General features: G+C 37.3%; 52 protein-coding genes, 1 pseudogene and 2 riboswitches (1 of these 55 running past the window's edge). Of the genes and pseudogenes, 16 read left to right on the top strand and 37 right to left on the bottom strand.

Features of this window, described 5'->3' with window-relative positions; genetic code table 11:
- The 9 genes from AC1Q6O_RS21750 to AC1Q6O_RS21710 all read right to left on the bottom strand — a co-directional run.
- Nucleotides 1-548 carry the 5' portion of an AAA family ATPase gene (locus AC1Q6O_RS21750; RefSeq protein ID WP_008173686.1) on the bottom strand. It extends 397 nt beyond the left edge of the window, so the window shows 548 of its 945 coding nt (coding positions 1-548); it begins with the start codon at nt 546-548; its stop codon lies beyond the left edge, outside the window.
- A 192-nt stretch (nt 549-740) separates the two neighbouring features.
- Nucleotides 741-1,421: an ABC transporter ATP-binding protein gene (locus AC1Q6O_RS21745; RefSeq protein WP_089987292.1), complete on the bottom strand. Its 681-nt coding sequence runs from the start codon at nt 1,419-1,421 to the stop codon at nt 741-743.
- Entirely contained in the window at nt 1,418-2,221 is an 804-nt protein-coding gene (locus AC1Q6O_RS21740; protein ID WP_237068910.1) for an ABC transporter permease, read from the bottom strand. Before AC1Q6O_RS21740 ends, AC1Q6O_RS21745 begins: the two co-directional genes overlap by 4 nt.
- Nucleotides 2,218-2,670 carry a nitrous oxide reductase accessory protein NosL gene (locus AC1Q6O_RS21735; RefSeq protein ID WP_043989619.1) on the bottom strand — a complete coding sequence of 151 codons (453 nt, stop codon included), beginning with the start codon at nt 2,668-2,670 and terminating at the stop codon, nt 2,218-2,220. Before AC1Q6O_RS21735 ends, AC1Q6O_RS21740 begins: the two co-directional genes overlap by 4 nt.
- Nucleotides 2,671-2,672: 2 nt before the next feature.
- Nucleotides 2,673-3,938 (bottom strand): NosD domain-containing protein, encoded by a 1,266-nt coding sequence (locus AC1Q6O_RS21730; RefSeq protein WP_492402200.1) that lies wholly within the window; start codon nt 3,936-3,938, stop codon nt 2,673-2,675.
- Between the two features lie 60 nt (nt 3,939-3,998).
- A complete protein-coding gene (locus AC1Q6O_RS21725) occupies nt 3,999-4,640 on the bottom strand; it encodes a putative periplasmic lipoprotein (protein WP_107922844.1) in 642 nt (213 codons plus the stop codon).
- 210 nt (nt 4,641-4,850) lie between these two features.
- Nucleotides 4,851-5,171 carry an NAD synthetase gene (locus AC1Q6O_RS21720; RefSeq protein ID WP_089987290.1) on the bottom strand — a complete coding sequence of 107 codons (321 nt, stop codon included), beginning with the start codon at nt 5,169-5,171 and terminating at the stop codon, nt 4,851-4,853.
- A gap of 157 nt (nt 5,172-5,328) precedes the next feature.
- Nucleotides 5,329-6,153: an NAD(+) synthase gene (nadE, locus tag AC1Q6O_RS21715; protein ID WP_107922845.1), complete on the bottom strand. Its 825-nt coding sequence runs from the start codon at nt 6,151-6,153 to the stop codon at nt 5,329-5,331.
- A 19-nt stretch (nt 6,154-6,172) separates the two neighbouring features.
- Entirely contained in the window at nt 6,173-7,633 is a 1,461-nt protein-coding gene (locus AC1Q6O_RS21710) for a nicotinate phosphoribosyltransferase (protein WP_008173699.1), read from the bottom strand.
- Nucleotides 7,634-7,945: 312 nt separating this feature from the next.
- On the opposite strand from AC1Q6O_RS21710, the gene AC1Q6O_RS21705 reads away from it, so the two are divergent.
- Entirely contained in the window at nt 7,946-8,287 is a 342-nt protein-coding gene (locus tag AC1Q6O_RS21705; protein WP_012291989.1) for a P-II family nitrogen regulator, read from the top strand.
- 14 nt (nt 8,288-8,301) lie between these two features.
- Nucleotides 8,302-9,603, top strand: coding sequence for an ammonium transporter (locus tag AC1Q6O_RS21700; RefSeq protein WP_089987288.1), 1,302 nt, complete (start codon nt 8,302-8,304; stop codon nt 9,601-9,603).
- Nucleotides 9,604-9,679: 76 nt separating this feature from the next.
- On the opposite strand, the gene AC1Q6O_RS21695 is transcribed toward AC1Q6O_RS21700, so the two are convergent.
- Nucleotides 9,680-10,180, bottom strand: coding sequence for a methylated-DNA--[protein]-cysteine S-methyltransferase (locus AC1Q6O_RS21695; RefSeq protein WP_090003211.1), 501 nt, complete (start codon nt 10,178-10,180; stop codon nt 9,680-9,682).
- A 103-nt stretch (nt 10,181-10,283) separates the two neighbouring features.
- On the opposite strand from AC1Q6O_RS21695, the gene AC1Q6O_RS21690 reads away from it, so the two are divergent.
- The 3 genes from AC1Q6O_RS21690 to AC1Q6O_RS21680 all read left to right on the top strand — a co-directional run bounded on the left by AC1Q6O_RS21690 (nt 10,284) and on the right by AC1Q6O_RS21680 (nt 12,812).
- Complete coding sequence (locus AC1Q6O_RS21690; RefSeq protein WP_008173703.1) at nt 10,284-11,015, top strand: ABC transporter ATP-binding protein; 732 nt, start codon at nt 10,284-10,286, stop codon at nt 11,013-11,015.
- Complete coding sequence (locus tag AC1Q6O_RS21685; protein ID WP_089987286.1) at nt 11,012-11,764, top strand: ABC transporter permease; 753 nt, start codon at nt 11,012-11,014, stop codon at nt 11,762-11,764. The genes AC1Q6O_RS21690 and AC1Q6O_RS21685 overlap by 4 nt, the downstream gene beginning before the upstream one ends.
- 73 nt (nt 11,765-11,837) lie before the next feature.
- On the top strand, nt 11,838-12,812 hold the full coding sequence (locus AC1Q6O_RS21680) for a proline dehydrogenase family protein (protein ID WP_008173705.1): 975 nt from the start codon (nt 11,838-11,840) through the stop codon (nt 12,810-12,812).
- Nucleotides 12,813-12,856: 44 nt separating this feature from the next.
- Here AC1Q6O_RS21680 and AC1Q6O_RS21675 read toward each other — a convergent pair whose 3' ends face one another.
- The 10 genes from AC1Q6O_RS21675 to AC1Q6O_RS21630 all read right to left on the bottom strand — a co-directional run bounded on the left by AC1Q6O_RS21675 (nt 12,857) and on the right by AC1Q6O_RS21630 (nt 27,940).
- Nucleotides 12,857-13,468, bottom strand: coding sequence for a response regulator transcription factor (locus tag AC1Q6O_RS21675; protein WP_008173706.1), 612 nt, complete (start codon nt 13,466-13,468; stop codon nt 12,857-12,859).
- A gap of 16 nt (nt 13,469-13,484) precedes the next feature.
- The gene (locus AC1Q6O_RS21670) at nt 13,485-14,633 is read right to left on the bottom strand and encodes a sensor histidine kinase (RefSeq protein WP_419690797.1); all 1,149 of its coding nucleotides are present in this window, start codon (nt 14,631-14,633) and stop codon (nt 13,485-13,487) included.
- A 123-nt stretch (nt 14,634-14,756) separates the two neighbouring features.
- On the bottom strand, nt 14,757-15,788 hold the full coding sequence (gene desA / locus AC1Q6O_RS21665) for a Delta(5) desaturase DesA (RefSeq protein ID WP_008173709.1): 1,032 nt from the start codon (nt 15,786-15,788) through the stop codon (nt 14,757-14,759).
- A gap of 108 nt (nt 15,789-15,896) precedes the next feature.
- Nucleotides 15,897-16,397: a GNAT family N-acetyltransferase gene (locus AC1Q6O_RS21660; RefSeq protein ID WP_090003210.1), complete on the bottom strand. Its 501-nt coding sequence runs from the start codon at nt 16,395-16,397 to the stop codon at nt 15,897-15,899.
- A 100-nt stretch (nt 16,398-16,497) separates the two neighbouring features.
- On the bottom strand, nt 16,498-19,929 hold the full coding sequence (metH, locus tag AC1Q6O_RS21655) for a methionine synthase (RefSeq protein ID WP_089987283.1): 3,432 nt from the start codon (nt 19,927-19,929) through the stop codon (nt 16,498-16,500).
- Nucleotides 19,922-21,769 carry a bifunctional homocysteine S-methyltransferase/methylenetetrahydrofolate reductase gene (locus AC1Q6O_RS21650; RefSeq protein WP_090003209.1) on the bottom strand — a complete coding sequence of 616 codons (1,848 nt, stop codon included), beginning with the start codon at nt 21,767-21,769 and terminating at the stop codon, nt 19,922-19,924. The genes metH and AC1Q6O_RS21650 overlap by 8 nt, the downstream gene beginning before the upstream one ends.
- Nucleotides 21,770-21,858: 89 nt before the next feature.
- Nucleotides 21,859-21,958: riboswitch (SAM riboswitch) on the bottom strand.
- A 102-nt stretch (nt 21,959-22,060) separates the two neighbouring features.
- Nucleotides 22,061-23,455 carry a protoporphyrinogen oxidase gene (locus AC1Q6O_RS21645; protein WP_090003208.1) on the bottom strand — a complete coding sequence of 465 codons (1,395 nt, stop codon included), beginning with the start codon at nt 23,453-23,455 and terminating at the stop codon, nt 22,061-22,063.
- A gap of 189 nt (nt 23,456-23,644) precedes the next feature.
- Complete coding sequence (locus tag AC1Q6O_RS21640) at nt 23,645-24,937, bottom strand: globin-coupled sensor protein (RefSeq protein WP_008176893.1); 1,293 nt, start codon at nt 24,935-24,937, stop codon at nt 23,645-23,647.
- A gap of 628 nt (nt 24,938-25,565) precedes the next feature.
- Entirely contained in the window at nt 25,566-26,852 is a 1,287-nt protein-coding gene (locus AC1Q6O_RS21635) for an SEL1-like repeat protein (RefSeq protein WP_008176896.1), read from the bottom strand.
- 71 nt (nt 26,853-26,923) lie between these two features.
- Nucleotides 26,924-27,940 carry a YdcF family protein gene (locus AC1Q6O_RS21630; protein WP_043990223.1) on the bottom strand — a complete coding sequence of 339 codons (1,017 nt, stop codon included), beginning with the start codon at nt 27,938-27,940 and terminating at the stop codon, nt 26,924-26,926.
- A 184-nt stretch (nt 27,941-28,124) separates the two neighbouring features.
- On the opposite strand from AC1Q6O_RS21630, the gene AC1Q6O_RS21625 reads away from it, so the two are divergent.
- Nucleotides 28,125-28,589 (top strand): hypothetical protein, encoded by a 465-nt coding sequence (locus AC1Q6O_RS21625; protein ID WP_008176901.1) that lies wholly within the window; start codon nt 28,125-28,127, stop codon nt 28,587-28,589.
- On the top strand, nt 28,577-28,864 hold the full coding sequence (locus AC1Q6O_RS21620; protein WP_008176904.1) for a DUF2653 family protein: 288 nt from the start codon (nt 28,577-28,579) through the stop codon (nt 28,862-28,864). Before AC1Q6O_RS21625 ends, AC1Q6O_RS21620 begins: the two co-directional genes overlap by 13 nt.
- Before the next feature lie 48 nt (nt 28,865-28,912).
- On the opposite strand, the gene AC1Q6O_RS21615 is transcribed toward AC1Q6O_RS21620, so the two are convergent.
- Both AC1Q6O_RS21615 and AC1Q6O_RS21610 read right to left on the bottom strand, forming a co-directional pair.
- Complete coding sequence (locus tag AC1Q6O_RS21615; protein WP_008176906.1) at nt 28,913-29,281, bottom strand: potassium channel family protein; 369 nt, start codon at nt 29,279-29,281, stop codon at nt 28,913-28,915.
- A gap of 182 nt (nt 29,282-29,463) precedes the next feature.
- On the bottom strand, nt 29,464-30,024 hold the full coding sequence (locus tag AC1Q6O_RS21610; RefSeq protein WP_090003206.1) for a TetR/AcrR family transcriptional regulator: 561 nt from the start codon (nt 30,022-30,024) through the stop codon (nt 29,464-29,466).
- 144 nt (nt 30,025-30,168) lie between these two features.
- Here AC1Q6O_RS21610 and AC1Q6O_RS21605 point away from each other — a divergent pair, with 144 nt between their 5' ends.
- Nucleotides 30,169-31,284, top strand: a complete 1,116-nt coding sequence (locus AC1Q6O_RS21605; RefSeq protein WP_089987278.1) for an alpha/beta fold hydrolase — start codon at nt 30,169-30,171, stop codon at nt 31,282-31,284.
- A 94-nt stretch (nt 31,285-31,378) separates the two neighbouring features.
- Here AC1Q6O_RS21605 and AC1Q6O_RS21600 read toward each other — a convergent pair whose 3' ends face one another.
- The 3 genes from AC1Q6O_RS21600 to AC1Q6O_RS21590 all read right to left on the bottom strand — a co-directional run bounded on the left by AC1Q6O_RS21600 (nt 31,379) and on the right by AC1Q6O_RS21590 (nt 34,510).
- Nucleotides 31,379-33,001 (bottom strand): S-layer homology domain-containing protein, encoded by a 1,623-nt coding sequence (locus AC1Q6O_RS21600; protein WP_090003205.1) that lies wholly within the window; start codon nt 32,999-33,001, stop codon nt 31,379-31,381.
- 102 nt (nt 33,002-33,103) lie between these two features.
- Nucleotides 33,104-34,270 (bottom strand): endonuclease Q family protein, encoded by a 1,167-nt coding sequence (locus AC1Q6O_RS21595; RefSeq protein WP_043990225.1) that lies wholly within the window; start codon nt 34,268-34,270, stop codon nt 33,104-33,106.
- Nucleotides 34,271-34,339: 69 nt separating this feature from the next.
- Nucleotides 34,340-34,510: a hypothetical protein gene (locus AC1Q6O_RS21590; RefSeq protein ID WP_170844197.1), complete on the bottom strand. Its 171-nt coding sequence runs from the start codon at nt 34,508-34,510 to the stop codon at nt 34,340-34,342.
- A gap of 143 nt (nt 34,511-34,653) precedes the next feature.
- Between AC1Q6O_RS21590 and AC1Q6O_RS21585 the strand changes: the two genes are divergently transcribed.
- From AC1Q6O_RS21585 to AC1Q6O_RS21575, 3 genes are all read left to right on the top strand, one after another.
- Nucleotides 34,654-35,235, top strand: a complete 582-nt coding sequence (locus AC1Q6O_RS21585) for a TetR/AcrR family transcriptional regulator (protein ID WP_239355427.1) — start codon at nt 34,654-34,656, stop codon at nt 35,233-35,235.
- A gap of 71 nt (nt 35,236-35,306) precedes the next feature.
- The gene (locus tag AC1Q6O_RS21580) at nt 35,307-35,660 is read left to right on the top strand and encodes a DMT family transporter (RefSeq protein ID WP_492402191.1); all 354 of its coding nucleotides are present in this window, start codon (nt 35,307-35,309) and stop codon (nt 35,658-35,660) included.
- Nucleotides 35,660-35,974, top strand: a complete 315-nt coding sequence (locus AC1Q6O_RS21575; protein ID WP_008176924.1) for a DMT family transporter — start codon at nt 35,660-35,662, stop codon at nt 35,972-35,974. The genes AC1Q6O_RS21580 and AC1Q6O_RS21575 overlap by 1 nt, the downstream gene beginning before the upstream one ends.
- 77 nt (nt 35,975-36,051) lie before the next feature.
- On the opposite strand, the gene AC1Q6O_RS21570 is transcribed toward AC1Q6O_RS21575, so the two are convergent.
- The gene (locus tag AC1Q6O_RS21570; RefSeq protein ID WP_008176926.1) at nt 36,052-36,843 is read right to left on the bottom strand and encodes an ABC transporter ATP-binding protein; all 792 of its coding nucleotides are present in this window, start codon (nt 36,841-36,843) and stop codon (nt 36,052-36,054) included.
- Nucleotides 36,844-36,848: 5 nt separating this feature from the next.
- Nucleotides 36,849-37,895: a FecCD family ABC transporter permease gene (locus AC1Q6O_RS21565; RefSeq protein ID WP_090003203.1), complete on the bottom strand. Its 1,047-nt coding sequence runs from the start codon at nt 37,893-37,895 to the stop codon at nt 36,849-36,851.
- 195 nt (nt 37,896-38,090) lie between these two features.
- A riboswitch (cobalamin riboswitch) is annotated at nt 38,091-38,281 on the bottom strand.
- A gap of 154 nt (nt 38,282-38,435) precedes the next feature.
- Here AC1Q6O_RS21565 and AC1Q6O_RS21560 point away from each other — a divergent pair.
- Nucleotides 38,436-39,032: a biotin transporter BioY gene (locus AC1Q6O_RS21560; RefSeq protein ID WP_090003202.1), complete on the top strand. Its 597-nt coding sequence runs from the start codon at nt 38,436-38,438 to the stop codon at nt 39,030-39,032.
- 116 nt (nt 39,033-39,148) lie between these two features.
- Nucleotides 39,149-39,733 (top strand): YdhK family protein, encoded by a 585-nt coding sequence (locus AC1Q6O_RS21555; RefSeq protein WP_089987270.1) that lies wholly within the window; start codon nt 39,149-39,151, stop codon nt 39,731-39,733.
- A 41-nt stretch (nt 39,734-39,774) separates the two neighbouring features.
- Here the strand turns inward: AC1Q6O_RS21555 and AC1Q6O_RS21550 are convergent, their stop codons facing one another.
- The 6 genes from AC1Q6O_RS21550 to AC1Q6O_RS21525 all read right to left on the bottom strand — a co-directional run bounded on the left by AC1Q6O_RS21550 (nt 39,775) and on the right by AC1Q6O_RS21525 (nt 44,738).
- Nucleotides 39,775-40,476, bottom strand: a complete 702-nt coding sequence (locus tag AC1Q6O_RS21550; protein WP_008176937.1) for a response regulator transcription factor — start codon at nt 40,474-40,476, stop codon at nt 39,775-39,777.
- The gene (locus AC1Q6O_RS21545) at nt 40,448-41,848 is read right to left on the bottom strand and encodes a sensor histidine kinase (protein WP_090003201.1); all 1,401 of its coding nucleotides are present in this window, start codon (nt 41,846-41,848) and stop codon (nt 40,448-40,450) included. The genes AC1Q6O_RS21550 and AC1Q6O_RS21545 overlap by 29 nt, the downstream gene beginning before the upstream one ends.
- Nucleotides 41,849-41,976: 128 nt before the next feature.
- Entirely contained in the window at nt 41,977-42,519 is a 543-nt protein-coding gene (locus AC1Q6O_RS21540) for an NADPH-dependent FMN reductase (protein WP_008176943.1), read from the bottom strand.
- Nucleotides 42,520-42,582: 63 nt separating this feature from the next.
- Nucleotides 42,583-43,200: a nitroreductase family protein gene (locus AC1Q6O_RS21535; protein WP_008176945.1), complete on the bottom strand. Its 618-nt coding sequence runs from the start codon at nt 43,198-43,200 to the stop codon at nt 42,583-42,585.
- Nucleotides 43,201-43,268: 68 nt separating this feature from the next.
- Nucleotides 43,269-44,252, bottom strand: coding sequence for a ring-cleaving dioxygenase (locus tag AC1Q6O_RS21530; protein WP_008176947.1), 984 nt, complete (start codon nt 44,250-44,252; stop codon nt 43,269-43,271).
- A gap of 51 nt (nt 44,253-44,303) precedes the next feature.
- On the bottom strand, nt 44,304-44,738 hold the full coding sequence (locus AC1Q6O_RS21525) for a MarR family winged helix-turn-helix transcriptional regulator (protein ID WP_008176948.1): 435 nt from the start codon (nt 44,736-44,738) through the stop codon (nt 44,304-44,306).
- 172 nt (nt 44,739-44,910) lie between these two features.
- Here AC1Q6O_RS21525 and AC1Q6O_RS21520 point away from each other — a divergent pair, with 172 nt between their 5' ends.
- Nucleotides 44,911-46,896 carry a catalase gene (locus AC1Q6O_RS21520; protein WP_090003199.1) on the top strand — a complete coding sequence of 662 codons (1,986 nt, stop codon included), beginning with the start codon at nt 44,911-44,913 and terminating at the stop codon, nt 46,894-46,896.
- Between the two features lie 53 nt (nt 46,897-46,949).
- Here the strand turns inward: AC1Q6O_RS21520 and AC1Q6O_RS21515 are convergent, their stop codons facing one another.
- The 3 genes from AC1Q6O_RS21515 to AC1Q6O_RS21505 form a co-directional block, all read right to left on the bottom strand.
- Nucleotides 46,950-47,414 carry a YusW family protein gene (locus AC1Q6O_RS21515; protein WP_008176953.1) on the bottom strand — a complete coding sequence of 155 codons (465 nt, stop codon included), beginning with the start codon at nt 47,412-47,414 and terminating at the stop codon, nt 46,950-46,952.
- Between the two features lie 106 nt (nt 47,415-47,520).
- On the bottom strand, nt 47,521-49,734 hold the full coding sequence (locus AC1Q6O_RS21510) for a YcdB/YcdC domain-containing protein (protein ID WP_090003198.1): 2,214 nt from the start codon (nt 49,732-49,734) through the stop codon (nt 47,521-47,523).
- Nucleotides 49,735-49,860: 126 nt separating this feature from the next.
- The gene (locus tag AC1Q6O_RS21505) at nt 49,861-51,033 is read right to left on the bottom strand and encodes a glycosyl hydrolase family 18 protein (protein WP_008176956.1); all 1,173 of its coding nucleotides are present in this window, start codon (nt 51,031-51,033) and stop codon (nt 49,861-49,863) included.
- Nucleotides 51,034-51,686: 653 nt separating this feature from the next.
- Here AC1Q6O_RS21505 and AC1Q6O_RS21500 point away from each other — a divergent pair.
- Both AC1Q6O_RS21500 and AC1Q6O_RS21495 read left to right on the top strand, forming a co-directional pair.
- A complete protein-coding gene (locus AC1Q6O_RS21500; RefSeq protein WP_090003197.1) occupies nt 51,687-52,106 on the top strand; it encodes a hypothetical protein in 420 nt (139 codons plus the stop codon).
- Nucleotides 52,107-52,119: 13 nt separating this feature from the next.
- Complete coding sequence (locus tag AC1Q6O_RS21495) at nt 52,120-57,204, top strand: DUF4132 domain-containing protein (RefSeq protein WP_492402184.1); 5,085 nt, start codon at nt 52,120-52,122, stop codon at nt 57,202-57,204.
- A gap of 47 nt (nt 57,205-57,251) precedes the next feature.
- Here AC1Q6O_RS21495 and AC1Q6O_RS21490 read toward each other — a convergent pair.
- A pseudogene (locus AC1Q6O_RS21490) lies at nt 57,252-57,671 on the bottom strand (hypothetical protein); the annotation flags it as partial.

The raw sequence follows: 57,671 nt of genomic DNA, 5'->3' as shown, positions 1-57,671 counted from the left end.
CGCCGTAAAATTTCCACTTCCTGCCCTCTACTAGGGTAGCCCATCTTTATTTTCAGTAAAAAACGATCAAGCTGTGCTTCAGGCAATGGATAGGTTCCTTCATGTTCTATCGGATTTTGTGTGGCCATTACAAAGAACGGCTGATTAATAGCAAGTGTTTTACCATCAATAGTAACAGAAGCTTCTTCCATTCCCTCCAGTAAAGCTGACTGCGTTTTGGGCGAGGTACGATTTATTTCATCGGCTAAAATAACATCCCCCATGATGGGTCCTGGACGAAATTCAAACTCCAATGTCTTCGGATTATAAATAGAGATCCCCACTACATCGGAAGGTAATAAATCCGGCGTAAATTGAATTCGTTTAAACTGCGCATCAAAGGATTTTGCTAATGAACGAACCATCATTGTCTTCCCAACACCAGGCACATCCTCTAACAATACGTGCCCCCTCGCTAATAAAGCAACAAGGCTTAGCTCAGCCACATCTCTCTTTCCAATCATCACTTTCTCTATATTTTCTAGCACATTTTGTATTTGAGAATTCATAAATTAAAAAACCTCCATTTCATCAAACAATTGTGTGAATTGCACGATAACTTATCATAAGCATATCGAAATTTGTCTAGTAAAACAATTATCAGAAACTTCTTCCCTTCGATAACACATACTAAACAAGGCTTGCTTGAACGTAGTCAAACAAGCCTTGTTTAGTATATAACGTCACTATTCATTAGAATGTTACAATTTTAATCTTTTTAACCATATTTCTTCCAAAGATGTAGAATTTTCTTGTGTGAAAATTTCAGTGATCCCACCAGAAATTATAATTTCCCCATCATGTAAAACTAATACATCATCTGCTATTTCTTCAGCAAAAGACAGCAAGTGAGTAGAGAATATGACCGTATTTCCTTTGTTCTTTTCCTCTAACATTACGTTTTTTAATTGCGCTATCCAAAATGGATCAAGACCATTTGTCGGTTCATCCAAGATCAGCAAAGATCCACTTCCAAGTAAGCATTGCGCAAGATTTAGTCGCTGAAGCATCCCTTTAGAAAATTGTTTAGCTGGTTGATTACGAACATCCCACAAGGAAACACGCTTCAATATGCACTCTTGTTCATTTTGATCTACTTGCTTTAAAGAGGCTAGTAGATCAAAAATTTCAGCTGCCGTTAGCATGGTTGGAAAATTTACGTCATCAGGCATATAACGAATGACATCTGGTTTATGCCATATCATTTCTCCGGACTTTCCCTTCTCTTGACCCGTTAGTAAACGGATCAACGTACTCTTTCCGGCACCATTACCCCCAACCAGCGCTAAAATTTTACCAGAATGTAATGTAAAGGTAGCTTCTTTTAAACCTCTACCATTTTCATAGACATTGGCTATATTTTTGGCTTCTAAAAGAATCATCGCTGTGTGACCTCCTTCGAAAACTTAGTAGCTAGCATAAGTGGTAGAAGGATCCAAAGAAGCGTCACCACCACATACAACACAAGACCTAAAGTTGACGAATAAAACCTCGTGACACCATAAAATGCTGGACCAAGCACACTAGCCTGATTGGTGAATATAAAATAACCAAAGCGTAGCCATTCTACGGGATTAATATGTATCGATATAATGGTAAGCTTTTGTAAAACATGACCCGCTACAACTGCACCTAGAGCCATTAACGCATAAGAAATGAGCAGTAAAAAAAAGGACCATACAACAAGTGATAAGGCTAGTGCAAATAATCTTGTTTTAGCCACTGCCCCCAGTACAATACCTAATGAGACAAATATAAAGATACATAATAACGTAAGGATCACTAAAATAATCGGTAACTGGACGCCGCCTAATAGACCACCTATTGCTAAGACAACGCCAAATGCCACAAGCACTACTAATAAAAAGGCAAGTGATATAGCCACATATTTCCCTATAATATATTGCCCAATTTTCATTGGATATGTTTTTAATAACGAAAACCAGCCAGATTCAATATCGCCGGCTATACTCATACTTCCAATGGTGATAATAAATAAAGGTAATAGAAACAATAACACATTTAAAAATGATGCCGTTTGACGTGTAAAGCCCTCCACATCAGGTAATGCCATTCGCTGAATGACAATAATGGCTACAAAAACAAAAGTAAAAAGAAAAGCTACTAGTTGCATCCAATGGCTTCTTAAAATTTGCTTCAACTCTATTTTCACAAACATCATTCATGAATCCCCCAATTAAACGTCAGCAAATCTTGATAGGCTAATAATTGCCCCTCTCCTTCATTGGTCATCCATTCCTGCGCCTCATCCTTCGTCGCAAATGCAAGTACTCCATAGTTCATCGGAGTCCAATAACCTGCATTGTACACATAGGTAGCTTTATAAACGTCAATCCATTCATTATTTGCTTTATTTTTAATATAGGCTGCGCCAATTTCATCCTCACCATTTAGCGCCAGATAATCCATCAAACACCCAATATCATCAAAAATCTTATAATCTCCATTTGTGAGCACAATTTGTCCAGCATATTCATGATGAACGATACTCATATTACAAATTTCACAAATATCTGTTTCACGGATAATATCACGTGGGTTATACGTCTTTTCGCCGCAACCACCCAATATTGTACTGCATATAACTAGAATGGCTATCCACCTCGTCATACTTACACCCCTCTTTTCCACAGCCAAAATCCACTCATAGATACAACTAAACCAAAAATAAATTGTAAGATGTTGATCGAAAACGACTTCTCTTTCGTATGGCTGATTAATCTTGGTTCGTTATCTACAAGCAAATTTTGTTCTGTTTTATTCACTTCCTGATCAAGTGATGTCAGAATCATAACACTCGGTGATGCCACAAAAAATTGATAAACCGGTTGTCTCACCATCCATTGACCAAAGCTTGACACAGCCACGTAGGGAACATCTCCGAAACCATCTCCCGCAACATCTAACCCTCGGTAATCATCATAAAAATTACGAACTAATCGCAAGCCTTGTTGGTCCGATCTTGCCGTTAATATATTTCCAGTAAACTGATTATCATTGATGATAGAGTGATTATCTACCTTTGTTCCTTCTAAGGCAGTCTGATTCATCTGAAACCCATTTTCTTGTATTTGTATGACTGAACATTTTTGCATTGCTACACCTACCCGATTATTTCGAATGCTATTTTTTCTTACCTTCGCCTGTTGTGTGTCATACATTAAAAGGCCATAGCTATTGAAATCATTATGGTTACTAAATGTATTGCTCGCTATTTCTAAGTCCGTAGTCATCATTACCATAAGACCTGTCACATTATGTAAATATGAATTAAAAAGCACCTTCACATCACATGAATACATAAAATGCGTTCCATAACGACTGTTTGTCACTTCGTTTTGTCGCACATTGATATGTCTCACGTCTTCTACATATATCCCATCTTGCACAAGATCAATTGCATTATGTTCAATAGCAATGTCCTCACTTTTAAACACAGCAATCCCATTGCCTTTTTCAGCATAATGTAACTGTTTACCAACAATCTTATTTTCTAATAATTGAATATGCTTAGAACGTTGAATATGGATACCCACTTGTACATCCTTTATTTCAATAGCTTTCACTTTTAAATTCTCCACTTCATTAACAACAATCCCTTTGTTTTTGGCAGAAATCATTATATCTTCGATAGAGACATTAGCCGTATGGTCTATTTTTAATGCAGGTTTAGTATTTTGAGAATAAAGTTCAACCCCTTTTTCTCCTTGGAGTGTAATCGATTTCTTTACGGTAAAATTTCCTTGGTAACGACCGGCAGGAATATGAACAATCTCTCCAGGTCTCGCTTGATCAATAGCAAATTGAAGATCAAACTCTGCATTTGCTGTTTGACATGTCCATAGAAAAAACAATATGAACCAACCTATTCGTTTCATTACTGTCCCTCCTTATTCAGCATGAAAAGACTAGAGGAAAGTTCCCCCTAGTCTAAGCTTTTAATGACCATGTCCCTCTTGCCCATGATTCATATCACTTGAATGCATAGAACTAGAATCTCCATTCTCTCCCTCAGCCTTTTTTTCCATCATTTTCTTACGTCGTTCCAATGCGTCATCTTTAATTTTTTGTAGTTTCTCCATATAAGCATTCGAATTTTCTTGGATGTATGTATCTGCTTCCGCTTTGTTCACGAAGTAAATATAGCCCCAGTTCATCGGAGATTTCAGCTCTGTTTTCACAATTGTTACATCTTCGACCTTCGCCCACTCCTTCGTCACAAAATCACGGACAAATTTTGCATTGTTCTCTTCATTAGCAACCTCTGCATTTAACAAACAGCCAATATCGTCATAAAAAGCAATAGTCCCATCTTCTTTTATCGCTTGCGCTGAAAATACGCCCATTTCATGATCCTTCATGTAAACCTTCATATTACACATTTCACAAACTGTATCCTCCTTCGGCTCTTGTAACCGCGAATCTACAAGTGAAGCAACTTGTACAGAATCATCCATTACCTTCGTTTCTATTTCAGTAGCGCCTTGCTCTGATTCCTTCTCCTTTACCTGAGGTTTTTCGCTAGTACATGCTGCTAGTACAAATAATACTATTAATGCTGGTAACCATAATTTTTTCACAACTATTCCCTCCAAATTTAGTTTTCTGTTGCCATATTCAACAATACAGATTAGTTGTGAAATTAGTAAAAAATCGCGGTGAAGAATTGGAAAAATTATCTTGAACATTCAATGAACATCTTCATTTCAAATAATTTGAATTTAGCACTTCTTTTTCATTCAAATACACAAAAAAACTCCCCACATGTTTGGCTGTGGAGAGTCTGGTCTTTATATGGAAGAACGGTAACTATTAAGTCGCTTCTTTTGTCTGCTTAAACGACTAAGCTTTAACGCAGTTTCATTTAATTCATGACGTATTTGCAAATCATTCGTACTATCCATATGGATAGGCACTGTATGTTGATGCTGTTTCTGCTGATTTGGCGCATTTATTGAACTGCGCTTCTTCTCTTTATTTCTTTGCAAACTATTTTTAAATAGATTTTGTGGATTTTGCCCAAAATTATGGCTAATATCACCTGCATGTAAATATTGATTTTCCTGACGAAAAACACTACTTGTCGTTGCATTTACTCTAGAAGTCCTCATATTTAGTTACCCTCCCTTACATTTTATAATCCTTATAGGTAATTATATCGACATTATATGATGATATTTAACAACATAGAACCAAATTGCATAAAAAAAGAGAGAAAAGAGCTATTTTCAAAAGTGAGATTCACTTTTACAACTCTTTTCCCTTATTTTACTTCCAAAAAACATCAAATATTGTAATAGGCATATGGCGTTTATGTTGCGAACGCAAATAATATCCTTCCAGTAGTTGGCGAGGTTCTTCTGGGATTTCCTTCCCCTCTAAATAATCATCAATTTGATCATAGGACACCCCAAGAGCCACTTCATCTGGCAAAGATGGGCGATTTTCCTCCAAATCTGCTGTTGGCACCTTCATATAAAGATGTTCAGGACATTTGAGCTCTGCCAATAACTGCTTCCCTTGTCGTTTATTCAAACGAAAGATTGGCATTAAGTCAGCTCCTCCATCACCAAATTTAGTATAAAAACCTGTGATGGCCTCGGCTGCATGATCCGTTCCTAATACGACTGCTCCATTCATTGCAGCAATCGAATATTGCACTTTCATACGCTCCCGTGCTTTTTCGTTCCCTTTGACAAAATCATTCAGCTGAACACCTGCATTTGCTAGGGCCCTCACACTCGCATCGACAGCATCTTTTATATTAACTGTATAAGATCCCGTCGGCTTAATATAGTCGATAGCGTCCTGACAATCTTGCTCATCTGCTTGCACTCCATATGGTAAGCGAATCGCCCAAAATGAATACTTCATTTCACCAGCTTCTTTATTTAGCTCGTCAACAGCTAGTTGCGCTAGCTTTCCTGTTAATGTTGAATCCTGACCACCAGAGATACCAAGAACAAATCCTTTTACAAAACTATAATGTTTCGCATATTCCTTTAAGAAATCAATGGATTTACGTATTTCCTCGTGGGCATAGATAGTTGGTTGTACACGTAATTCTTCAATGATTTGTTGCTGTAAAGTCATTGTTTCCATCACTCCCTTTTTACATTTGCTTAACCATGTTATGAACTTCCTCAATATTGCGCATTTTATTATCCCAGCATTTTTGACTTAAATCGACGGGATACTCTTCAGGATTCATCGCACGTTTGTATTCATCCCAAAGCAGCTCTAAATTTCCGGCTGCATAATCACGCATTTCCTCAAGCGTTGGGTTATGATAGTTGATTTCTCCATTATGAATCACATGCTGATGTAAATTTTTCGCTTCGAAATTCGTGACAAACTTAGAGACAAACGTGTGAATTGGGTGGAACATTTTAATACGTTCCTCCCCCTGAGGGTTTTCATCTTGCATCGCAATATAATCTCCCTCTGCCTTGCCATTCTTTTTATCGATAATACGATATACATTTTTGAGACCTGGCGTTGATACTTTTTCAGCATTCGCTGATATTTTAATGGTATCCTCCAGTTGACCATCGCTGTTTTCAATGGCAACCATTTTGTAAACAGCACCTAATGCAGGCTGATCATAAGCTGTAATAAGCTTTGTACCGATTCCCCACACATCTACTTTTGCCCCTTGAGCTTTTAAATTTAAGATCGTGTATTCATCCAAATCATTTGAAACAATGATTTTTGTATCATGGAAACCTGCAGCATCTAGCATGCGACGAGCCTCTTTTGATAAAAACGCAATGTCTCCACTATCTAAACGAATACCAATAAAATTAATTTTGTCTCCTAATTCTTTAGCTACTTTTATAGCCGTTGGAACACCTGATTTCAAAGTATTATACGTATCTACAAGAAAAACACAGTCGCTATGACGTTTTGCATAAGAATGGAAAGCATCATAATCATTTTTATAGGCCTGTACCAACGCATGTGCATGTGTACCAGACACTGGGATGTTAAACAGTTTACCTGCTCTTACATTACTAGTGGAAGCAAAACCACCTATAAAGGCTGCACGTGTACCCCAAATAGCTGCATCCATTTCTTGTGCGCGTCGTGTACCAAATTCCATGGCTACTTCATTTTTAATGATTTGTTTAATACGACTAGCCTTCGTCGCTATTAATGTTTGATAATTAACGATGTTCAATAATGCTGTTTCTATAAGCTGAGCCTCCACTAATGGAGCTTCTATTCGAACAATCGGTTCATTGGCAAAAACAAGCTCTCCCTCTACCATCGAATACATATCCCCTGTGAATCGAATATCTTTTAAATACTCAATAAAATCCTCTTTATAACCAACTTCATCACGTAAATACGCAATATCAGATTCACTAAAACGGAAATTCCGTAAATAATCCAGCATTCGCTCTAGGCCAGCAAATATTGCATAACCATTGCCAAATGGTAATTTTCTAAAATACAACTCAAAAACTGCTTTTTTATTATGTATCCCATCAGCCCAATAGGATTCGGCCATATTGATTTGATATAAGTCTGTGTGTAGCGCTAAGCTATCATCTGCATAGTTTGATCTCACAAGAAACCCCTTCTTCCGCTTTGATAATTAGTCCTAGTATACACTATATACCCAAATTCTTGCGTATGACATTCACACTCCCTAATGTAAGGTTTTCTAACACAAATAGTCAGAAAATTTAGAACTGTTCATATTTTAGACACAAATTTTAGTACCGCTTTCATTCCCATTCTAAAACCTTTTTACAGCAACTATTTCGAGAATAAAAATAATTCGTGTGATAAAACCTAACACGAATTTTAAAAAAGTAATTGCACTACTGTTTCAGGCGATTTAACATGTAAATTAAAATTACGCAAGGAGCTGGTACAGATGAAAAAAATCGAAGTCATCATTCGTCCTGAGGTTTTTGGAGCCGTTCGGGACGGTCTGGCACAACAAGGGATTGCAGGACTAAGCGTTTCTGAAATCGCAGGTTGTGGCCGTCAATTAGGGAGGACTGGTTTATTTCGTGGTAATACGTATGAAATTGAGTTTTTACCTAAATTGAAATTAGAAATGATTGTAGATGATAGTAAAGTGGATGGCATTGTAGAAATACTATTGCGCGAAGCAGCAACTGGCAAGGTTGGTGATGGAAAAATTTTCATTTATCCAGTAGAACAAGCAATTCGTATCCGAACAAAAGAAGTCGGATCGATTGCAGTAGAATAAAGGGGGCGATATAGATGGATGAACTATTGTTATCTGTTAATTTAATTTGGGTGATGTTAGGCACAATTTTAGTATTTTTTATGCATGCTGGATTCGCTATGGTAGAGGCAGGGTTTACACGTTCAAAAAATGCTGTAAACATCATCATGAAAAATTTTCTAACTATTTCCCTAGGGGGAATTGTCTATTTTTTATGTGGCTACGCAATTATGTTTGGTGACAGTGTAGGTGGTATTTTCGGCATAAGTGGTTTTGCTTTAAACGGAGTCGATGATCTTTCATTCTTTATTTTCCAAACAATGTTTGCTGCAACAGGAGCAACTATTTTATCTGGTGCTGTGGCAGAGCGTACTAATATTTTTGCTTATATCGGAGTCATTATACTTATGTCATTAGTCGTTTATCCTGTTGTAGGCCATTGGGTTTGGAGTGGCCAAGGTTGGTTGACTGATTTAGGCTTTGTGGATTTTGCTGGCTCAACAGTCGTTCACTTAACGGGAGCTGTAGCTGCCTTTATCGCCGCAGTTATGGTTGGACCACGACTAGGTAAATATGAAAATGGTCGAGTAAATGTTATTACAGGTCATAGTATTCCATTAGGAGCATTAGGCGTATTTTTACTTTGGTTTGGTTGGTTTGGCTTTAATGGCGCATCCACTTTAGCTGCCGATCCTGAACTTGTTCCGAATGTCATCGCAAATACATTTTTTGCAGCGGCCGCTGGTGTCGTAGCAACCTCCTTCTATACGAAGTTCCGTTATGGACATATTGACGGCTCCCTCACATTAAATGGTGCACTAGCAGGACTAGTAGGAATTACAGCAGGTGCAGCAAATGTCAGCATTATCGGCTCTATTATAATTGGCCTTATCGCCGCTCCATTACTTGTTGAAGGTGTGCGATTCATTGAGTGGAAGCTAAAAGTAGATGATCCAGTTGGTGCAATTGCTGTACACGGTATTTGCGGTGTGTGGGGGACATTAGCCGTTGGATTATTTGATAGTAACGGGCAAGGCTTATTTTATGGTGGTGGTTTGAGTTTGCTAGGCATTCAAGCTATCGGTGTGATCGCTACAATAGCCTGGGTTAGTGTATCTGTAGCAGCCGGTATATTTATCATTAAAGCTTTTGTACCTTTACGTGTAACGGTGGAAGAGGAAATTGCTGGTTTAGATGTCATGGAACACGGAGCGCCTGCCTACGAATTCCAAGATATTTTCAAAAGCTCTGCGGTTCGAGGAGAAACCTTTGCCCATCGTTTAACACATTTCGGTAAAACACAAAACACTGTACAACAAGAAGAACAGCACATATAGACAGAAGAAAAATCTGCTCTGCTATTAATAAAGTAGCAGACAGATTTCCTTTTTGAACTAATGGCTAATGAACGTATTAATCTTTCTCTAGTTCTAATAAAAATTGTTTTACATCTAGTCCACTACGAAAGCCTGTTAATTGACCATTTTTGCCAATGACACGATGGCATGGAATAATAGCTAATATTGGATTCGCACCAATAGCACTACCTACAGCCCTAACTGCTTTGGGGTTCCCAATACGTTCTGCGATGCTTCCATACGATGTTGTTGAACCATAGGGTAATTCTTTTAGGGCGTCCCACACAGCTAATTGAAAAGGTGTCCCCTTCACATGGATAGGTACATCAAAGTCTGTCAATTCCTTGTTAAAATAGGCTGTTAATTGTTCCTTATATGGTTGCAATTTTTCTTCATTTTTCTCAAAGCTATAACTTTTAAAAGGCTTTTTTGCCCACTCCTTAACCTCATCAAATGATGCATTAGGCGTTCCAATATAGGCAAGTCCATCAGATGTGGCTACGATGTACATAGCACCTTGTGCAAACGTTAACGTATCGAAATACAATATCTCCATTCCCTATTATCCCTTCATTTCTAAAATCTTATATTTAAACTGCATCTTTCCTTCATTTCATGCTACAGTTATTTTACTGACTATAGCAAAGGAGTTTCACTACATGAATACTCTATACGAGCCTGCCATTCACTTTCAACAAGTTCAATTCTCAGTAAATGACAAAATGATATTAAAGTCAATTACTGGGTCGTTTCCAAAAGGTCAAATTACCACTCTCGTCGGCCCTTCTGGTGCAGGTAAAACAACCCTGCTTAAATTATGTAATGGCCTTCTTTCACCGACAAACGGACATATACTCATTGATAATGAGCCCATCTCAAATTATGAGCCCTCAGCATTACGAAGACATGTTGGTATCGCCCTACAAGCTGCTCCTATGATTGCTGGCACTGTAAAGGAAAACCTCGCACTCCCCCGGACATTGCAGGGAAAAAAACTCTCTCAACAGGAGGCCATTCAATATTTAGAGGATGTTGGCTTAGATGAAAGCTTCTTACACCAATCCACAAATGATTTATCAGGAGGACAGCGTCAAAAGGTTTCTATAGCAAGAACACTTATTAATCAATCCTCTATCTTATTATTAGATGAAATAACTTCTGCACTGGATCGCCAATCTGTAAAGGAAATTGAAAAGCTCATCGCCACTATTAATAAAAAATATAATGTGACGATGATTTGGATTACTCATAATTTGCAACAAGCATTAACGATCGGACACTATACATGGGTCATGATGAATGGGGAGCTAATAGAAACTGGCAAGAGCGCTTTACTTAAAGCACCGACTAACCCACGCGTAGCAGAATTTGTACAGGGGGCTAACATATGACTTATACGTCCTTATCACTAACATTAATTTTCGTGTGCATCCCTCTACTGCTATCCAAAACATTAAAATTAGGACTTGAAAAAGATACGCTTATTGCAACCCTTCGGTCTATCGTTCAATTGCTCGCTGTTGGCTATATACTAAAATTTGTCTTTGATGCAAATAGTTATGTATATATTTTTCTTATGGTTGCGTTAATGATACTAGTCGCTACATTTAATGCTCGAAAAAAAGGAGAAGGTATTAAAGGGATCACCTGGAAAATAGCACTGACACTTGTGATGATAGAAATCATTACACAAGGAGTCTTACTTGGCTTTAACATTGTGCCAGCGACCGCTCAGTATATTATTCCAATTAGTGGTATGTTAATTGGTAATTCAATGGTGTTATCCATTTTATTTTTAAACCGATTTACGGCTGAAATTACTAGCCATAAAGATCAAATGGAATTAATCTTGTCACTTGGAGGCACACCCAAACAAGCTGTTCATCGACAACTTATCAATGCCGTAAAGGCGAGTATGATTCCCACGATTGAAAGCCAAAAAACAATTGGCTTAGTACAGCTACCAGGTATGATGAGCGGCCAAATCATTGGTGGTGCCGACCCCATTCAGGCTGTACAATTTCAACTTTTGATCATCTTCGCTCTCCTAACAACGGCGACATTATCAAGTATCATGATTGGTTTTTTAAGTTATCCTGCACTTTTTAATGAGCGTATGCAAATACTTGAATTGAAATAATTGTTAAGCAGATTTAATATAGTTTTAATAATTTATGATATACTAAAAAGAAAATGCAGTTAGGAGAATGACCATGTTATTACGCGATTTTTTCATCCAGCTATCTGAAAACCAACTATTGAATAGTGCTGCAAAGAAATATGGCCTAAAATTAGGAGCACAAAGTGTAGTAGCTGGTACAAATATTGAAGAAACAATTGCAAGCATCAAAGAACTGAATGCACATAATATCTCATGTACAGTAGATAACCTTGGTGAATTTGTTTCAAGTAAAGAAGAAGCAACTGCTGCAAAAGATAAAATTCTCTCTGTGGTAGAAGCTATTCATGAAAATGATGTAAAAGCACATATTTCATTAAAGCCTTCTCAATTAGGTTTAGATATTGATGTAGATTTCTGCTATGACAATCTGTATGAAATTGTTGAAAAAGCGGCTGCTTATGATATATTTGTTAACTTCGACATGGAGGACTTTGGGCGTCTTCAAACATCTTTTGATATGGTAGAAGAATTGTCTAAAACATTTAATAATGTTGGAACTGTGATTCAATCTTACTTTTACCGTGCAAAAGACGATATCGAAAAATTCAAGGACTACCGTTTACGTATCGTAAAAGGAGCGTATAAAGAGCCTGTTGAAGTTGCTTATCAAGATAAATTGGATATCGATTTAAACTTTATTGAGTTAATTGAATATCATTTACTACATGGTAAATTTACGTCCATTGCTACACATGACCATAATATTATTGCTCACGTTAAACGCTTTGTAGCTGATCATAATATTCCACTTGATAAATTCGAATTCCAAATGCTTTATGGATTCCGTACAGATATGCAAAAAGAGCTAGCTAAAGAAGGCTATAACTTCTGTGTGTACGTTCCATTCGGCGAAGATTGGTACGGTTACTTTATGCGTCGCCTAGCTGAACGCCCTCAAAACCTTAACCTTGTCACAAAACAAGTGTTTACGAAAAAGACGAATACAGTTCTTGCTGTAGCTGCAGGTGCATTCGTTCTTGGACGCTTAACAAAACGCAATAAGTAAAACAGAAAAGAACCTTGCCGCTACCATGCGATAAGGTTCTTTTCTTATTTATTCCATCCTTTTTCTTTAAAGCGTGCAATGGCTTCAATACGATTGCCTACGTTTAATTTTTCTAAAATCGTTGAAATATAATTACGAACAGTTCCAGCAGATAAAAATAGCTCTGCGGCAATTTCCTTCGTTGTTTTGCCCTCTGCCACAAGAGTCAGCACCTGACTTTCTCGCTCAGTTAATGGATTTTCACTATCATCCTCATACACAAAATCAACGAGCTCAGGGGCATAAATTCGTTTACCATCCATAATAGTCCGGATTGCAGAAACTAATTCCTCAATAGGGCTATCCTTTAATAAATATCCCCTTACACTAGCTTTTCTAGCACGCTCGAAATAACCTGGTCTAGCAAATGTAGTTAAAATAATGACTTTACAATCCAAGCCAGAGCCATGCATTTCTTCTGCTGCATCAAGGCCAGTTTTAACTGGCATTTCAATATCCATAACACAAATATCAGGCTGGTGCTCTTTAACAAGCATCAATGCTTCCTCACCATTTTTTGCTAAGCCAACGACCTCCATATCCTCCTCCATACTAAGTAAAGAGCGAAGAGCGCCTAATAGCATCCCCTGATCTTCAGCAATCACAATTCGTATCATGTCACAAGCCTCTTTTCTATATGTTCTTCAGATTTTCTTTCACACTTTGATGCGTAATAGCCACTGGAATGGTTACTGATAATGTCGTGCCGTCCACACTTTCAATTTTGAAAGAACCGTTGATAAACTCTAATCGCTCACGCATTCCTTTTAATCCGTTCCCAGTTTTCCATGCTTGTTTTTTCGTAATGCCTTGTCCATTATCACGAACTACTAAGTAAACTTCTTTAAAATTTTGATGGAAAGCTATTTCGCATTTTGTCGCACCACTATGTTTCACAACATTATTAACAGCCTCTTTTAAGCACATAGACAAAACATTTTCTACAAGCGGTGGCACTTGCAAGGCATTTTTATCGCCTTCAAAGACAAATTCCATTTCTGCTGCCTTTAATATTTGAGAAATACGCATGAGCTCATCTTCAAATTTTGCTGTACGCATGTCTGAAACTAATTCACGAACCTCTTTTAAGGCGATACTGGCAGTTTGGCGTATATCCTTAATTTCAACTAAAGCTTGCTGTGGATCACGATCAATTAACCTTGATGCTAAATCACTTTTCAAACCGATCATAGACAATTTTTGCCCCAGTGTATCATGTAAATCACGTGCAATACGTTGTCGTTCTTCAAAAACAATTAACTCTGCAATACGCTCATTGGCCGTTTCTAACTGCCCTTCTAAGTTTTCGCGTTTATTTTTGGAATAGATCGTTAGCGGTAGTAGAACAACAGCTAAAATAGTTAACACGACAAAAGGTAATTGTGATAAAAATAATTGAAGCTCAACAAAAAAGCCGGCACCTGTAGATATGACTGTAAAGCCAATATGTAGACCGTACATAATATAGAAACCAACTGGTCTTCGTATATTTCCAATAAAAAAGGCTGTAAAAATGGAAAGATAAACATAACCATATAAAATCGTCATGACAATATTAATAACCATTTCAAAGCTGATCCACATATATACTAGTCCGCTTTTCGAATTCATGGAAAATCGATAGAAAATAAAATATAGCATTAAAAACGTAATGCCTATAGAGATTTCTATATAAGATGATTTTCTAAAAATGAAGAAAAACGGTAGAAAGCAAAAAATAATCCATAAATATATACTGAGCATAGGACTATTCGGAATAATACTATGCCATTTTCTCAACATAATCTCACGCTCTTTCCTACTTTTCCCTTATTATAACAAGAAAATTATTTTTTTGCCCGTACATGCTTATTTTCTCGGCTATATTTAAAACAGCCATCTCTCTAATTGAGATGGCTGTTTTAACTAAGCGGCAATACTGCCTTTTGCTTTCCGTTTTATAATTAATTCGACTTCTTTAAACGTTACAAATTTACTTTGCTCTTCATCATATAGCTTATAACGCAATGATTCTAAACTAGTTCGTAAAGTAATCGTTGTCGCCGTGTGTAATGGCGGCGTTTCATTATGAGCCTTTTCAAGATTATAGTTAGGTACACGAGGAGCCAAGTGATGGACATGATGGAAACCGATATTCCCTGTAACCCATTGTAAAATTTTCGGCAATTTGTAATATGAGCTACCTTCTACTGCAGCTTTCACATAATCCCACTCTGAATCATGTTCAAAGTAAGAATCTTCATATGTGTGCTGAATATAAAATAACCAAATTCCTAAAGCACCCGCAATAAATAGTGTCACACCTTGGACTAATAAAAATGCTTGCCAGCCCATAAAGAAGATTAAAGCGGCACAAACTCCGGCAATGACAATATTCGTTAACATTGTGTTGGTACGTTCCTTTTGCTTTGCATCCTTACGATTAAAACGATTTAAAACAAGTACCATATATAAAGGTCCTAAACCAAACATTACAAATGGATTACGATAGAAGCGATACCATAATCGTTGACCCTTTGAGGATTGCATATATTCTTCCACAGTCATCATATCAATATCACCGATACCACGCTTGTCTAAGTTTGAGCTTGTTGCATGGTGAATTGTATGCTCACGCTTCCATTTTTCATATGGGAATGACGTTAACACTCCAGTAAAAAATCCAACCCAGTCGTTTGCCTTTTTACTTTTGAAAAATGACCCGTGTGTACAATCATGAAAGATAATAAAAGTTCTTACGACAAAACCAGCTGAAATAACGCTTAAACCAGCTGTTAGCCATGGTGAAACATCAACTAACAAGTAACCTGCCACCCACAAAGCAAATAACGGTACAATGGTATTGATCATTTGAAAAACACTTTTACGCATATCTGATTTAGCAAAAGGCGCTACATCTTGGCGTAATTTTTTTGTTTTTTCTTTAATTGTTGCCATCTTTTACTCCCTCGTTTCCTTTTCCTTATGATCTCATCATAAAACAAGAGTATAAGTCAGCAACAGACGCAAACATCACAAAAAGGATATGACATTTGTCATATCCTTTTATGAATTGGGTCCAGTCAGATGCAGTTGGTAGAACACAAGATCTAGCCATTGTTCAAATTTATAGCCTGCATTTTTAATGGTTCCTGCATATTCAAAGCCTAGTTTCTCATGTGCTTTAATACTACCAATATTTTCTCCATCTATACCAGCAACCAATGTCTTTACCCCTTGTTCCTTCGCTTTCTCTATTAGCTTAAGCATAAGATTCGTTGCAATACCTTTTTGATAGCGGTCCTTATGTACATAAACGGAGTGCTCCATTGTATATTTATAACCCGGATAAGGACGGAATTGACTATAAGTTGCAAAGCCAGCGACCATCCCATTATCGTCATATACAAACAACGGATTTCCTAATGCTTGCTGGTCGCTAAACCATTTCTTTTTTTCATCTAAAGATTGAATTTCATATCGATAGACTGCTTTGCTCGTTAAAATAATATCATTATAAATTTCTAACACCTCAGGTATATCTTTTTCTTCCATCAATCGAATCATTTTCCTCACGTCCTTCCGAAATTATCCTTACCTTCAATAGCAAGAAAAGAAGATATAGATAGGCAATCCATCCACTATCTATATCCTCATATTTTACGCCTTATACATTGAAGTATCGAGCATCAGGATGAGCAAAAACAATCGCCGATACAGATGCTTCTGGCTCCATCATAAAGCCTTCCGTTAAATGAACACCAATATCCTCAGGCTTTAATAAGCCAAACAATTTTTCTTGATCCTCTAAGTTTGGGCATGCTGGATAACCAAATGAAAAACGTTGCCCCTGATACTTAGCCGCAAAACGATCGCGCATCGTGAAGTCTGTCACGTCTGGGAAACCCCATTGATCACGAATTTCTTGATGCATGCGTTCAGCAAAGCCCTCTGCTAATTCTAGTGCCGTCGACTGCAAGGCATGACTTTCAAGAAATTTACCATCTTCTTTTAGTTGACGAGCTTTTGCCATAACTCCTTGCCCTGCTGTCACTACCATAAGTGCAACATAATCCATTTCTCCACTTTCTACCGTTCTTAAGAAATCAGCCAGGCATAAAAAAGGTTCGACCTGCTGACGTGGGAAAGTAAAACGTTCAATTTCTGTTTTGTTATCTGCTGGATCATAAATAATTACATCATCTCCATCTGCTTGGGCAGGGAAAAATTGATATAAACCTGAAGGCTTTAAAAGATCACTTTTTAAATAATCATCCACTAAATCTTTAAGCTCTGTTGCTCTAGGATCGCCAGCATCTAGTAATGGTTGAACTTGCCCTTTTAACCCCAGATGGTGCCCAAGCAATGTCCGCATATTCACATATGGATATAAATGTGAAACAGCATATTCTTTCTTTACATGACGACGCAAATCAGCCGGTAAAAATACGGGTGCTTCCTTTACTGTACGAGCAGGTTTTATTGTAATCTCTTTGACAGGACGAGCTGCTCGTTTTTCATCTGCCTCTAAACGTTTTTGGCGAGATTCCGCTATTTCTGCTAAGAAATTTTCACGTGTCCCCGCACCCATTAATAAATTGGCCTGCTCTAATCCCTGCATCGCATCCTTTGCGTAAATAACAGGACCACCATATTCATCAGCAATTTTTGTTTCCGTAAAACGCCGGGAAAGTGCAGCTCCACCTACTAAAATTGGCACATCAATTCCTGCCTCTTTGAAATCTTGGGCGGTAGTGACCATCTGCTGTGCTGATTTAACTAATAGACCCGATAACCCAATGAAATCTGGCTTTTCCTTGCGAATAGCTTCTATTAATTGAGCAGGCGTCACCTTAATACCTAAATCTACAACCTTATAGCCATTGTTACTTAAAATAATATCAACAAGGTTTTTTCCAATATCGTGCACATCACCTTTTACAGTAGCAAGCACCATTTTCCCCTTGCCTGCACTCTCCTCGTTCTTCTCCATATATTGCTCTAAATGGGCAACAGCAGCCTTCATCACTCCAGCAGATTGTAAAACCTCTGCTACGATCAATTGGTTATCATTAAATAAACGACCAACCTCAGCCATCCCATTCATTAAAGGCCCATTTATAATATCAAGAGGTGACTCAAATATTTCTCGGGCAGCCTCTAAATCAGCAATAAGTCCTTCTTTGGTCCCCTCCAATATATAGTAGGCTAAGCGACCTTCTACAGTTTTCGGAATATCTGCTTCAGTCTTTTCCTTCTTTTTATCACGATAAAAATCGGTAAATACGGCTAATGTTTCATCATTTGTATTAAATAACAAGTCATTGGCTAGTTTAATTTCCGCTTCTGGAATTGAGGCATACCGTTCTAGCTTTTCAGTATTGACAATGGCATAATCTAAACCAGCCTGTGTACAATGATAAAGATATACAGCATTGAGAACCTCGCGTCCAACCGGTGGTAAGCCAAACGAAATATTACTAACTCCAAGCACCGTTAATGCACGGGGCATTTTTTCTTTAATGAGACGAATTCCTTCAATTGTTTCTAGTGCTGAGCCAATATATTGCTCATCTCCCGTTCCTACTGGGAACATTAATGGGTCAAAAATGATATCTTCAGGTTGCATTCCCCATTTTTCTGTGAGTAATTGATAGGAACGTTCAGCAATTTCAAGCTTCCGATGACGATCGACTGCCATCCCTGTTTCATCGATTGTTCCCACAACTAACGAGGCACCGTACTTTTTCACTAATGGCAATACGGCATCAAACCGTTCTTCACCATCTTCTAGATTAATAGAGTTAATGATGGCCTTCCCTTGCGAAAACTTGAGTGCCTCTTCAATAACCTTTTCGTCTGTGGAATCAATAACAAGTGGAACCTTAACTTTTTTCACGACCTCCTGCATAAAGCCACGGATATCTGCTAATTCATCACGATCTGGGTTCGCCAAGCAAATATCTATGACATGTGCGCCATTTTTCACTTGCGCCCTTGCGATCTCTGCTGCTTCCTCAAATTTCCCATCAATAATTAAGTTTTTGAATTTACGAGAACCAATAACATTTGTTCTTTCCCCAATAAATAACGGACGCATAGAATCATCGTATAGAAGTGGCTCGATACCTGATACTGCGTGACCATGCGTTTTTTCTGGTAGCTGACGAGGCTTTTCATCTTTTAAAATTTCACGTATAGCCGCAATATGTGCAGGAGTTGTACCACAGCATCCACCCACAATATTGAGCCAACCCTTTTCTGCAAATCCTTTTAATTTTTGCGATAAAGATTCTGGAGACTCATGATAACATCCTTCTTCATCAGGTAAGCCTGCATTTGGATAACAGCTAATATACCCCGTTGACAGCTCTGCTAATGAGCGAATATGATCCGTCATAAATTCAGGTCCCGTCGCACAGTTTAAGCCCACCGATAATGGTTGAATATGCTCGATGGAAATATAAAAGGCATCAATGGTTTGCCCTGCAAGAGTAGTCCCCATAGGCTCAATTGTTCCAGAAATCATCACAGGTAATTCTTTACCAGTTACCTCGAAAGCACGAGTTACCCCAAGGGTACCTGCTTTCACATTTAACATATCCTGACTTGTCTCTAGCAATAGCACATCTGCCCCTGCTTCAATCAATGCCTTTGCCTGCACAAAGAAATTTTCTTCTAATTCATCAAATGTAATGCCGCCTGTAACTGACAACGTCTTCGTTGTTGGACCCATTGCGCCTGCAACAAAGCGGGGCCAGTCGGAAGTCGTATAATTGTCAACTGCTTGACGGGCAATTTCAACTGCACGTTTATTAATTTCTTCCGCTTTTGCACCTAGATTATATTCATTTAATACAAGAGGTGTTCCACCAAATGTATTTGTACAAATAATATCTGCCCCTGCCTCTAAGTACTTATGATGAATTTTCTCAATGACATCAGGTCTAGTAAGCACTAAATTTTCATTACAGCCATCTAGGTCCTCTCCACCAAAATCATCTGCTGATAAGTTTTCATTTTGCAGCATGGTTCCCATTGCGCCATCTAGAATTAATATTCTTTTATCAAGTTGTTCTTCAATCATGTGCTTAGCCATTTATACTTACCCCTTTTTTCTGTTCATCCAATTGCTCTATATATTTCATTAATTCTAATGTCACATCGTAGCGTAAAAATGGTGTAATAAGGTAAATACCTTGGAAATATTGCGCAGCCACTTCTACTAATTCCTTGGCAATTGCAATCCCCTCAAGTGTAGCGCGTTCCTTATCTTCACCACATGCTTTCATCCTTGATAAAGCATCTTCAGATAATTTTATGCCTGGCACCTCATGATGTAAAAACTCTGCACTTTTATAACTCGTAACGGGCATAATGCCAATATAAATCGGTGCTTGTAAATGCTTCGTTGCTTCATATATTTCTATAATTTTTTCCTTTGTATAAACAGGCTGTGAAATGAAATAGTCTGCTCCATGCTCAATCTTTTTTTCTAAGCGTGCCACAGCACGATCTAAAACACGAACATTAGGGTTAAATGCAGCAGCCACAGAGAAGTTAGCCTTTTTCCGTAGTGGTTTCCCTGAGAAAGAAACCCCTTCATTTAATTGTTTAATTAATTGGATAAGCTCCATCGAGGAGACATCATATACGCTAGTGGCACCAGGGAAATCTCCAACCTTCGTTGGGTCACCCGTAACAGCTAGCACATCATGAATTCCTAAGGCATTTAACCCCATTAAATGTGATTGAAGACCAATTAAATTACGATCTCGACAGGTAATATGTGTAAGGGGGCGCACGCCATTAGTACTTTTCAATAACGCCCCCATTGCAATATTGCTAATACGTGGGGATGCCAATGAATTGTCTGCCATCATCACTACATCGGCACCTGCCTCATATAGTTGTTTGGCCCCTTCAAGAAATCCATCTATTTCTAAGTGTCTAGGTGTATCCAACTCTACGATGACCGAGCGTTCACGCTTTACTTTTTCATGAAGTGGTTCAAATTTAGCTGGCTCGGCATCACGAACAATTTCAATCTTTTTAGGCTTCGCATGCTTTTCACTAACTGGTGATAGCTCTTCTAAATACTTCTTTGCGGCTGCAATATGCTTTGGTGTCGTACCACAACAACCCCCAATTAAGCGAACACCCTGATCACGCAGTTCAACAGCAGCGCGACCAAAATAATCAGCCTCCGACTCATAAACAACACGCCCGTCCTCTAAATCTAATAGCGAAGCATTTGGATAGGCTGACATAAATGCCTTTGCCGGAAGTTCTACAGCCTCAAACGCTTGAATCGTATGATATGGACCTAGACGGCAATTGACACCAACAATATCTGCACCAAGAATCTCTAACTCATGTAGCGCATTATTTAAAGACATACCATTTTGTAAAACACCAGGCTCATGCATAGATACTTGAGCAATTATCGGTATATTAGTTTTGGCGCGTAGCACGTTTAATGTTGCTGTTAATTCTTCAAAATCATAATAAGTTTCGAGTAAAAGGCCATCAGGATTTCCTGCAAGTAACACACTTGCCTGCTCTTCAACGGTCGCTAATATGTCATCTAATGTTGCATCGCTTTTACGAATGCCACGAATTCCACCAATTGTTCCTAAAACAAATTGACCGCCATCCGCTGCTGCTCGCTTAGCAATAGTAATAGCTGCTTCATTAAATTGTTTGACACTTGATTCTAGTCCATAGCGAGCTAATTTAATGGCATTGGCACCGTACGTATTCGTTTGAATAATATCAGCACCCGCTGCGATATATTCTCTATGAATCTTTTCAATTAATTCAGGTCTCTGAACATTCATTTCCTCATGACAATACTCCAATCCATAGCCATACAACACTGTGCCTATTGCACCGTCTGCCGTCAATACATGCGTTTTTAATTTTTCAAGCAATCCCATAAAACTAGCCTCTCTTCCTCTATTTCTGTATAATAAAAAGCCTTCTTTTATATAAAAAGAAGGCTTTAACGACTCATCATTATTGTTCCTTCTCATCTTCGACTCAACGGTCTTCTGGATTTAGCACCTGACAAAAAGTTGGTTGCTGAAGCTTCAATGGGCCAGTCCCTCTGCTTCTCTTGATAAGAATTATTAAGTATGAATTTTTTAAATAATTAAAAGAATCATATCGTTTACAGACGAATGAGTCAAGACTATTTCACATAACAAAGAAATTATTTGCTTAAAAACTTAGAAATTGGATAGTTCTTCTGCAAGCTCTTCACCAATTTTTTTCCCATTTTGAATGCAAGCACCAATACCTACTCCAAAATAAGAGCAACCCGCTATCGATAAATTCGGATAGTTTTCATTCAGCTCTAGTAGTAAGCCTTGTAGCGCTTCCCGGTGAGCTAAGTCATATTTAGGCATTTGATCAATCCACTTTGTGACATTCACAACGGTTGGCTTTTCATCAATTCCTAGGCTTTTCCGAACATCTTCTAAAGCGACGGCTGCCAATTCGTCGTCAGTCATTTTACGTAACTGCTCATACGCCGGATTAATACTCTTATAGAATAGGCGAACAAGTAGTTGATTGTTTTTCGATGTATGCTTCCACTTGCGACTCGTCCAAGTTGCTGCATTACAAGTGACATCAGAATTATGCGATACAATATAGCCTGTTCCATCCGCAGGTAAGTTTGCATCAGGCACATCAAAGCCTAGATAAATAGTAATGGCTGATGCTGTAGTAAACTGATCAAAATAATGTGTTAAGGAGTCGTCCTGTAATATACTTTGAACCGCTTCATTCGGTAGCGCTAGAACAACATAATCTGCCTCAATGTATTGACCATTTGCTAATGAAATCGAATACTTGTTCTCCATTTTTTGGACATGATTTGTGGCTACCCCTTTAATGATGTCTACCTCTGTTAATTTCTGTTCTAATCGCTCAATTAAAGAGGATAATCCATTTTGAAATGAAATAAATTTTTTATTAGCAGCTTTAACAAATTGCTCACGATTCGCATCAAAACCTTTTATGATACTTCCATAGTCATTTTTATAGTCAATTAAATACGGTAAAGTGGAGGCAATAGAAAGTTGGTGTAAATCACCAGAATAGACACCTGCTAAAACAGGTGCAATTTGATTTTCCACAAGCTCTTCGCCAAGATAATAAGTTAAAAATTCCCCTATTGAGCTTTCTTTTGTAAAACCTGCATTGGGTAAAGTTAAATCTTTTAAAGCTTCTTGTTTGGCCTGGTCAGAGATAAGTGTGCTTTCCTCAAGTGATGCCACACTCATAGGTATACCGAAAGTAGAATCCGCTGGAATGGCGTGCAGCTCGTTATTTGTATAAATATAGGATATACCTGTTTCGTTGTAAACGAGATGATCTTCAAAGTCTAGCTCCTGCACTAGCTCCATTACACCTTTATGGCGAGCTACGATTGAATCAGCACCAGTTTCCATAATAAAACCTTGTTCATAGGCTGAATATAGTTTGCCACCTAAATATGTATTTTTTTCTACGAGCACTAGCTGAACATCTAAATTTTTTTCCTTCACTTGGCGTTGCAGATAATGCATTGTGCATAAACCAGTAATACCGCCACCTAATACAACAACTGTTTTCATAGTAAACCGCCCCTATTTTTAGTTCTGTCTACAGTATAAACTTATTTTCATTGAAAATTACGTTAAACCCTTTACAAATTTAGCAAAAATAGAGCTATCTCAACTGTGAGATAACTCTAGCTCCAAGAATATGCTTACTAAACACACATTATAATGAGTACTATAGTGTTTAATATAGCTACTAGTGATCTAGCTTTTTAAATTTTGGGCAAAGCTAGCTAATTTTTCTGCTGAGTTCGTTACTTCAGTAAAAGAACTACCCAACCCACTTAATATACCTGCGATTGCTTGTATTTTCGTCGCCATGCAATCATTTTGATCTTTTGCTTCTGTCATTGCCCCTACTATATTTGTAAATTGTCCTTCCGTGTGTAACATATTATCCTCACCAGATGCCACCTCATCTTGGATATGAATGAGAGATTGCTCTAATTTCCCGGTGCGTTCACTCGTTTTTTGCAACAATAATGCAACAGCGGTGACAGATTCCTTTGTTTGAATGGATAATTTACGTACTTCATCAGCTACTACACTAAATCCCTTCCCTGCTTCTCCGGCACGGGCTGCTTCAATAGCAGCATTTAAGGCTAACAAATTGGTCTGATTGGCAATATTGGTAACGACACTCATAATCGTTTCCATTTCCTTCGACATATCAGATAATTGTTCAATATTTTCTTCTATATCATGAAGAGATTGAATAATATTATGCATATTTAGTGATTGTTTCTTTAAACATTCACGTCCATCCAGTGCTTGGTTTTCAGCCAGCGTAGACACTTCTAGCGATCTCTTTGCCAATTGTTCAATTTCCCCAGACTGCTCGCTTAGTCTGCAAAATGAATTATTGGTTTCCTGTGAAATGGTCGCAAGCAATTCAGAGGAGTGTACAATTTGTCGTTCAATTGCTTCTTTTTCTAGTTCCATGTTTTCTTTATGCTGTTCAACAGTATTTTCATATGCCTCTAAAACAAGTTGCTGCTCGAAATTACAAATTTTAGAAATGGCCCTTATTGTATTAAACTGATCTCGCGGATGATCGATATGCTGTTCAACCAAGTCTATAAATGAGAGAGATAAATCTTGGAACGCGCAAATATACCATTGTGTTCTAAGCCCAATATGTACGTGCACCTTTGCAATTTTCACACGCCTTTGGTAAAATTCCTCATCAATCGTTCCGTTAAACATTTCAATAATGTGCTGCCGTAACGTTATTTTAAGCTTTTCTACAGAACTATGATGACTAATAATATTTACCAAATGTTGTTCGGTACCGATCATATTGTAAAAACGGTTTACGATGTGATCAACATTGTCCATAACATACGGCTGGAATGCTTTTAAATATTGTAAGTCTTGCTTCGTTACATTTAGCATTTCAATTTGCTTCACCATTAATTGGCGATTAGACAGCTCCATTTTCACCGTATATTGCTGTAAATCCAACGCCTTCGTCTTACTCTGTTTTTGAAAAATCACTTATCTTCCCTCTTTCGTTCCGTTTACTTTATCAGGCTGAGAAACAATAAATACCTTTTAGCATATTGATTGATACAACAAAAAATACCGATTAATAGGCTGACCATATTACTATGTTCCCATTTTCTTCAACTATTTCATTTGTCACACTGCTTCCTCCAAAAGCAGCCACACATTGTTCTATCATGAATAAAAGGTGAATTGCACTCAACTAACAGATTTTCTCTATACATTGACTACAGTCGATTTATTTATGTATGATTTCATTTCAAAATTACTCATTTACCTTAAACATTTTAAAAATTACTGTCAATTTTATTTATACCATAATTTTACATAACATATATATAAAGTCCTTACTACTACATTGCCTGAATTTCACCAAAAAAAAGCTACCACAATATTATTGGTAGCCTTTTGTTTCATTTGTTTGTTTGATTATGCTTATTTTTTTTATCTTTTTTCTATTTTTCAATTGATTATCATTAAATTTCACTATATTAATATTTTATACCCTTATTCTAAATAATTATAAATACTCATAAATAAACCCTCATACAATACAAAAGGATTATTAACTTAGACCATATAAATAATCTTAATGAACCATGAAATTTTAATATAAAATTTACAATTCCTTAAGTTCCTCTACTAATTTTGCGGCTTCTTCTATGCCAGCATCTGCTGCAAGTCCATACCACTTAATAGCCTCCTTCAGATTTCTGGCCACTCCCACACCTTTATTATATATATGACCAAGCTGTAGCTTCGCATCTGCATCGCCTTGCAGAGCAGCCTGTTTAAACCAATGAATGCCCTTTTCAATATTTCGAATGCCTGTTAAGCCTTTACTCCAAATAAATCCTAGATCATAAAAGGCATCGATATGAAATTGCTCTGCTGCTCTTTCATACCAAAATAAACCTCGATTTATATCTTTTGCTTGATCAAGACGCCCCTCTAGATATATACCGCCTAGACGATACTGTGCGTCCACATATCCTGTTTCGGCAGACTTTTTATACGCATTAAAAGCTGCATTCGTATCTTTTTTGACTCCTAATCCTTGCTCATACATAATTCCTAGCGTAAACATAGCCTCCGCCACATTCTTACTAGCTGCAAAATCAAACCATTTTCTTGCTAGAGTAAAATCCTGCGGCACACCCTCTCCATTAAAGTACATATCCGCTAAATTATTGGCAGCATCGGCATGCCCCTGTAAAGCAGCCTTTTCATATAAAGAAAAAGCCTGAGTATAATTCTCCTCAACACCGACTCCCTCAAAATAAAAATTCCCTAGCACGTATTGCGCATCTGCATTTCCTTGGGCTGCGGCTAATTCGAACCATTTTAGTGATTTTTCAGGTTGAAAACAATTCCCTTCCTTAGCATTGTAATACTCCCCTAGCTGATATTGTGCATCCGTGTCCTGATCCTCAACCGCCTCTTTATATAGATCAATCATTACCTCATGATCTAAGTCTTCTTCATCTAAAATCTTGACTTGATTATCCTGATGGCAGAAATACCATTCAACTACATCAAGTACATCATCTACCACTTCTATTCTGCTTGTTAATCTTTCGAGGGATGAAATTTGCCAAATGAGTATATAGATTGGTTGTGGAATAGCATCACGCAACACATCATCATACTCTGCTAACAGCGTTAATACATTGTCCTGCACAGATTGAATTTGATCTGAATGGACAATTTGCAAATGTCGCTGTTGCTGATCTTTTAATAACCCTCGCACTATTTGATACAGTATTTTTTGCAAGGCTGTTAAGTTAACTTCAGTGAATGTTAGTAATTTTATATGTTGAGCAAACCATGTATTTTTCGTTTGTATGATTTCTTGTAGGGAATGAATGCGTTCCTTATTGCGCTTAGCTAAAATTTGCTCGTACATTGTTTTCCTCCCTTGCACATTATGTAAAAAACTGCCTTGCCACTATTATATGGAAGACAGTTGAATTTTGGTTACACATATGCTCGCAACAGTAAGCCTATAAATAACGTAATGATTAAAAAAACTGTAATATGGGCCCATTTATTCATTTCTAACAAGCCTATAAATTCTCTTGTAAATGCATTAGGAACATAGTAAAAGGCTGTTTTTGAGCCAACCCCTTCTGCATCTAGTTTTGCTTTTTTTGCATAGAGACTTGCGCGAAATACGTGAAAATTATTTGTCACAAATATGGAACGGTATTTTTCGCCTTGAGCATGTTGATCCATTATGTTTTTCGTAAAAATCATATTTTCTTCTGTATTGGTCGACTGATCTTCCATTAGAATTTTATTCGCAGGAATATCATGGACATCTAATAAATAGGTTTTCATAGCCCTAGCCTCTGATACTTTTTCATCAGTCCCTTGACCACCTGAGACAATGATAAATGGTCTTTCCCCGTACTTTTTGTATTGCTTTACCGCTTCATTTAAGCGACTTGCTAAAAGTGGTGGAACTCTATCGCCAATTAATCCTGATCCTAGGGCTATTATATAATTTGGTTCATAGCGAATAGGTGTGAAATGATACAATACAGCATATGCTAGGACACTTGTGTATAAAAACATTGTATAGCCAAAAATTAAAAACGCATAGAAGAAAAGAATATGCCAAAGCACATTTTCAATCTGAATAAAAATGACGAATACATACCATATCATCATAATAACAAAACTTAGCCCCAAAATAGCTAACATTAAATTCCGTACTTTACGTCCTTCCTTCTCTAACAAAACCTTACTATTGAAAAACATGGCTATAGATAAAATAAACATGATACTAGGAAAGCTTCCTAGCATAATAAAAATCCCCATTTCTGAAATGATTCCCTGATCATTTGGCAGCAATAAAGGATACTGCATAATGAACGCTCTGATTATATATACCCCTATTAAACCAAGAGCTACCGCGTTGAGGAAACGCCTTTTTTCTGTCAGATACAGCAATAAAAATATGGAGATGAAGGTTATTAATGTGACTAGCATCGTTTCACCCCTTTCTATTGTATAATTTCCACAAATACTTCATCTGTCACTATTTGTTCAAATTTTTTGATATTGCTCATTTCTAGAAGGTATTGGTTTTATTTTTTAATAAAGTTCATGTAATATTACTATATAAGAACTAGTTTATGACCAAACCAAAAATTATATTGGAGGAATGTAAGTAATGAAAAAAATTCTTGCCGCTCTATTTGCAGCGACACTAATATTTTCCACAGTTGGTGCAACATTATTCATCTCTGATACACCAACAGCAGAGGCTAAATCCTATAAATCAGGTAAAAAAGGCTTCTCAAACAATAACAATAGCTCAAATATCCAGAAGTCTCAGGACACTTCTAAAGATCAAAAAAATGCCACAACAAATAAAAACAACACAAACTCAACAAATAAAGCTGATACAACCAAAAAAGGTGGTTTCTTCTCAGGTGGCCTTATGAAAGGATTAATGCTTGGGGGACTTGCAGGTTTATTATTCGGTAGCTTATTTAGCGGTATGGGTTTACTAGGAAATATTTTAGGTTTACTCATTAACGTAGCTGCAATTGCCGTTATTGTGATGCTAGTCGTAAAAATTATGAATATGTTTAAAGATAAAAAACGCAAAGAGGAAGCCCAATGGCACAAATAATTAACGAGCAAGATATTATTAACGCTATTTGTTTATCTCAAGCGTATTATAAGAGCATTCGCCCCGAGGATGTTATCGTCGAATTGACATACGATGATGACACAGGCTTCGGTGCGGAGGTTGAAGTAAATGGTCAAATCGAAATACTCAATACAGGAGCCATGATTGGTGCCTTGCGTGTTTGGATAAAAGATGTTCTCCATGGTGATCCTTTTTCAACAGGTATTGAACTTGTTTTAGACGATGAAGAAGGCATTATAGCAAAGCTTTCATAAAATATAGCCGTACAATGAATCTTTCATCAGATTCATTGTACGGCTATTCTACTTTTTCAAATGTTTCTTAACCGCAACCTCTTCCTCTTCATTTAAGGAAAAGTCTACAATAGAGCGGCCAAGCGTGAGCAACATAATAAACATTACACCCGTACCTACAATTAGATAGATCATTGTAAAAATCTTGGAGAACGAGGTTGTTGGGTATAGCCCCGTTTCTACGCCTGTTGGAATCAAGCTGACTACAGCAAAATACAAAGCATCTAGCCAATACCAACCCTCTGTCCCCTTGTAAAACAAAGTACCCGATAGAATGATGAGGAATAGTGTCGTAAATAATGATAGGAACTGTGGTCGTTTAAATGACCGCCACAATCCTTTAACTAATCTTTTGGCAGATAAAATAAATGAAAACATCCTCATTTTCCTCTCTTTAATTCAGTAAATTCAATATATGTACAAATTAAAAACACTACGTATATTCATATATTATCCTCTAACCCACGTATTTACCTAATATAATTTCTTCTAGACGAATCTTATTTCTTTCAGTCATCTACTAACACCCAATAACTATCATTAGAGGGCGTTCAACCTATTTATTTTTGAACCTGTTCAAAAATATACTGTTGTAATTTATGGACAAGTTCAATCGCATTTTTATCCTTTTCGCTTTTTAAAGTCCAGTTGATGTGCACCATAGCATTTGCAGTATACAGTTGAGCCAGGTAGTCAATAGAGACATTAGGATCGCTTAGTTTTTCGTTCAAATAAGATAAACAAGCTTGGTATAAAATCCCCTCTAATTCAACACGCAAATTTGCAAAAGGAACATGTACATTTAATAGTGTTGCAATCTCTCTCTTATTTGCAGCAGTTTGGTCCATGATCATTTCAATTACTTGAGCAACATGTCCCTGGTCAGTAGAAACAAAGCGGAATGATATTTCATTTTTGAAAAAAGTGATATACTTGTTCACCATTTTTTCTAGCAAATCATACTTATCTACAAAGTGACTATAAAAGGTGGATTTGCTAATTAACGAACGGCTACAAATATCTTTTATCGTAATTTGATTGAAATCTTTTTCATTCAACAAAATAATGAATGCTTCTGTAATACTTTTTTTTGTCTTGTATACTCGAACGTCCTCTGCCATACAATCAATCCCCCTTAAAAAGAAGCTTTTCGAACCATTCTTTATACAATGTACGATTTCCTACTTTTTCAACTCATTTGCTTATTGTTAGACCTTATGGAGCACTTTATCATGGGTTTTGTAATTAATAAGAGGAGGGATACAATGTTTAAAAATTATGTTAACAATGAACAATTTAACTTGCAAATCAATCGTTTCTTAAATGACTATTATCAGAATGATGAAAGGGCTAACCATGATTTAAAAGGTATTATTCCAAGATTAACTGATTTAGAAAGCTGGTATGAAGCTTGGCTAGAGTATGCGATAAAGCGAGAAGAACAGTACCATTATGATCTTGCATCAGTCTACTATCAAGCTGCTGAATTTTATCTAGCTCCATCAGATCCAAACAAAAATAGAATGTATCAAAAATATCGGGAGACTTTCTATAAAGGTTTTAATGATTTTGACTATGAACCCTATCAAGTTCCCTATGAGAACTCCGTACTACCCGTAATTAAATTAATTAAACCTAGTGCCAATAAAACGTTACTGGTATTCGGTGGCTATGATTCCTATATGGAAGAAATGGTGAAGATGATGAGCTTCATTAGAGGAATTGATTATAATATTATCGTTTTTGACGGTCCTGGGCAGGGGTCAGCATTAAAGAATGGTTTAAAATTCATTCATAATTGGGAAAAACCGGTCGCTGCAATCATTGACTATTTTCAATTAGATCGGGTCAGTATTATGGGTGCTTCCTGGGGAGGCTACCTAGCGATGCGTGCGGCAGCATTTGAAAAACGGATTGACAAAGTGATAGCATTTAATATTTTCTACAGCGGTCTTGATGCATTAAAGATTAGAATGCCCGAAGATATCTGGAGTAGACTGACTGCTCTTTTAGCTACTAATAAATCAGATGATGTCAATGCAATTATTGAAAATATGATGGCCACAAACATCGACTTAAAGTGGAAGGTAATGAAAGGCATGGAGAATACAGGTGAGGAAACGCCGTTTACATTAATTAAAAATTTTGAGAAACATACGATGGCTGGAATCGGTCAGTTTATTAATCAGGATGTATTACTTCTTGCTGGAGAGGATGATCAATATGTTCCAATTAGCCGTCTACCACAAATCCAGCGTGAACTGTGTAATGCTGCTTCAATCACTACGAAAATCTTTACCAAGGAAACCGGTGGTGAACAACACTGTCAGGCTGGTCATCGTGACTTGGCATTTAATGAAATGAAAATGTTTCTGAAATAGTGGTATCACAAAGAAAAATGATACAAAAGCTTTCATTTGCTATAGCGAAAACGTCAAAAGGTAGAGATGTTGTTTCACCTCTACCTTCAATTTTTTATTTAGTGAATAATTGATTCAGATTCACCATCATTTTAGCTGTTTGCCCTCTTGTAGTTGAAGCTGCCGGTGAATACTTCTGTCCATCTCCCGACACAATTCCTAGCTCAAACAACATCGTAATGGCATGTTTTGTTTCTGCATTATAAGATGCAATATCTGTAAATGGTGCACTTCCTTGGACAATATAAGGCTGTTTAAATTGTTGCTCGTAGGCACGCTCAATCATCAATGCTAATTCAGCGCGTGTTACAGGTTTTGCAGGGTTAAACTTCCCATCGGCTCCCTTAATAATGCCATGTGCATACGCTGCCGCAATTTCCGACTGTGTTTTCGCATCATAATTAACGATATCTGTAAATGGCGCTTTTTCCTGCGTTGTTATTCCCAAACTTCTCACTAATATAGAGGCTACTTGTGCGCGTGTCACATTTTGATTAGGTTTAAATGTGCCATCTGGATAGCCATTCATCATCCCTGCTTCTGCTGCTTGTTGAATATAATCTTTTGCCCAATGATTCGCTGTATCTGTAAAACGAATTGTTTCTCCTGTAGTGAAAGTCGCTGTTGGATTTTGAACACTTTCATTACCAGCAGCATCAATTGCTTTTACTGTAATTGTGTAGGCTGTATGCTCTGTCAAATCTGTAAGTGTCGTCTCGGTTGTATCAGCAGGTACTGTTGAAGTTAATTTGCCATTTACATATACTTTGTATTTCTCCACACCAACATTATCCGTCGCTTCTTGCCAATTTACATCCACCGTTTTACGATCTTTTACATGGACTTGAATAGCTTTCGTTACATCCCATAAGGTACTAGTTTTTATGATTGGTAAAAATGCCTCATTTGCTACTGCAAAATAACCTGCTTCACTTAAATGAATATTTTCTGGATTTGGAAGATAGCTTGGAACATCCTTTGCCACAACATCAGATGTAGGTACAAAAAACGCTCCAGCTTTTTCAACTGTCGTTTTAATAGTTGTATTCATTGTAGCCAATAGTATTTTAAATTGATTTTGTAAGCTCTCACTATAATATGGGAATGAATTGTAATAGCCCATCACATAAATTTCTGCTTGTGGATTTAATTTTTTTATTTCAGTTAAAATTGCTGCAATATTGGTTACAGCCTCTTTTGTAGCCTTTATGATGGCGAGTGTATCAATTCCGGCTGTCTGTGATTCTTTTAATATTGGCAGTAAGTCATTAGCGCCTACAGTTAACGTGATAATCTCTGCCTCTTTAATAGATGCTTTTAATTTAACCTGTTCCATAGGATAGCCAAAACCAGTCACTGTTTTGGCAACATCATTTTGTATATCTGCCAACACATTTTTTGTTGTATAGCCTGACATTGCAAAACCTTTATTATAAGAAGTAATGAAGCCCTCTTTTTGTAAAGCTTGTGCAACAAAATCTGTGTAGCCTAATCCAATTGCACCGACCTCATTCATTCCATGTGCAATTGAATCACCTAGAGCTATATAATCTGCCTGAGTAGTCCAACTTGGTGCTATGTAATCTCCTGTTTCTTCAGCAATCGCAGCGACAGGTATTGTTAACTGTAATGCAAGCATGCTTGTGGCTAAAAAACGGAATTTCTTTGAAAATTTCATACTTTCTCTCCCCTACCTAAAAATAGTAATTGTTTTAACTATTTTACTAGAAGGGAGTTAAAAATAGGTTAAAAAACCAATAATCTTTTTAAATCATTTTTGCTATTCAATGTGGACCTTCCCATAAATTCCACCACCACCAACTTCAATATTTAAATGACCTGTTCTCGCAGCATCTATTAATTTGGCCATTTTTTGTGGCACAATTTGTTCAAGTTGTTCAATGGTTACTCGATGTAAAATATTCATCTCTGTTCCAAATGCTTGCAGTAATCGTTCCATCATTTTTGGGCCAATACCAGGAATAAAATCGAGCGGTACTTGATGGATATACAGTGGTCTATTTTTTTCGTGTGTAAAATCCTCTGATAATTCCTGTATACGTGAAGCAACACCCTTTATGATTTGTGGACTTCCACAGTTCGAGCAAATTATAGCTTCGTTACTAAGTTGTTCTCCGCACTTACCACAAACTGTTTGATGATATTTACCAAGTAATGGATTCAAGCCATAATTGGCGATGATTGCTCGTCCCTGTTGTTCACGAAGAGCCATTTGTAATTCTACAAAGTTTGCGTCTGCTAATCGTAATTTTTGATACTCTCGTGCGAGTTTCCCAAGAGAATGCGCGTCAGAATTACTCACGAATGGATATGCTTGAAGCTCTTTAATATGGCGTACCATATTTGTATCTGAGCTTAACCCTAATTCAATTGCATCTATTAGCTGGGGATCAAAAACTTCTGTTAGACTGTGATGAACACCTTTGCCATATAAACTTTTAAAGGGAGTAAATACATGAGCAGGAATAAATAGCCCTCCCAACTCATGAACTTTTTGTTGCAATGTTCTTCCATCACAGTAAATTCGTTGTGAGCTTAAATGAATATTTTTCATATGCTGAGACATCCAATTTGAAAATTGCTCCATGAGCAATAATGTAGGAAAGTAAGCAAGCACATGAATGGGACCATGGCAATATTGATCATAGATTTCTATTTCTGAACCTGGTATCAGTGTCGTTTCTTGAAAACGCAGTCCACCCTCTGCCAGTTCCACGAGTTCACCTTGGTCAATCATCTCTTTCATTTCCTCTATAACCTCAGGCGAATGACAATCAATAATACCAATGATGTCCAGTCCTTTTCTTGCACTAGCAGTCTCTAATATGCGCGCTAATGTCAACGTTTTACTACCAGTAATTTTCACAGCACGTCCTTTAGCTGTGCGGCCAATATGAATATGTAAATCAGCATAAAACTCTTTCATGTTCATTCACTCCTTAAACGCTACTTAAAATGAAAATACCTTACATGACTGCAAGGCATTTCACATTTATTATGATGGATGATTATTGGTTGTGCTATTATTTTCCTCATAAGCCCCAGAGCTATTTGGTGGCATAGATGATGAATCATAGGCAACTAATGTGACACCCATTTTTTTCTCCAGTTCATTAATTTTCGCAAGTTGCTGTGAATCTAATTGTGCAAATTTAATGTTTTCCATTGTCATCAATCCTTTCAAACATAAAGTTCCCTGAAATTAAAACAACTATACTTACCGAAAAATGACTGACTATCAGTCATTTTTCGTTGACATTCATTTTTCTCTCCTGTAACATACTAATAAGTAAGGCAAAAGTGAGGGATATCATGTCAAAGGAAGAAAAAATTATTCAAGCAGCCATTGAAGTATTTCGAGAAAAAGGTATTGAAAAAACAAAGGTTTCAGATATCGTAAAGGCAGCTGGAATTGCACAAGGAACATTTTATCTTTATTTCCCATCGCGTCTTTCGGTTATGCCCGCTATTGCCAAAAATATGGTAGAGCGCATTATGGCTACTGTCGAAGATGGTGTTTCAGATCATAAACCCTTTGAACAGCAGCTTGAAGAAGTGGTGGAGATGATTTTCTTAATTACGAAAGAATATGGAGATATTGTCGCACTTATTTATGCGGGTATTGCACAAACTGAGCATTTGAAAGAGTGGGAAAACATCTATTCCCCCTACTATGCTTGGATGAGTCATTTTTTATTAACGGCTCAGCAACAAGGAATCATTCGAGATTCCATTAATCCATCGCGATCAGCCAAGCTTATCATCGGTCTAATCGAATCTGCTGCCGAACAAATTTATTTGTTTGACGATAGCAAGGATGAAACCATGCAGCAGCTTAAGCTTGAGCTTCTAGACTTTTTATATCATGCACTTGGCCTACGTCACGCATAAGTGGCGTTCTCTTTTATTCTAAAAATGACTGAATGTCAGTCATAATATTCTACTACGGAAGGAATTTATTTATGCAAAAAGAATGGATGTATGTTGGACTAACAAGTTTATTTGAATTGTTTTGGATATTCGGTTTTAATGTAGCAAATGCATGGTGGCATTGGATCATTATTGTATCTATTATCGCTGTTGATTTTCACTTCTTATCGAAGGCTTGTGAAAAACTCCCTACGGGTACTGTCTACGCAATTTTCGCTGGAGCAGGTGCAATTGGTACTACTTTAATGGATATTTTTATTTTCAATGGTGATTTTAATGCAATTAAAGGGATATTCATGGTTATTTTAGTATTGGGCGTTATTGGCCTAAAATTGGCGGATAATCCATCGAAGGATACTAGTACGACAAAAGGAGTGGATGCATAATGGGCTGGGTATTCGTTATATTAGCAGCAGTGGCGGAAATAGTCGGTGTCATTGGTTTACGCTTTTATAGTCAACATAAAACCGTACGAAATTTATTATTATACGTCGGAGGCTTTGGTTTATCCTTTGCACTTTTATATGCTTCCTTCAACTATTTACAACTAAGCATCGCCTATGTTGTTTGGGTTGGTATTGGAACTGTAGGTGCCGTGCTGGTCAATATTATGTTCTTTGGGGAATCTAAAAACCTTGCACGAATCATCAGCATCATTGCGATTATCATTGGAGTTGCAGGTTTAAAAGCGGTATCTTAATAGTAGATGACAAAGGGCGCCCTCTTATATGAAGGAGCGCCCTTTTTTATTAGATGGTGTTGAATGATCGTGGCAAACTAAATAGGGTTGCCCCCTCTTGCGAATTGTTCAGGGACATATGTAAGATACGGCTTACCCGTCAGTGAATGTGTTTGAATATCAGCAAATACTCCAAATACTTCTCGCAACAATGATGGTGTAAGTACTTCTTCTGGTGTACCATGGCAAACAATGCGTCCGCGCTGTAAAACATAAATTTGGTCACAGTACATAGCAGCGATATTCAAGTCATGGAGAGCGGCTACTACTGTTAGATGCAAAGTTTGAATTAAGTCCATCAGTTGAAGTTGATGTTGAATATCTAAATGATTTGTTGGTTCATCTAATATAAGGACCTGTGCTTGCTGAGCGAGTGCTCTTGCCACCATAACACGCTTCTTCTCCCCACCGGAAAGTGAGCTAAAGCTTCGTTTCGCTAGGTGCAATATGCCCGTTTGCTTCAAAGCATCTTTTACAATTTGAAAATCTTGCTCCTGATCAAGCTCTAATAGCTTTTTATGTGGAGTCCTTCCCATACTGACTAAATCATGAACAGTAAAGTCAAATAATACGGGTGTTTCTTGACTAACAACGGCTAAATTTTTAGCAATGGCTTTACTAGATTGCTTTAAAATATCTTGTTCATTTAACAAGACTGTCCCACTTTCTGGCTTTAGGAGACGATACATATTTTTAAGCAATGTCGACTTCCCACTACCATTGGGGCCAATTAACCCGACAAATTGCTTTTCCTTTATTTTTACACTTACCTCATGAAGTATTCGCTGATCGTAAATGGAGAATGATACTTGTTTTGCTTCTAATGTCATGGAAGTTAATCTCCTTCACCGAAAGAATAATTATTACGACGGAGTAACCAAATGAAAAACGGCCCCCCACAAAAGGCTGTAATAATACCGATTGGCATTTCCTGTGGAGCAATAATAATTCGAGCTAATGCATCTGCCCAAACTAAGAAAATCCCTCCCAATAAAGCACTGACTGGTATTACATATTTATAGTTAGAACCGACAATTAATCGTACTATATGCGGAATGATTAATCCCACAAATCCGATAGAACCGCTCACTGCTACAAGTACCCCCGTTAAAAGTGAGACAAGTAAAATGAGCTGTATGCGAAATTGTTGAAGATTCACTCCTAACGTTACCGCCGCCTCTTCCCCAAGTAATAGCAAATTTAAATTTCGATAGAATAGCCATAAAAGCCCGAACACAATGAAAAAGATGGAGGCGGGAATAATAATATTATTCCATTTTGCTCCAGCTAAGCTGCCTAACATCCAAAACATAACGGACTTTAAAGCTCCCTCTTGCTTCGACATCATTAATATAAAATTAGAAATGGCCGTTAATATAAAGGAAACCGCCATCCCTGCCAATAGCAAGCGAAAAATCGAGACACGGCCACCTACGCGCGATAAGAAAAACACTAACCCAATTGCGAGCAAAGACCCTATAAAGGCTGATACAGAAAGTGCGTAGATACCTAAAAATGAAAAAGCACCTAAAATAATTACTGAAGTTGCTCCAACTGCTGCTCCTGAAGAAATTCCTAAAATATATGGGTCTGCAATGGAATTTCGTACAAGTGCTTGAATCGCTGCCCCTGCAATGGCTAAACCCGCTCCTACAATAGCGGCAAGGATGACACGGGGTACTCTTATTTGCCAAATAATGATTTCCTGTGAGCGACTCCAATCTTGCTCTATTGAGTGTTGTATAAAGGGTAATTTCGAAAGAATTACTTTCCATACATATAATGGCGTCACCGAAACAGATCCAACCATTACAGCAAGTGTCATGGATACGATTAATACTAAAAGAAGCACTAAAGAAAATAACATAAATTTTTTATTCATTCATTAAACTCCTACTAAGATGATGAATGAAGCAATTAAATATACTTTCGCATAATGTAGGTCAGATGATCTTACTTCAGTTGGCACTCAATAAAAAAAGGCATTTCATGCAAAAATACGCACAAAAATACCCTCGAATAAACAAAGTCAGAAAATCCAGCTATTGTCCGTAATTGCTTGCATCCTCGTGGGCATTACAGGTATTACTTATTGGCAGGTCTCCTGACTTCGATTCATCATCCTATAAATAGCCTTCCCATTTTTAACAGTGGCAAATAAACATGATAGGACTCCTCGTTACAGTTGCGGGACAGCGTCGGACTTCCACCGACTTCCCTTTTAAGTGACATTGTTTAAAATGTCACACCAATAGTATGTAAAGTTAAAAAATTATGACGATTCTATCATACATTTTTATATATAGTTAGTCTACAAGGAATTTCCAACACACTTAAGTTAACCTACACTTATAATTAAGTTGACACATTTGTTTTAGTTTTTTACACTAACGATAAATACTTTGAAATTAGAGGTGAAGTCATGTCAACAGTATCAGAACAAAGTCATCCAAAATTAAAGACGGTAGATATTGCCTATATCGGAATATTTTCTACCCTCATGATGATCGGTGCCAATATAACTTCCTTTGTGCCCTTTATGACAGTGGGAGGAGTGCCGATTACTCTACAAACCTTTTTTGCCATTTTAGCCGGACTTATTTTGGGTAGTAGGAAGGGAGCGCTTGCCTGCACAGTCTATATGTGTATTGGATTAGCAGGAGCACCTGTCTTTGCTCGCTTTGGTGGAGGATTCAGTCAACTATTAAGCCCTACATTTGGATTCATTATCACCTTTATTTTAGCAGCATATGTTGCCGGTTTAATGGTAGAGCGAAGTGGTACAAAGAAAAGCTATATGCTAGCCGCATTCATCGCAACTGCTATCAATTATTTAGTAGGTACAAACTGGATGTTTATTGCGTATAAACTATGGGCCAGTGCGCCAGAGGATTTTTCCTATAAATTAGCGTGGCTCTGGATGATTCCCCCACTCCCAAAAGATATTGTTTTAGCTATTTTCGCTGGTATTTTAGCGTACCGACTACAAAAAACATTGAAAATCATGCCCATTCAATAGCGCTTCCATCCACTTCTTTAGTCAATAGACTAAAGAAGTTTTTTGTAATAATTAATGTCCATCATTTCTGCATATTTGTTTGTTACAGTAAGGGCAAATAGAAAGGAGGATCTCATATGACATTCAAGCAAAGATGGTCAGGTGGACTATTATCAGCAGTTGCTTTACTTACTTTATCCGCTTGTTCTGAAGATAAAACGGAGCCTTCCTCAACTTCAGATAATACTCCTGAGACTGAGCAACAAACAGAAATGGATCACTCCTCAATGAACCATTCTAGCTCAGCAGAAGTACCGGCTACATTAAGAAAAGCTGAAGATCCAGCATTTCCGGTTGGAAGTACCGCTATGATTACAGATGGGCATATGGAGGGGATGAAGGGTGCTGAAGCGACGATTGTTGGTGCCTATAAAACTACAGCCTATATCATTTCTTATGATCCAACATCAGGTGGCAAACGTGTAGAGAATCATAAATGGATTATCCATGAGGAATTAATGGATGTAGGGGAAGCACCACTGTCCCCTGATACAGAGGTAAAAACGACTGCTACTCATATGGAAGGCATGAAAAAAGCAACCGTCCGCATTAAAGAAGCCGTACCAACCACAGTTTATATGGTTGATTACACTTCAACCACGAATGGTGAAGCAGTGAAAAATCATAAATGGGTAACAGAAGATGAGTTAACAGCGCAATAATCCGAACAACCTCTTCCAATATATTTGGCAGAGGTTGTTTTCTAGTTTTTATGTTCTAAAGGCTTTCGATCCGCAAACTTCTGCCATTTATAGCCGATTCCCCAAACAGTTTGCAAGTAATCATCAGCAGGAAATCCACTTTTCCTTAATTTTTCTCGTAAATTACGGACATGGGAATCGATAGTGCGATCCTCAATGGATACATGATAACCCCAAACTGTGTTAATAAGATGTTCTCTTGAAAACACTTTATTTTGATAATCTAGAAATAAGGACATCATGGAAAATTCTTTTGGTGTTAATGGGATTGCCTCTTGTTGATAATATAATTCAAAGGATTCTTTATCTAAGCGTAAACCCTCAAAGACAACCACCTTGTCTTCTATCTTGGTTCTCCTTAATACAGCATGTATACGTGCTAATAGCTCTTCCTCATCAAAAGGCTTTAATATATAATCATCTGCCCCAATGTTTAAACCTTTTACAATATCCGAATGCTCTCCTTTAGCCGTAAGCATGATGATAGGTACATGCCAAAACTTCCTGATTTCTTCACACACTTGAAACCCATCCATTTCTGGCATCATAATATCCAAAAGAACTAAATCCACATGCTCTTCCTCTAGATAAATGAGCGCATCTTGAATGGAAGACATTGCTCTACATTGAAAACCGGGCTCTAAGTAAAGAGTCAATAAATCTAACATTCTTGGTTCATCGTCTATGCATAAAATGGTTTTCATCCGCTTCTACTCCTTTAAACGATAATTCAAAAACAGTCCCTTTATTTAGTTCACTTTTAACCGTCACTTCTCCCCCATGAGCCTGTACGAGTTCCTTGACAATGGCAAGTCCTAATCCGGTACCACCTAACGCACGACTTCTAGATTTTTCTACGCGGTAAAAGCGCTCAAAAATAAACGGTAAATCCTTGTTGGGAATCCCTCTCCCTGTATCTCGTATTATAATCGTTAATACACCATTGACCTTCTTTACATCTACCGTGGTAGTATCCCCCTGTCCGCAATAGGTCAATGCGTTATTTAATAGATTAATTATTATTTGCTCTAATCTTGCCTCATCTGCCCATAACGTTAATCCCTTTTCACAGCACACATCAAAGTGGATATCTTTTTCTTGAAAAGCAGGACTTAATTTCCCCTTAATACCAGTAAAAAAAGCCTGTAAATCTAGATTTTGTTTTTCAATAACAAATGAGTTTTCATCCATCTTAGCTAAATCAAATAAATCCTTTATTAATCGTGAAAGTCTATTCGTCTCTTCCAATATAATAGCTAAGTATTTTTGTCGATCTTGCACGGACAAATCACGTTTATAAAGAATATCGGTATAACCTTTAATAAAGGTTATCGGTGTACGAAGCTCATGGGCAATGCTAGATAGAAACTCTTTGCGCTCCTGCCTTAAATGATTTAACTCATTTGATAGTAGCTGAATGGCATTCGATAAATCCCCAAGCTCATCTTTGCCATTTGTAGAAAGAGCGACCGTAAAGTCCCCTTTACTCATTTTCAACGTGGCCTCTTTCATCTGAATTAATGGTTCAGCAAGCTTTCTAGATAACACAATGATGACAGCAATGGTGACTAAGCCAGAAACAATGCCCACTATAAGGAAATGTTTATTCAAGCGTTTCATTAATGCATGGATCGAGTCTGTATTTTGAAACATAAAGACATAACCAATCGTTGTCTGCTCTTTTTGCATTGGACTAATAGTAGCTATAGCTTTTGCCTGTTGCCAGTTATCTTGTAGAATCTTTCCCTCATATGGTGTAGTTCCATCTAATTTCTTTATCAGATTCTTCATTTCAGGATGCAGTTGCGAGGAGGCTAAAATGGTCCCCTCAGCATCTGTCACTACTACATCTGTAGATTCTTCCGATTCCATCAAGACGACATGTGCTAATGTTTCCTTATTAAAGTTCTGTTCTAATATTGTGCGATGTGAGTTTCCTCTCGCTTGCAAACTTGCTAATTCTTCCTCCACTCTAGAATTAGTCAATGAGGCGTGTAAAAAAAACATCATAAATGTTTCAATACAAAATAATGTAATGAAAAAGATGATGCCTAGCTTTAGTGATAATTTTCTCATCTGTAACCACCATTTTAGAGTTTCTTACTAGTATATCGGCAAAATATGAAGATTTCATGCAGAAAAAATCTCTTTCCAAACATAAAAAGACCCATAAATATAGTTATACTCATGGGTTAGCTTTTAATTTAAATGTATTTTTTTGCCCAGTTTAAGAAGTTATCGATGACTACATCCAAGAATTTCACTGTACCTTCATCCGTCAAATTACCTTCTGCATCAAATTTTGTATGCACAGCACCAATATAAACATCATTGCCGCTTAGTAATGGTGAGTTAATGCCCGGTGAGAATAAAATATCACGTAGATGTAATTGTGCTTTTACAGTACCTAGATTACCCATTGATGCACCCATAATAATAGATGGTTTGCCAATCATTACTTTATCTACACGAGATAACCAATCAATTGCATTGATCATGACACCTGGAACAGTTCCATTATATTCTGGTGTTACCCATAACACTGCATCTGCAGCCTTTACTTTTGCTTTAAAATCAAGAACTGCTTGTGGTGCTTCATTTTCGATATCTTGATTGTACATTGGTAAATCCTTCAGACTTAACACTTCTAGATCCAATTTCTCTGTATATCGTTTTTCAATAAATTGAGCTAATTGCATATTATAAGATTCTTTACGGATACTCCCTACGATGGCTACTACTTTCACGATGTTTCCTCCTAAATGTACATAATTCTTAGTATTTAAATAACTATTGTATTTTATACCACTTTAATAATAAATGGCAAATTCTTCAACTGGCTTACGATAACCACGTAAACGACGACTGCTTTCTTTTTCTTTTCCAATCGTAATCATGAGCGCTATTTCTTGCTCTTCTGGTACATTGAAAAGCTCACGCATTTTTTGATTATCGAAGCCAATCATTGGACAAGTATCCCAGCCACGATTTTTCGCGGCTAGCATAAATAACATGGCTGACAAAGATGCATTTCGAATCGCTTCATCTTTCATAAATTCCTCGCCGCGGTCTTCATAAAAGTGAGTATTCTCAGCAACTATTTCTTCTAACTCATACGTTGTGATAATCCCTAAATCGACCATACCTTGACTTAGTTCTGCCGTATTTTTATACGCTTTTTTATCACCTAATACAAGAATGACTCCAGAAGCTGAATGCACTTTATATTGACCATATGCAGCTTCTCTTACTTTTTCCTTCATAGCCTCATCCAACACAACGATGTAATTGGCATGCTGTAAGTTAAAGGCCGATGGAGCAAGTTTGACATCCTCTAAAATTGGGCGTATATCTTCCTCAGTCATTTTAACGTCCGTTAAAAAATTGTTCGCCGAGCGACGCTTATCAATCAATTTGGAAAATTCCATTCAATAAACCTCCAATTCAATATGTAACCATTCAGTAGAGAAAAAATTTCTCTACTGAATTAAAAATATTACTCATATTCTTTATCGAACGTAATGGAGCTTCTTACAGTATCTATAGGGCGAACAAGTCCTTCAATTTGTGTACGTTTTGGTTCTAGGAATGGTGGTAATGAAAGTTTTTCTCCTAACGTTTCATACGGTTCATCTCCCATAAATCCTGGCCCATCTGTTGCTAACTCAAATAAAATTTGTGGCGCTACACGTGCATATAAGGATTCAAAGAAATGACGATTTACATAGCCAGATGTGTGGAAACCAAAGCTTTCAAAACGTGCAGTCCATTCATCTAATACTGCACGATCCTCTACACGAAAGGCCGCATGGTGAACCGTACCAAAACCTTGGCGAGCTACTGGTAACACTGTATTGTGTTCTACAATCACTTGCGCTCCATTGCCACCCTCACCTACTTCAAATAGGTGGAAATGTCCGTCCTCCCCAATCTCTGTAAATAACATTACTTTTTCTAACACATCTTTAAAGTAATTAAAATCAGCTACACGAACAAATACTGGCCCTAAACCTGTAATAGCAAATTCAAGTGGGATAGGCCCATCCTGCCATGGCGTACCTGATGCGATACCTGTATCATGCTCATCAGAAATAAGCTGATACTGCTGATCATCAAAATCCACAAATGATAGTGTTTTTTTACCAAACTGTTCTTTTATACCTGTATGTTTTACATGTAATCGGTCAAAGCGCTTTTCCCAATAGTCTAAAGAAGCATCTGTTGGCACACGGAAGGAAGTCTTTGAAATTTCATTTGTACCATGTACACCTTTTGGAATGTTAGGGAAATCAAAAAACGTCATATCTGTACCAGCACTCCCTTTATCATCCGCAAAGAATAAATGGTATGTTTGAATGTCATCCTGATTTACTGTTTTCTTCACTAAGCGCATTCCTAATACATAGGTAAAGAATTTATAATTTTCTTCAGCACTGCTTGTAATAGCCGTTACATGGTGTACACCTTTTAAATGATTCATAAAAATTCTCCTCCCATTATCTCGAAATCGAGATATTTATTTAAAATTTTTTTACTGTTCATTCGCATTTTTGCCAACCTTTTTTAGGGACAAAATCATTGTATCCAGCTCTTGAGGTCCCAATACTTGAAATATCTCATTTATTTTTTGTTCATGCTTAGGGAAAATCTCTTCCATTAGGGTCTGTCCCTCATTTGTAAGCAATACATAAGTGACACGTCGATCTCTAGGGCATGATTTGCGATATACATAGCCTTTTTGTTCAAGCTTATCAATTACATACGTAATACTACTGCTTGCAATTAATATTCTTTTGCCGATCACTTGAATGGGCTGCTCCCCACGATGATACAGAAATTCAAGGACCGAAAATTCGGTTTGATTTAAGTCAAATTGAAGTAAATCCCTTTTTGTTGCTTCCTGAATCGTTTGATATGCTCGGAACAAGACCGTAAATGCTTTTAAGTTACGATTGTCTTCCTTCATACGACTCCCTCACTTATTTCGAATTTAATTATCTTTAATTCGAGATAATAATAACATATCCATTTTTAATCAGCAATCATTTTGTTTCGTATGTTACTCATTAGCTGAAAATGTTTGTGAACATCCTCTGCGGGTAGAAGGAAGTTGTAACTTATAAAGGAGGATTCTATATATGAAAAAAGAAATCAATCAAAAACAACAACAATTAGAAGCATTCCGAGTAAGTGATAAAAATCAACCACTCACAACCAATCAAGGACTAAAAATATCAGAGGATGAACATTCTTTAAAAGCTGGTGATCGAGGTCCTACTTTACTAGAGGATTTTCATTTTCGTGAAAAAATGACGCACTTTGATCATGAACGTATTCCAGAAAGAGTAGTACATGCACGTGGATCGGCAGCACATGGGATTTTTGAAACCTATGAATGTGCAAGTGACATTACAAAAGCACAATTTTTAAATGGTAAAGGAACTAAAACACCAGTCTTTGTTCGTTTCTCTACCGTTGCAGGCTCAAGAGGCTCAGCCGATACTGTCCGTGACGCACGTGGCTTCGCTACAAAATTTTATACACAGAAAGGTAACTATGATTTGGTCGGAAATAATATTCCGGTATTTTTTATACAAGACGCTATTAAATTCCCCGATTTCGTACACGCAGTAAAGCCCGAACCAAATAACGAAATTCCTCAAGCTCAAAGTGCCCATGATACATTTTGGGATTTTATTGCGAACAATCAGGAATCTGCCCATATGGTTATGTGGCATATGTCGGATAGATCGATTCCACGAAGCTACCGAATGATGGAGGGCTTCGGTGTGAATACCTATCGTTTCATCAATGCCGAAGGAAAATCCCATTTTGTTAAGTTTCATTGGAAGCCAGTTCTTGGTGTTAAATCGTTAGTATGGGATGAGGCACAGATCATAGCTGGTAAAGATCCTGATTTCCACCGCAGAGATTTATGGGATTCCATCGAACGTGGTGATTATCCAGAATGGGAGCTTGGCGTGCAGCTTATTCCGCATGAAGATGAATTTAAATTTAGTTTCGATATTCTCGATGCTACAAAAATATGGCCCGAGGAAGAGGTTCCTATCCGTATCCTTGGCAAAATGACGCTTAATAAAAATGTGGACAACTTTTTTGCTGAAACAGAACAAGCTGCATTTCATGTAGGGCATGTTGTACCTGGCATTGACTTCTCAAATGACCCTTTATTACAAGGCCGCTTATTTTCTTATACAGATACACAGTTAATAAGACTCGGAGGCCCAAACTTTCATGAGCTCCCTATTAATAAGCCTATCTGTCCTTTCCATAATAATCAGCGAGATGGCTATGGTCGACAAACGATTAATGTTGGGCAAGTTAGCTACCATAAAAATTCCTTAGCTGATAACACACCATACCCCGTTCCTGAGGCAGAAGGTGGCTATACACATTATGAGGAAAAAGTAGAGGGTCATAAAGTACGCGCACGCAGTGAAAGTTTCAAAGACCATTTTACACAAGCTAGGTTATTTTGGTTGAGTATGACCGATATTGAAAAGGAACATATCATCAATGCCTTTAGCTTTGAGCTTGGTAAAGTAAAAAATAAAGCCATTCGAAAACAAGTTGTCGATATGTTTGCCCATGTCAGCCATACACTTGCAACAGCAATTGCAGATAATATTGGTATTGTACCTCCCGTACACGTAGAGGTCCCTCATACTATGCAAACCTCCCCTGCTGTTAGCCAAATCTTGAATGCTATAGAAAGTGTAAAAACTTTTAAAGTAGCCGTGATCGTAGCAGAAAATACGGAGGAAAACCTAAATGACCTGATTGCTACACTTTTGAGCAAAAATATAGTAGTAGAATTAATTAGTACAAAACAGGGCTTACTAAATGGCTTTGAGATTCATGAAACTTTTGCCACTGCTTCGTCCGTACTTTATGATGGAATTTATGTAACTGGTTCCTACCATGATTCCCATCAACAAATTAAAGCAGAGCAATTTATTGAAGAAGCCTACCAGCACTTTAAAACAATTGGCCTTGCTAAAAATGTATCGGTTTTACCGCATATCGCCAATAAAAATGGGGTTGCGAATAACTTACCTTCTTTTATTCAATTCCTTTCAAAGCATCGACATTGGGAACGTTAACGTTTATACATGTATAAGCCAGCTAACGCTTGTTTAGCTGGCTTGTCTCATTTTTAAGGTAGTCGTTTAAATTCCTTTTCATTTCCGTCCATAAACTCTACTTCGACTTCAATGGACTGATAGTTATCTTCAATATTAAAAACTTTAATTACTTGATCAATCACTTCATCATTTGGCGTGGTAGAATCAAAATTTAACTGCTTAAATAACGGCTCTAGTTTTGTATAGGCTTCATCACCTTGTAACTTTACATTTTGTCGATCATCCTGTAACTTCGCTGAAATTCCTGATTTTTTATTTTCATACTCTACCTCGTATGACTCCGTTGCAGAATAATCAACATCCAATGAAAACTCTAAAAAATTGAATGTCACTTGGTCTGTAGGCGTATCACCAGTCTGTTGTGAAGCATTCTGATCTGCTGGCGCATTAGTAGGCACATCCTTTACCTCATCTTTATTACAGCCATAAAGGATAACCATTACGAAAGAAATCGCTAATAATAATTTTAATTTCATCCAATTGTACACTCCTTTCTTTTCATATTATTTCCCCATTCTGCTATAAACTAACCAAAAAAGGACATCTCCTCAAATGAGGAAATGCCCTTTTCATGACATACAACTAATAATAGAAATTGCGATCAACTTTATTTTCTTGAATAGCCTTTGCTAAACGAACTGTCGAGACAGCCAAATCAGCATATGACACACTCTTCGTAGCATTAAAGTTATTTTGCTGTGCATCAATTAGACCTATACCATTTGCTAAAGCAATATAGCCTGTATACGCTGGATCAATTGAAGATGCATCAGCAAAGTTTAATTTATAAATATCTTTATATTTAGCAACATTGTCTAATTGTAATAGTTTGATTGACCACTCTGCGAACTCTTGGCGAGTTAGAGTAGCATCTAATGCAAATTGATTAGCAGGCTGAATAATGCCCATTTTAACAGCTTGCTCCACTACCCCATAGAGCGGATGTTTTTTATCAATATTGTTGAAGGATTGCTTTTCCCCATCCCCATTGCCATAGTACCCGTAAGTTAAGGAGTGCAATAAAATTTTCAATGCTTCTCCTTTTGTTACAGCAGCGTCCGCATTAAAGTTTGCTATATCTTTTACATCTAACACATTTTGGTTGAATAAATAGTTTAACTCTTTGGCAGCTGTTGGATGAGAAATAGCTGGCTTCTCTTTTGAGTCATCTACATTCGTTAACCATTCACCAGAAATAGCATCAATTTGGTTATATAAACTTCCATTGTAAGTAGGTGCATACACCAAATCGTAATGGAGTTTACTCTCTGAATCTTGTTTTACATATTGCAGTTGCAATGTAAGTGCTTTGCTATAAGCTTCTTTTGCTTTGTCAGCGGATATAACATTATTAATAGGCTGCCAGTTATCTATCTTTTGCTTATATACACTTAGTGAGCGTAAAGATCCATCAGAGCCAATCCCTACATGTAAGCCATCTCCTACAACTGCAATACCATTCATAATGCGTGGGAAGGTGAAGTAATACTCCTTACTATATTGATCGAATACGGCATCCTCGATTGGCATTGAATATTCATGTAAATATGAAGGTGCCCATTCCTTCAAGTAATCAGTTGCCTTCTTCAATGCAGCGTCCTTAGAAATTGCGTTTACTTTGTTATTTATTAAAAAATCTCTCGATAGGTCATGATACTGAACTAGTTCACCTGTCGCCTTATTAATTTCTAAAGAGCTACCAGATCCACCATTGCCATACATATACGTATAGTTTACAGAGTAGATCGTCTCACCATTGTCATTTTCTCTTTCATCTACTAAATCGATCGTAAGTTTTGCTTTACTCTCATCAACTTTTAAGAAATTTTTTGCGAATTCTTCAGCCTCAGTTGCCGTCATACCGTTCTTTCTTGGTGGTAATGGTTGTGCTGAAATTTTTTCAATGCTCTTTGTCTTCGGCAATTGTTCAGTGAAACCATTTGCTGTCTGCCATTGCCCATTTAGAGCATGTACACCATTGAACCCTGTGGCAGGTGCATAAACAAGCTTCACATTACGTTGATCAGATCTGTAGTCATAATCAATATAATAACGAAGTTCGACAGCTAAATTATCACGAACTTGTGCCAGCATATCCTCCTCTTTCTTTTTTTGATCTAAACTATCAAAGGAAGCTTTACTAATAGACTCTGCATTACTAGACATCCCCGTAACCTCACCATTTGCCAGAACATTAATAGTAATACTTTGATCTCCAATAAGAACCCCATTATAAATTGGTGAATAGACATAGGAGTAAGTAATCGGTTCTGATAACGGTCTCGTCATATTAAAACCATATTCGTTATAATCATCACGAAGTTTGTAATTATCCGCATTTGCAAATTTACCCAGGAATTTTTGTGCAATTTTTTGTGCCTCATTCTCAGAATACTTTGCTGGATAGATTGCCTCTGCTATATTTGCAGGCTGATAATAAAAGTTTTCTAATTCTAAATCATCGCCCTTAAATACAAAGCTACCATGTACGTCTTTACCTTTAATTGTTTTATAGAAATTTAGTTCATATCGAACCGTTGTATCATCTCTATAGAAGTGTCCTGGTCCAGAATTAAAGTCTTGATCCGCTACAAATTTGAACTCTTCCGGAAATAGTGATCGTAGCTTTTTTATTAGCATATTTTTTGTAATTTTTGTTTCAGTTGAAGCTACCTGAATTTCAATACGCTCCGATCCTTCCTTTACATTTGCTGATGCTTGCGATATTGGTGCTAAAATACCAACAGAAAATGCTGTTGACGTTAGAATTATTCCTAACTTTTTAAATTTACCCAAAATATCCCTCCTAAAATACTATTTGCCATAATTATAATATAGTTTCCGATATTTAGAAACGTTTTTACATATAATTTCCAAATCAAAAGAAAATACAATGGGTAAACCCTATTCTTCTGCCTCGTTTCATTTCTTCACCACATCAAAATTAGCACCAATTAATACCCAATTTTGAGGGAAAGGTAATCCTAATTTCCAATAGCCAATGCCACGAAGATTATATTGTTTGACTAGATTAAATTTAGCTTGAATGGATCTTGCATCTTCAAACCATACAATATGCGCTCTACCCTGTTCATCATAGTATTCAAAAAACGGAGCTTGTGCTCTCCAATCATATTGAATTGCCGCATTATAACGTTTGGCAATCTCAATAGCTCGTTGAGGACTCAATGCTTCAGCAAATGGGCCCCCTTGAACAAATGGTAATGTCCAATCATAACCATATAAATTTTGTCCTAGCATAATTTTGCTGGCAGGTATTTCACTCACTGCATACTTGACAACGGCCTCCACTTCAGGAAGTGGGGAAACGGCCATTGGGGGTCCCGCAGAATAACCCCATTCATAGGTCATTAATAAAACAAAGTCCACTATCTCACCATGTGCCCTATAATCATGCCCCGCAGTCCATGGACCTCGATCACTTGCACTTGTTTTTGGAGCTAAAGCAGTAGATACCGTGTATCCTTGAGCATGGAATTTCTCCACCGCTCTTCTTAAAAAATTGTTATAGGCTTCTCGTTGATCACCTGGTAAATTTTCAAAATCAAAATGGATATCCTTAACGTCCTCTAGCTTTCTAGCCTCCGCAAGAATATTATCAAAGAGTAAATCCTGAACAGCTGTACTTTGAAAAATATCTCTCGCCAGATCTCCACTAAAACTGAAATTCTCCAGATTCGTAACGACCATTGCCAATGAAGCCCCAGTATCATCCGCAATTTGAGTTACACCTTGACTAGGCGGTATCCGTAAGGTGCCATCCCGTCTGGCTTCATAGCTAAATAAAGCTAAATATGTTAAATAGGGACCCGCTTCCCTAGCTTGATTTAAAAGTACCTCACTAACCGAAGTACCTCTTGGCTCTAAGTATGCTAATGTTTCTGCTCTTGTTTTTGGTGGTTGCGGAATATATAATCTCATCCCAACAGCTAATGGTTGATTTGGGTTAATACCGTTGACTTGCGCAAGTGTTACATAGTTAATACCGAAGCGTTGTCCAATTGACCATAAACTATCTCCTGGCTGTACATAATAAAAGCTACCAACAATAGGTATCACAAGAGCTTGCCCCACAACTAAACGATTTGGGTCTGGAATTTGATTGGAATCTACAATACTTTGAACCGTAGTCCCATACGCCTGCGCAATACCCCATAAAGACTCGCCAGCCCGTACAACATGTATTTGAATGATCTTGCCTCCTTCTAGCTTGATAAATCATACCTATAAAGTTTATGAGATAAGAAAAGAAATAATGTCTTTCTAGAAACCACATAAAAATCCATTCATCAAAGTAGCAAAGGATGTTACCGTGGTTTATTTTCTAATCTTCTAGCTTTATAGATTTGGCGAATAAAAGATCCTTTATAATAGTTTTAGCATCATCATTTCGTTATATTTTCCACACAAGCGTTCACTTTCTATTACTCTCTATATAGTAGAAGTAGCCTAAAAAATTTTCTTGTGTAATATCCTCTGCTTTCCATAGTATTTATATTATAGAGCGCAAATTGATACATACCCCTATAAAAATAATCGTACAAACGTTCTATTTTCAACAGATCTTTAAGCAAGCCTACCCCCTCTTTCTACCTTACTAATAATCCGTAACATGCTATTTTTTGTTACACATTTCCCAAAAATAATTATGCAACTAGCGTCGGATGCCTTATTCTTTTCATAGTTATCACTCTTGTATAATGAAATTATTGTAAGGAGGTGTTAGATTGCGTTTATTTTACCAACAAAAAGTAATCGGTAAGAAATCACGTAAGCTTCAACAGATTCCATTTTTCATTGAAGAACCTGTCATAAATTTACAAGATTTACTTATTAAACTTGTCACACAACAGGTACAACAATATAACGAGAAAATGGTTGATACGCCACTCCATCTCTATTTAACCGATCAGCAATTAGATGATGCGGCTCAGCATGGCAAGGTCCATTTTGGAGAGAAAAAAAGTGATTCATTCCAGCCAGTAGACCAAGCTGTCTCTACAATGCTTCAAGCTTTTCAAGATGAGCTTTTCTTAGTACTTCACAATGAGGAGTCTCTAGATTCGCTTAACTCGCCACTAACTGTACAGGAAGACGATGTTTTTACATTTATTAGATTAACCATGCTTGCAGGACGAATTTGGTAAGGAGGAATGTCTCATGACACTATCACATGAACAAAAAACACATTTTCAAAGTATAGTTGACACGGCACCGTCAACAATACAGCCATTAGCAGCCGCATTATTAAAGTATATGGACAATCGTGATTACGATATTGAAAAGCTTATTACAGAACAGCATGTTCAATCACTAGAGGAGCTGTTTAGCGGACAATTATTAGAAGTGCTTATATTATTTTCTTCACAGGAACGCGCGCTCCACATTAAGAAACTAGCTTTACGTTTTGATGCTACGATGTTCCAAACTGATATGTTACGTCGATCATTTCGTTCAGCACAGCCCGTACAAGATCATCTTTTTCAATGTCTACAATTAATAGAAGAAATGCTGACATTTGAAGAAATTAGTCTGGAGGATTTACTAGCTCACCATAGCCAATATGAGCATGGTACCTACCCGAACTATAGCTCTTATGTATTGAAAAACGAAAATGAAAAAGTAATGGGCTTTCACGTCTTTGAGCAATTGCTTGCTGAAGAATTATCCTTAGAAAATCCATTCATTGAAGATAAAGTAGAGAGTATTTTATTTGATGAGCACCGCAGTAACTTTTTCGGTCATCCACTCATTCGTGGCATTTTTAAATCAAGCAATAGTCGGATGCATGAAGCGCTTGGAAAATTATTAGTAGCGGCTGCACGTCAAGAAGGGCTTCGACAAGCAATTGTAGAAAATATTGACCACGGGAATCTTGATGCACAGCTCTACATGATGAAACTTATTCAGGAACATCAACTAACAAGGTTCTCCTCTGTTATACGAGCGGTCGATACATGGATGGGGCTTGGCTATAGTAGCTTCGAAAATCAAAAAATAACGGAGGAAGTTTTGTCCTTAGCCATCCAAGCGATGGAAGACGACCATTTCACTGAACAGTTGCTAAAAAGTGAACGGACCATTGATATTTACGTTGCATTATGGGCGACTTCGACAAAAGATTATACGGAGCTAGATGTGCTGTTGGCCGATCTCTTACAGCGAGACAAGCATATTCAGCTTACAACATTAGCTTTTTTGAAAAACCTATCAAAAATATCCTTTACAGCGCCTTTCGTGAAGGAATTAATTGTAACAACGAAGGATATCGAAATTTTTGCATTTGCATGGGATAATTTCCTTCATGCCAACCACTATATCAATAGTGAATATGCAAGAGATAATGAATGGGATAAAACACTTCAAAGCTTCATGAAAGACAATACACAGCTACAGGGCATAGAATATGCATTATTTGAACAGCTTGAATGGGCAAAAAATGAAATGACCAAAGATGGGTTATCCATTACAGGCAAGCCTCTATCTTTTGTCTTTGTTCACTTGTCATTCGAAGACTTAATTTCAACACAAATTGTACTTGCGTATTATCTACAAGATGAAGAGTTATTCCAACGAATCATCGCGCATGCAGATGCTTATCCACCATCAAGTAGGATCGGCTTATTGCATATTTATTGTCTGGATCCAATCACACAAGGACAGCGTGAATTTCTATTCAATTCATTACGAGATCGAAGCTCTATCAATCGTTCCCTTGCATTAAAGAAAATACATGCATTGACACCAACCAAAGAAGAAATAACAAAAATCGAGGATCTTTTAGCCAATAAATCTGGGGCTCTGCGGAAAGAAGCTATTTCACTCTTGAAAATTCAACCACAGGATCATATATTGGAAAGTGCTGAACGATTAATAAAAGACAGTAAGCAGCTAAAGAGGCTTGGTGGTCTTGAATTATTGTTAGAGGCATCTAAGGACTACAATTTAGCGAGCGAGCAAATTACGAAATTATGCTCCCTATTACCAAAGATAACAAAAAATGAACAAGTACTATTAGAACAATTAGTAGCAAGAGATGTACCCGAATATAACGAAAGCAATGGCTTTGGTTTATATACACCACATGCTCCTATTCCATACGATCGCATTGCCAATAGCGCAATCAAAATGAATGGTGAGGAACCTTGGCAACAGCTTGTACCTTTATATGTACAAACACCTACACCTATTGAAAAATTCTTTCAATATGATTTAGATAAGCTTCTCTCCAAGCTAGAACAACTTATTCAAATACTTGATGAATATGCTAATTTTGAATATGAAACTTATCAATGGAATGACACTAAAATGTTGACTACTTTAGGGCAAAAATACAGTATCTTGGCCTCTAAAACAGACAGTCAGCGAAATGCCAGTTTAGATGTTTATCCTATACCAGAGGCCATTGTTCAATGGATTAAATCATCATCTTTTAGCGGTGAAGACTTAGCTTATTTCAACTTTTATAATCATCTATCAGAATACCCTGCTACTCATGACCTTTCTGAAGCAGCCCATATTCTTATAAAACCTTTCTTTCAATATGAGGAAATGAAAAAATATGTTGCCCAATTTAACTCCTTGAAATATCACTATACGCTTCAGCAAATCTTTTCAGTTTTGTCGCAAGATATCAAAAATATTTCAGGAGAGACATTGTTGCATAAAGAAGCAGTTTCATTACTTGAACGACATGCACCAGCATTTAATAGCTTTGAACAGGCAACCGGTATCGTGCTTCAGCTATTACATCAAATCCCTGCTGATCAGTGGCGAGTGGATGTAAGAGATAAAGGCTATTACTACTATCAATCTACCTCTACAATTATCGACTTAGATATTATTGAGGCATTTGTCGATCGACTATCTAATTACGCAACTTATGAAGGCTATGCTAAAATGCTTGCCATTAACGAAGAGCTGACAAAGCGTATGCAAAAAGAAAATTATAGCCCAAGTCTCTACGATCTATCATTATTCCAATATTTAGATGCATTTAAAGTTGGCTTATTGACGCAAAACCATTTATATGAAGCTATTTTTACGAACACTCTTGCCTCAGAAATATTTACTGAACCAAGTAAACTGTTGGATCGCTATCAATCTTTTGAAGACTTAGCTGATTTCCTTGCCATTCGTAATCAAGCGATCGATCGCATCTTAGCTATCGAGCTAAAGCGTGGCGATACTCCGACAGCTGTTACCAAGCTTGCTAGTAGCATTTCTTACTTTGAAGGAATCGATTATTTCCTGCAAATTTTACAGGCACTTGATGGTGAAAAGCTTTCACGAGGTTATATATGGCAGGCAGAGACGAAAAAAGATGTCTTCTCTCGCCTTTTAACTAGCTGCTATCCTCAAAAAGAAGAAACCGCACAGCAGTTAAAAGAAGCATGGCAAAAAACAGAGATTTCTAAAGAGCGTTTAATTGAAGCTATGATGTATAACCAGCATTGGATTGACCTTGTCAGCGAGGTGATTGGCTGGGAAGGACTAAAGGAATCTGCTTGGTATTTTATTGCCCATACTACAGATTCTTTATCAGACTTTGCCAAAGATCAAATTGCCCTCTTCTCCAGTATAACGGCAGAAGATTTTCGTGATGGCGCCTTTGATTTAGCATGGTTCCAAAGTGCTTATCAAACACTGGGCTCTAAGAAGTTTAAACTTGTATATGATGCGGCGAAATACGCTTCAGAAGGAGCCAACCACCGTCGTGCTCAGCTTTATGCAGATACAGCCATTGGCACACTTAGTCCAAAGCCATTAATGAAAGAAATTCAGGAAAAGCGCAATAAAGATAAACTGCGTGCACTTGGACTTATTCCGTTAAAAACAACAGATGACAAAGATGCTCTACATCGTTACCAATTTATTCAACAGTTTTTAAAGGAAAGTAAACAATTTGGAGCTCAACGTAGGGCAAGTGAATCACGAGCAGCTAGTATTGCACTAGAAAATTTAGCCCGCAACGCTGGGGACGGAGAAGCTACTCGCTTCATATGGCGAATGGAATTATCAGCCTTTAACGATATTCAGCATTTATTTAAAGCACAGCCTATCGAACAAATAACAGCGCATTTACAAATTGAAGAAGATGCCGCTATTACAATAATCGTTGAAAAAGATGGTAAACGTCTAAAAAACATACCTGCTGCTTTAAAAAAGCATGCTGACGTTGTTACTCTTCAAGAAGCTCGTAAAGATTTACAAGAACAATATAAACGTGCACGTCCAGCACTAGAGCAGGCAATGACATTAGAAACCAAGTTTTCAGCGGAAGAGCTAATTAATTTGTTAGCTCACCCGATTCTAGCCCCGCTTTTACAAAAGCTTGTCTTTATTAGCGGCGAGCATGTTGGGATGATAACACCAGAGGGTTTACAGGTACTATCAGGTAATGTCGTGAATCTTGCTCCGACAACACCCTTAATGATTGCTCACCCTTACCATCTTCTTGAAAGTGGTCAATGGAGACAATGGCAAGCCTATATGTTCGAACACAAAATACAACAGCCATTTAAACAAGTGTTCCGTGAGCTATATCTTATAAATGCAGACGAAAAAGGTTTAAAACAATCATTGCGTTATGCGGGACATCAAGTCAATCCATCTCAAACAGTAGCCTTGCTAAAAACACGAGGCTGGCAAATTAGTTATGAAACTGGACCTCGTAAGGTGTATTACAAAGAAAATATTGTGGCATCCTTGTATGCGCAGGCAGACTGGTTTACTCCAGCAGAAATCGAAGCACCTGCAGTCGAAGGTGTTTATTTCTACGATCGTTTAACAGGAAAAGATATCGTGTTAGATGATATTCCAACTGCTATCTTCTCTGAGGTTATGCGGGATATGGACCTCGTTGTCAGCGTTGCCCATGTTGGTGGTGTCGACCCTGAGGCCAGTCATTCTACTGTTGAAATGCGGACTATTATTGTTGAGGAATTGGCAAAATTATTAAAGCTTTCCAACGTAGAAGTGAAGAAACAACATGTCCTTATTGAAGGTAAATTAGCAAGCTATTCCGTGCATTTAGGCAGCGGCGTGGCCCATCAAGTCGGTGGTTCGATGATACCAATTGTCGCAGTCCCATCTCAGCATCGTGGACGCATATTCTTACCTATGGTGGATGATGATCCACGAACAGCTGAAATTATGTCAAAGCTTTTAATGCTAAGTGAAGATACTAAAATGAAAGACCCAGCCATTTTAGCTCATATTCGTAGCTATGAACAAACGCATTAAAAGGTACAAAACAAAAACAGGTGACGAAACAACATACGTCACCTGTTTTATTGTACATTTGTTTTTATCATTTCAAATAAAAGAGGTACATTCGTTCCTCGCTGTAATGAATGGCTTCCTTCCATTAAAAACGACCAGCTTTTTTTCATTTTTTCCCTATAGGGTAGTTCAGCATCGACTGGCAAATAAGCCTTTAAATATTCTTCGATCGTACCAGACAAATTTTCTATAAACTCATCTGCCTTGTGGATTTTCTCCGTTGGGATTTCATTACGTTCATCCCATAGTACATGTTCTAAGTTTGTAGAGAAATAAAATAATTGATAAGGCACTTTCAAGCGATTAATACTAAAATGGTCATTCGCAATTAAGATTCTGGCATTCCTCGCCTTCATCTCATTGCGCTGTTCAATTTGCTCTTTACGCTTATCGGACTTCACTAAAATGGCATCCTCTGTATAAAACAA

Source organism: Lysinibacillus sp. GW823-FHT06C08, assembly GCF_058795135.1.
The sequence above is the reverse complement of the archived record's forward strand: the minus strand, read 5'-3'. Positions and strand labels throughout refer to the sequence as shown.

Excerpts from the sequence above, each read along its gene's own strand:
- AC1Q6O_RS21525 (WP_008176948.1), bottom strand. The coding sequence starts at position 44,738 with ATGAAGGAAGACAATCGTAACTTAAAAGCATTTACGGTCTTGTTCCGA.
- metH (WP_089987283.1), bottom strand. The coding sequence starts at position 19,929 with ATGGCTAAGCACATGATTGAAGAACAACTTGATAAAAGAATATTAATT.
- AC1Q6O_RS21675 (WP_008173706.1), bottom strand. The coding sequence starts at position 13,468 with ATGATACGAATTGTGATTGCTGAAGATCAGGGGATGCTATTAGGCGCT.
- AC1Q6O_RS21670 (WP_419690797.1), bottom strand. The coding sequence starts at position 14,633 with ATGTTGAGAAAATGGCATAGTATTATTCCGAATAGTCCTATGCTCAGT.
- AC1Q6O_RS21720 (WP_089987290.1), bottom strand. The coding sequence starts at position 5,171 with ATGAGGACTTCTAGAGTAAATGCAACGACAAGTAGTGTTTTTCGTCAG.
- AC1Q6O_RS21650 (WP_090003209.1), bottom strand. The coding sequence starts at position 21,769 with ATGGGATTGCTTGAAAAATTAAAAACGCATGTATTGACGGCAGACGGT.
- AC1Q6O_RS21595 (WP_043990225.1), bottom strand. The coding sequence starts at position 34,270 with ATGAAAGAGTTTTATGCTGATTTACATATTCATATTGGCCGCACAGCT.
- AC1Q6O_RS21630 (WP_043990223.1), bottom strand. The coding sequence starts at position 27,940 with ATGCTAGTCACATTAATAACCTTCATCTCCATATTTTTATTGCTGTAT.
- AC1Q6O_RS21520 (WP_090003199.1), top strand. The coding sequence starts at position 44,911 with ATGAAAAAAGAAATCAATCAAAAACAACAACAATTAGAAGCATTCCGA.
- AC1Q6O_RS21685 (WP_089987286.1), top strand. The coding sequence starts at position 11,012 with ATGACTTATACGTCCTTATCACTAACATTAATTTTCGTGTGCATCCCT.
- AC1Q6O_RS21620 (WP_008176904.1), top strand. The coding sequence starts at position 28,577 with ATGGCACAAATAATTAACGAGCAAGATATTATTAACGCTATTTGTTTA.
- AC1Q6O_RS21495 (WP_492402184.1), top strand. The coding sequence starts at position 52,120 with ATGACACTATCACATGAACAAAAAACACATTTTCAAAGTATAGTTGAC.
- nadE (WP_107922845.1), bottom strand. The coding sequence starts at position 6,153 with ATGACTTTACAGCAACAAATCATTGAAGAATTACGTGTACAACCAACT.
- AC1Q6O_RS21590 (WP_170844197.1), bottom strand. The coding sequence starts at position 34,510 with ATGGAAAACATTAAATTTGCACAATTAGATTCACAGCAACTTGCGAAA.
- AC1Q6O_RS21645 (WP_090003208.1), bottom strand. The coding sequence starts at position 23,455 with ATGAAAACAGTTGTTGTATTAGGTGGCGGTATTACTGGTTTATGCACA.
- AC1Q6O_RS21615 (WP_008176906.1), bottom strand. The coding sequence starts at position 29,281 with ATGTTTTCATTTATTTTATCTGCCAAAAGATTAGTTAAAGGATTGTGG.
- AC1Q6O_RS21700 (WP_089987288.1), top strand. The coding sequence starts at position 8,302 with ATGGATGAACTATTGTTATCTGTTAATTTAATTTGGGTGATGTTAGGC.
- AC1Q6O_RS21660 (WP_090003210.1), bottom strand. The coding sequence starts at position 16,397 with ATGATTCGATTGATGGAAGAAAAAGATATACCTGAGGTGTTAGAAATT.
- desA (WP_008173709.1), bottom strand. The coding sequence starts at position 15,788 with ATGGCAACAATTAAAGAAAAAACAAAAAAATTACGCCAAGATGTAGCG.
- AC1Q6O_RS21740 (WP_237068910.1), bottom strand. The coding sequence starts at position 2,221 with ATGATGTTTGTGAAAATAGAGTTGAAGCAAATTTTAAGAAGCCATTGG.
- AC1Q6O_RS21600 (WP_090003205.1), bottom strand. The coding sequence starts at position 33,001 with ATGAAATTTTCAAAGAAATTCCGTTTTTTAGCCACAAGCATGCTTGCA.
- AC1Q6O_RS21515 (WP_008176953.1), bottom strand. The coding sequence starts at position 47,414 with ATGAAATTAAAATTATTATTAGCGATTTCTTTCGTAATGGTTATCCTT.
- AC1Q6O_RS21690 (WP_008173703.1), top strand. The coding sequence starts at position 10,284 with ATGAATACTCTATACGAGCCTGCCATTCACTTTCAACAAGTTCAATTC.
- AC1Q6O_RS21745 (WP_089987292.1), bottom strand. The coding sequence starts at position 1,421 with ATGATTCTTTTAGAAGCCAAAAATATAGCCAATGTCTATGAAAATGGT.
- AC1Q6O_RS21625 (WP_008176901.1), top strand. The coding sequence starts at position 28,125 with ATGAAAAAAATTCTTGCCGCTCTATTTGCAGCGACACTAATATTTTCC.
- AC1Q6O_RS21530 (WP_008176947.1), bottom strand. The coding sequence starts at position 44,252 with ATGAATCATTTAAAAGGTGTACACCATGTAACGGCTATTACAAGCAGT.
- AC1Q6O_RS21735 (WP_043989619.1), bottom strand. The coding sequence starts at position 2,670 with ATGACGAGGTGGATAGCCATTCTAGTTATATGCAGTACAATATTGGGT.
- AC1Q6O_RS21680 (WP_008173705.1), top strand. The coding sequence starts at position 11,838 with ATGTTATTACGCGATTTTTTCATCCAGCTATCTGAAAACCAACTATTG.
- AC1Q6O_RS21575 (WP_008176924.1), top strand. The coding sequence starts at position 35,660 with ATGGGCTGGGTATTCGTTATATTAGCAGCAGTGGCGGAAATAGTCGGT.
- AC1Q6O_RS21570 (WP_008176926.1), bottom strand. The coding sequence starts at position 36,843 with ATGACATTAGAAGCAAAACAAGTATCATTCTCCATTTACGATCAGCGA.
- AC1Q6O_RS21555 (WP_089987270.1), top strand. The coding sequence starts at position 39,149 with ATGACATTCAAGCAAAGATGGTCAGGTGGACTATTATCAGCAGTTGCT.
- AC1Q6O_RS21565 (WP_090003203.1), bottom strand. The coding sequence starts at position 37,895 with ATGAATAAAAAATTTATGTTATTTTCTTTAGTGCTTCTTTTAGTATTA.
- AC1Q6O_RS21545 (WP_090003201.1), bottom strand. The coding sequence starts at position 41,848 with ATGAGAAAATTATCACTAAAGCTAGGCATCATCTTTTTCATTACATTA.
- AC1Q6O_RS21580 (WP_492402191.1), top strand. The coding sequence starts at position 35,307 with ATGCAAAAAGAATGGATGTATGTTGGACTAACAAGTTTATTTGAATTG.
- AC1Q6O_RS21695 (WP_090003211.1), bottom strand. The coding sequence starts at position 10,180 with ATGGAGATATTGTATTTCGATACGTTAACGTTTGCACAAGGTGCTATG.
- AC1Q6O_RS21635 (WP_008176896.1), bottom strand. The coding sequence starts at position 26,852 with ATGTACGAGCAAATTTTAGCTAAGCGCAATAAGGAACGCATTCATTCC.
- AC1Q6O_RS21535 (WP_008176945.1), bottom strand. The coding sequence starts at position 43,200 with ATGGAATTTTCCAAATTGATTGATAAGCGTCGCTCGGCGAACAATTTT.
- AC1Q6O_RS21605 (WP_089987278.1), top strand. The coding sequence starts at position 30,169 with ATGTTTAAAAATTATGTTAACAATGAACAATTTAACTTGCAAATCAAT.
- AC1Q6O_RS21730 (WP_492402200.1), bottom strand. The coding sequence starts at position 3,938 with ATGAAACGAATAGGTTGGTTCATATTGTTTTTTCTATGGACATGTCAA.
- AC1Q6O_RS21560 (WP_090003202.1), top strand. The coding sequence starts at position 38,436 with ATGTCAACAGTATCAGAACAAAGTCATCCAAAATTAAAGACGGTAGAT.
- AC1Q6O_RS21705 (WP_012291989.1), top strand. The coding sequence starts at position 7,946 with ATGAAAAAAATCGAAGTCATCATTCGTCCTGAGGTTTTTGGAGCCGTT.
- AC1Q6O_RS21550 (WP_008176937.1), bottom strand. The coding sequence starts at position 40,476 with ATGAAAACCATTTTATGCATAGACGATGAACCAAGAATGTTAGATTTA.
- AC1Q6O_RS21610 (WP_090003206.1), bottom strand. The coding sequence starts at position 30,024 with ATGGCAGAGGACGTTCGAGTATACAAGACAAAAAAAAGTATTACAGAA.